We start from the raw sequence: 57671 nt of genomic DNA, 5'->3' as shown, positions 1-57671 counted from the left end.
GCTTTATCCATGGTCGGCGGTGCAATTGGTGGAATGCTATTAGCTGGAAAAGATATAGGCTATCAGTTTTCAGCAATGCTTGGTGCATTATTTGCTCCTGCCGGTGTAATTCCCGCCATTATTTTAGGACTTGCTGTCTTAGATTTATTGACAAATTATTAGGAGAAAACATGTTCGAGATAGGGTGGTTTTCTGTCAAGTTATTTTTAAAAGGAAAGCTACTACGCGATCCAATATTTTTTGTCAAGCGAACTACTATTGGTATTGCTGTAGGTTTCTTACTACTAGTGTTACTCGCACAAGCCCCAATTCCCCTCTACTTCCCAATAATATTATCTAGCTTAGTGACAGGCATGATTATGCCATATCTCCTCAAGGATTTCAAAATGAAGTGAATTGTCCTTTGTGAATAATTAATGCCTAATACTTCGACATCGGCTCCATCGAGCGTTCGCGTAGCGTCTCGTAGAGAAGTCGAGATGCTCAGTACAAGTGCCCAATCACCAATGACCAATCTTGAAGAATTAGTCCAGGAAATTAACCGCTTTGAGGCAATTATATCCGAGTGGGATGAAAGCCAACGGTGTGTAGCAGTGGGTCTAAAAAGGGCAATTGAAGCTTTGCATAAAGCTGCATTGACTAGTTTGATTAAAAGCCTAAAACAAGAATCAATGTCAGCTTTACGTCATGCTGTTACTGATGAAATAGTGTATGCAGTGCTACTGTATCACGAATTAGTTAAACCACCAAAACCACCATTAGCACAACGTGTTGAGACCGCACTTGAAGAAGTTCGCCCAGGTTTAAAAAGCCATAATGGGGATGTAGAACTAATGGCAATTAAGCTACCAGATACAATAGAAGTTAGATTAATCGGAACTTGCAATAGTTGTCCGGCTTCTACTTTGACTTTATCTCAGGGAGTAGAACAGGCAATCAAAAACCATTGTCCCGAAATTACCAAAGTAGTTGCAGTCAATAACAACCCTACTGTTAATAACGTGAATTCTGGTTTAATCAGTCCATTTTCTTCAAAAATAACTTCTACCTGGATGAAAGTAGCGACTATTGATCAAGTTCCTGAATTTAGTGTATTGGCAGTACAAATTGCTGGGAATTTACTAATTTTACATCGTCAAGGTGTTACGGTAACATGTTACCGTAATGCTTGCACTCATCTAGGATCTCCCTTAGAAAAGGGTAAGGTTGAAAATGGTATTATTACCTGTCCTTCCCACGGATTTCAGTATAAGTTAGAGACAGGTGAATGCTTAACTGCACCTGATATTTCGCTTCGGTCGTATCCAGTACAGATTAAGGAGGATAAGGTTTTTGTAAAAATCTAAAAATCATCATGCGAAGCTAACATTTCAGCAAATATACTTGAGGATTAGGAAATCACGGCTAGATTGCTTTTTAATTTTAGTACTTCGCGCATTCCTTTTAGTGTTTTGTGGAAGTAAAAAGGGAGATTTGTTTCTCATTTGTGTAATTTAGTTATTCATTTTAGTGTTTTGAGAAAGCAAAAAGGTATATTGCTTTCTCAAAATGCCTGATTGCTTTTTCATTTTGGTGTTTTCCGCAAGCAAAAAGGTATATTGCTTTCTCAAAATGCCTGATTGCTTTCTCATTTCAGTAGATTTAGCAAGGATTTCGGTAGATTCAGCAAGCAAAAAGGCATATTGCTTTCTCAAAATGCTTGATTGCTTTCTCATTTCAGTACATCGCGCACTCATGACAAATATCGCTATGTAGCAAAAGCTACCGAAGATTTGCAAAAATATTTTAATATTGATTAATACGGAAGTTTTTTAAAGATTTTTACTTAATTTAAAAGAAAAATCTCATGCAAAATCGTTAGTGTTGTTACATGTTTATCAACATTAATGATTTTAAATAATTATTAGCGTCTATCTGCGGTTCATGGATATCCCAATCACAATTAATCCCCTATCACAATTACCGTCAGAAGCAACAGAAATTCCTCAAGATTTACCTCTATCACCTCAAGGTGCAGAGGTAATTTTAGGCAACATTATTGAACCACAAGAATTAGTGATACCTGTAGCGCCTAGTTCGACAACAATGTTTGGGCCTCGTGCTGCTTGTTTGGTATCAGAAGCTGGCCCCTTATGGGTATCAGATACGGGACATCATCGATTATTGGGATGGCAGAATTTACCCACGAGAGATAGTCAACCTGCTGATTGGGTAATTGGACAACCTGACTTTTATTATGAGGGACAAAATGCTAAAAGTACACCCGGAAGGGCAACCTTAAGTGTACCAACAGGGATTTGTGCTTGCGGCGAAGGATTAGCTGTAGCAGATGCTTGGAATCATCGGGTTTTGATTTGGAAAAACTTACCTGAAGATAACAATGTTCCAGCGGATTTTGTGTTAGGGCAAGTTAATTTTAGCGATAATGAACCAAATCGCGGAAATCAAGCAGCATCAGCCAATACAATGCACTGGCCCTATGGTGTTTTCTATTATCAAGAACGGCTATTTATTACTGACACTGGCAATCGAAGGCTATTAATTTGGCATCAATTGCCAACAGAAAATGGTCAACCCGCTGATTTAGTTTTGGGACAACCGGATATGATATCTCGCAATGAAAACGGCGGTGCTTCTCCCACCGCAGCGAGTATGCGTTGGTGTCACGATATCAACTTTTGGGGAGAGAATTTAGTTGTCAGCGATGCAGGTAATCACCGGGTAATGATTTGGCAGGAAATACCAACAGAAAATAATGCCCCTTGTGCAGTAGTTTTAGGACAAAAAAACTTTGATTTTGTGGAAATGAATCAAGGGCTTTATTATCCTAGTGCTAGTAGTTTGAGTATGCCTTATGGTGTGGGGGTGACTGGGGATTGGTTAGTAGTTGCAGATACTGCTAATTCCCGTTTGTTAGGATGGAGAAAACCAGAATCAATTTTCTCACTGCAAGGTGTAATGGCAAATGGGTTGGCAGGACAAACAAGTTTTCAAAGTAAAGGTGAAAATCGTAATTTCGGACTACCTAAACGAGATAGCTTAAATTGGTGTTACGGAATAAAAATTTGTGGCAATACAGCGATAATAGCTGATTCTGGAAATAACCGAATATTGCTGTGGCAGTTTAACTATGCCAACTGAAGAAATTAGAGTTTGTGGTACTGTTCAAGGAGTAGGATTTCGCCCTACTGTATATCGTCTTGCTAAAGCCTGCGGTTTGCAGGGAGATGTTTGTAATGATGGTCAAGGTGTTTTAATTAGAGTATCTGGTAGTGAGGAAGCAATAACCAAATTTGTTAGCAGATTGCAAACAGAATGTCCACCGTTGGCAAAAATTAATCAACTAACAAGAATTATTTATGAACGTGAATTAAAATTTGATAATTTTGTGATTTCTACTAGTGTCAGTAATGCCATTAAAACAGAAATTACCCCTGATGCAGCCACTTGTCCGCAATGTCAACAAGAAATATTCGACCCCTTTAGCCGCTTTTATCGTTACCCCTTTACTAACTGCACTCATTGCGGCCCCCGCCTGAGTATTATTCGTGCCATTCCTTACGACAGATGCAATACCAGTATGTCTGCGTTTGCCATGTGTTCAGAATGTGCAAAGGAATACCACGATGTCGAAAACCGCCGTTTTCACGCCCAACCTGTAGCTTGTTATGCTTGTGGCCCTACAGCTTGGTTAGAACGCGCCGATGGTAAATCAGTTACTGCTTCCATGTTCTCCATGCTGGATGATGTCGATGCTGTTTGTACCCTGTTGCAAAAAGGTGAGATTGTGGGAATTAAAGGGTTAGGTGGTATTCATCTGGCTTGCGATGCGACTCAGGAAACCGTTGTACAAAAACTGCGTCAGCGCAAAAGGCGCTATCACAAACCCTTTGCTTTAATGGCGCGAGATATTGAGATAATTGAAGAATACTGCACTGTCAACGCCAAAGAAAAAGAATTATTGACAAGTCCTGCTGCACCAATTGTTTTACTACAAGCGACAGGTAAAAAAGTAGTAGCACCATCGATAGCATCGGGGCAAAATACCCTCGGTTTCATGCTACCATATACGCCCTTACATCATTTAATTCTGCGGCGGATGAATCGCCCAATTGTTTTAACAAGTGGCAATCTTGCTGATGAACCACAATGTATTGATAATGATGAAGCAAAAGAAAAATTAGGGACAATCGCTGATTATTTTCTCTTTCATAATCGAGAGATTATTAATCGGGTAGATGATTCAGTTATGCGGGTTATCGATGATAAAGCTCAAACAATTCGCCGTGCCAGAGGATATGCACCAGCACCGATTAGTTTACCATTAGGATTTCAGAATGTGCCGCAAATCTTAGCAATGGGTAGTGAATTAAAAAATACCTTTTGCCTATTGCGTGAAGGAAAAGCAGTTCTTTCTCAACATCTGGGAGATTTAGAAAATGGTGCAGCTTTCAATGCTTACCAAGACACTTTGAATTTATACTTAAATTTATTTGAACATCAACCAGAAGCAATTGCCATTGATAAACACCCCGAATACCTCTCCAGCAAACTTGGTAAAGAACTAGCAGATACAAATCAAATCAAAATTTACCAAATCCAACATCATCACGCGCATATCGCTGCTTGCATGGCAGAAAATAGTATTCCTCTAAATTCACCTCCGGTATTAGGTATCGCTTTAGATGGTTTAGGTTACGGTGATGATGGTACACTCTGGGGCGGAGAATTTCTTTTAGCTGATTACCGAAAATTTCAGCGACTAGCAACATTTAAACCAGTAGCAATGATTGGTGGTAAACAAGCAATTTATCAGCCTTGGCGTAATACCTATGCTCAATTAATATCTGCTAACCTTTGGAATGATTGTCAACAACAATATAGTGATTTAGAAATAGTAAAATTTTTGCATAAAAAACCACTAAAGCTACTCAATCAACTTATGGAGAAAGGGATTAACTCACCTCCAGCTTCCTCCGTGGGACGGTTGTTCGATGCAGTTGCAGCGGCTATCGGTATTTATAGAGATGAATGTAGCTATGAAGGACAAGCTGCGATCGCAATGGAAGCTATAGTAGATGTTAGCAGCTTAAATAATCATAAAGAAACGCTAATATATCCTTTTAATTTTATCTTTTCAGATAGTATTTATTGTATAGACCCGCGCCCAATGTGGCAAGCTTTACTCGATGACTTACAGCAGAAAATTCCACAACCAGTTATGGCTGCAAAATTTCACAAAGGTTTAGCTAATGCGATTGTGGAAATGGTTAAGCATCTTTGTCAAGAAAATATGATTAATCAGGTTGTCCTAACAGGAGGAGTATTTCAAAATTGTATATTATTAGAGCAAGTTACCAAACGATTACAAACCTTGGGAATAAAAGTACTTACTCATAGCTTAGTTCCAGCTAATGACGGCGGGTTATCTTTAGGACAAGCAGTTATTGCAGCTGCACAATTAATACATGAGTATTGATATTTGACAAACTGTTTCCTCAGAAATAATTTCCTCTGCGTTTTCTGCGCCTCAGTAATTCGTTTCTCTTAAAAAATAAAAATGTGCTTAGGAATCCCCGGACAAATTATAGAAATTACCAACGTTAACCATAAATTAGCCATCGTTAACATTGCTGGTGTTAAGCGCGAAGTAAATATTGCTTGTATCGTAGATGAACAACATCCTCCCGAAGCCTGTATTGGGGATTGGGTGCTAGTGCATGTTGGCTTTGCCATGAATCGAATTAACGAACAAGAAGCCGCAGAAACATTACAACTCTTGCAAGAATTAGCAGCAGCACAAGCAGGGATTAGTACTTAACTTAACAAACCGCAGAGGCGCAGAGAAGCCAGTGCGTTGGGCGGGTTCCCCGACTTGAAGCAACTGGCGCGGCACAGAGAGAAGAAAGAAATACTTAACTGTGCTGTATTGACATAAAACTTACTATTCGCTAATCCTTATGAAATATGTTGACGAATTCCGCGAACCTGAAAAAGCTGAAGCCTTACGCTGCGAAATCGCCAAATTATGCCAGCAGCTAGAAAAACCCATTAAAATTATGGAAGTATGCGGCGGGCATACCCACTCTATATTTAAATATGGTATCGAAGAAATTTTACCCCAAGCCATTGAACTAATTCATGGGCCTGGTTGTCCAGTATGCGTAATGCCAAAAGGGAGATTAGATGATGCGATCGCAATCTCCCAAAATCATAACGTCATCTTTGCCACCTTTGGCGACGCTATGCGAGTTCCTGGTTCCAATACCACTTTACTGCAAGCTAGGGCACAAGGTGCAGACATCCGTATGGTGTACTCTCCCCTAGACAGCCTGCAAATTGCTAGAGATAACCCCGACAAAGAAGTAGTCTTCTTCGCCTTAGGCTTTGAAACCACAGCCCCCAGCACCGCCTTCACCATTTTGCAAGCCGCAGCCGAAAAAATTCATAACTTTAGTATGTTTTGCAATCACGTCCTCGTGATTCCCGCCCTCAAAGCACTATTAGATAATCCTGATTTGCAACTGGATGGATTTGTTGGCCCTGGCCATGTCAGCATGGTAATTGGCACTGACCCTTATGAATTTATTTCCCAACAATATAATAAGCCAATAGTCGTCTCAGGATTTGAACCCTTAGATATTCTCCAATCAATTTGGATGCTATTGCAACAGCTAGTAAAAAATCGTTGTGAAGTTGAAAATCAATATAACCGAATTGTCCAAAAAAGCGGGAATACAGTAGCACTACAAGCGATAAATAAAGTTTTCGCCGTGCGAGATAGTTTTGATTGGCGTGGCTTAGGTGATATTCCCTATTCAGGATTACAAATTCAACCGGAATATGCCCAATTTGATGCCGAACTTAAATTTACCGTTCCTAATCTCAAAGTAGCTGACCATAAAGCTTGTAAATGTGGAGAAATCCTCAAAGGAGTCTTAAAGCCTTGGGAGTGCAAAGTATTCGGTACAGCTTGCACACCAGAAACACCCATTGGTACTTGCATGGTATCTTCCGAAGGTGCTTGTGCAGCCTATTACAAATATGGGCGACTTTCTACGATTGCTAAAAAAACAATTGCTGAAAAACCAAAGGTAACTATAACTCAAGAACCTCTCCCCGCCTGCGGCTTCTCTTAAATACTCTTTAAAATTTATTCTAAAATGAATTTATCCTCAACTAACCAAGCACAAAATTCCTTGTTTCAAAAAATGGAACAAGTCCGCCGTCACCAAGGTAAAGTGCGAGATACTCATATAACTCTCGCACACGGCAGCGGTGGGAAAGCCATGCGTGATTTAATTGATGATATCTTCGTCAGCAGTTTTGATAATCCAATTCTCTCACAATTAGAAGACCAAGCTAGCTTGAATTTAGCCAGTCTCATGCAACAAGGAGACAGACTAGCTTTTACTACAGATTCTTATGTTGTAGACCCGTTATTTTTTCCCGGTAGTGATATAGGAGAATTAGCTATCAACGGCACAGTTAATGATTTAGCTGTCAGCGGTGCTAAACCTTTATATTTAACTTGTAGCGTAATTTTAGAAGAAGGGCTGCCCGTAGAAACCTTGCGGCGTGTCGCAGCCAGTATGAAAGCAGCCGCGAAAAAAGCTGGTGTTCAAATTGTCACTGGGGACACAAAAGTTGTACATCGCGGTGCTGCCGATAAACTCTTTATTAATACTGCTGGTATTGGTATCATCCCGCGAGGAGTTAGTATTTCTGCAAATAATATTAAACCTGGAGATGCAGTAATAATTAATGGTGAAATAGGCAATCATGGAGCAGCAATTTTAATTGCCCGTGGGGAATTAGCCTTAGAAACTAATATTGAAAGTGACTGTCAACCATTGCATAGTTTAGTAGAAACTATTCTCCATACATGTCCCCAAGTTCATGCTATGCGAGATGCTACACGCGGCGGTTTAGCTACAGTCTTAAATGAATTTGCCCTCAGTTCAAATGTGGGAATTCGTCTCTATGAAGAATCTATTCCAGTGCGTGAACAAGTCAATGGAGTTTGCGAAATTCTCGGTTTAGACCCATTGTATTTAGCTAATGAAGGTAAGTTAGTTGTAGTGGCACCAAAAAAGAATGCTGACAATATTTTATCCGCTATGAAATTACACCCAGCCGCAAAAGATGCTTGTATTATTGGCGAAGTTATTTCTTCACCCCCAGGTATCGTATTGTTAAAAACAGTTTTTGGTGCTGAAAGAATTATTGATATGTTGGTAGGCGACCAATTGCCACGAATTTGTTAATCTTTTGATAGTATGCACGAACTTGGAATTACCCAAAATATTGTAGCAATTGTAGCTGAACACGCCAAAGGCGCAAAAGTGCAACGAGTTTTATTAGAAATTGGTAAACTTTCAGCCATTATGCCCGACGCTATCCGATTTTGTTTTGATATTTGCACTCAAGGCACAGTTTTAGCAGGGGCGACATTAGAAATTTTGGAAATCCCTGGCTTAGGGCGATGTCGCCAATGCGGTACAGAAATTTATTTAGATAAACCATTTGGTATCTGTAACTGCGGTAGCGTGCAATTAGATTTAATTACTGGTGAAGAACTGAAAATTAAAGAAATAGAAATAGAGGAATTATGTGTGTAGCTTGCGGTTGTTCTGATGATGGGGAAACCAAAATTACCAATCTGGAAACAGGTGAAGCTGAACATAATCATCATCATCATACTCACACTTTACCAGATGGTACTGTCATCAATCATTCTCACAATCACGACACTCATATAGAAGCATCTCAAATTCATGCCAAAATACACAACACAACGATATCCTTAGAAGAGGATATTTTGGTAAAAAATAATTTGATAGCAGCCCAAAATCGGGGATGGTTTAAAGGTCGAAATATTCTCGCTCTAAATTTAATGAGTTCTCCCGGTGCTGGGAAAACAACTCTTTTAACACGAACCATTAATAACTTAAAGCATCAATTATCTATCAGTGTGATTGAAGGCGATCAAGAAACGGCTAATGATGCCAAAAAAATTAAAGAAACAGGCTCTAAAGTCATCCAAATAAACACCGGAACAGGCTGTCATTTAGATGCATCAATGATAAATAGGGGTTTACAACAACTGAATCCGCCGCTGAACTCAGTTGTGATGATTGAAAATGTGGGAAATTTGGTTTGTCCAGCCTTATTTGATTTAGGAGAAAATGCAAAAGTCGTGATTCTCTCGGTCACGGAGGGAGAAGATAAGCCGATAAAATACCCGCATATGTTCCGTGCTAGTGACATCATGATTCTCACTAAAATTGATTTGCTGCCTTACGTACAATTTGATGTTCAAAAGTGCATAGAATATGCTAAACAAGTAAATCCTCAAATTCAGATTTTTCAAGTTTCCGCAACTACTGGTGCTGGGTTGGAGAATTGGTATAAATGGCTATCTGAAAAGGTCGCAGACTTATTAATACTGTTTCCTGTCTAACTGCTAAAGCGATCGCCCCATATCCCACTGTCATGAGAAACTATCATAATTAGTAAAATAATGGGATATGAGCCTTCAATGATTTCACGAATCTGTGTCGTTTCAAACTTCCGCACTACTTGACTCAACAATGGAAAAATTGGGTAAAAACTTACACCCAGAAGTGAAAAATAATTTCTGGGTGTAAGTTTGTGGGCTTGAAATTATGAACTTGTCAGACTAATTTTTCCAAAATTTTAGACAAGCTGAATGTCCAAACTAACCGCAAAATTAGCAGGCTTATTCTCAAGAGTGGCAAATTGAGTTCTTTAGAATAGCACCAGTAGCATCATTGTAGCTGAAACCACTGAAGTCACTAATACCAAATCCAATTTTAGAAATCTGGAATACAGAACTTACCCATTGACAAAATAAACAAAAAGTGTATTAAGTAAAAAGGGTAAAATAGGCGATCGCTGGGGCTTTAAAAGGCGGATAATTACTGCTGTTTCTATAAGTCAATACGCTTGGAACGATAAGCGATCGCGGAACTTGTGAGAAATGCCGCTATACTGAGATCGTATTTGCTAAACGGTTTATCTCACGGTAAACACTTAATGAATTTCTACTTTTCCTACAGAACTTCAATATACTACGGATATAAGATCTGAGAAATCAACAGAAGCTTACAACTAACTGCGGATTGCTATATCACAAGATCAAAGTTGATGAGGCTGAAACACAAATCAAAGAGGAGACAGAATGAGTCACAATGCTCCTGGACAAATATCTACTCGTTTAGAATATATTGATGGGTTAAAAGTTATCATGCTCCTCTGCGTGGTGTTCTGTCACTTATCCGAGTATTTAGGAATAAAATATGATCACTTTTGGCAGTTTTTTTGGGCTACATCTGGAGCTACAGGAGTTTCTGGTTTCATTATCTTGTCGGGGTTCGGTTTGACCTACAGTAGGTTAGTTCGCAACGTGACTAATTTCCAACTGTTACCTTTTTTTTACAAGCGTTTTTTGAGGATAGTTCCACTTTATTATTTAGCTTTATTTACTTACTTATTAATTGTAAATTTAATCTCGCCATCAAATTTTTTCACTCATATTTTTCTTGTCCACACATTCTACAAAGATTATTCTCACAATCCAGGAAGCTTATGGTTTATTGGGCTAATTGTACAATGCTACTTGGTTTTTCCATTAGCTTATAAAATCATGTGTCAGAAGAGAGGATTATTTTTTTTGGGCATTGCATCTGTATTACTCTATAGTTTAGGGTTAATACTCGATCACGAGAGTTTCTATGTGCGTGAATCTTTTATGAGTTTTGGCATTCAATTTTTTCTAGGAATGAATATGGCTTGGCATGCCTATAGAGGAGAAATTAAACGATACTCATCGCCCATAGTCCTTATATTTGCAATTACTGAATTAGGTTTATTTTTTATCTCTGTTAATACATCTTTGCTTTTTAGATTACCCAATTACATCTCATTTCCGGTATTAACACTGAGCCAAATCAGCTTCTTTTTTATTACTTTAAATATCCTACTAATTAGTAAAAATCGTTTTCAGCATTTTCAGAAATTCGCTCCTATTTTATATGCAATGAGTCTAGCCTCATATTCAGCATATTTATTTCATCGCCCTATTTTGACAGTACTGACTAAAGGTTCTGCCTGGAATTGGGTAATTTCTCAGGAATTTTCAGGGTCACAGAGATTTATCATTTTATCTATAGTTAGTATCCCATTAGTTTTCCTGATTGGCCATTGGATTCAAAAAGCTTATGACAGCGGTTGCGTGGAAGCAAAAGGCACGTAGGCAAGCTTTTTTTTAGCTCAGACTCCAATTCCAATCAGCGTCATACTTTTAAGTTTTGGCATGGTAAAAATTAGCCTTTATGAACTAACTAAGTTTAAAGCTTTAATCACAGAAATATCTCATGGCTATAAGATGGGTTCTCATACTCCAGGCAAGTTTATCGCACAAAAATGGGATTAACTTTAGGATGTACCAGTCAGCGAAATTCGTGAGCCTCTGGGAGTGAATTCTATTCCATAAAACTGGTATTTTGAGAGGTGGCTTTGATAAAAATTGCAACACCCTGTACTTTAGGAGTACAGGGTGGAAGACAGCGATAAGGATGAATAAGCTATATTTTGCGTGATTCCCAGTTTGTGCCTATTTACTTCAAAGCCAATCTCGATAAGCTGATATTTCATTTACGCTGATTTCAAACGGCATCCCTTTGCCAAATGGCGGATAAACGCGGATTTTGGCATTTGTAGCAAACCGCTCTAACCTATTACCCAACTGCGGAATATTGCTGACTATATGCCAGTAAGATAATATGTCAGGGCAGTCAATAATTAATGTTAGAGTGGTGATATTTGTTGTGAGATACCACTGACAATTAGACAACAAAACTCGCGTAATGCGATCGCAGGCTTGATAAAAGCATCTGCCAGTAGACTGTTCTAGTTCCATCTGCAACATTCCGTCCTGTTTCGTTACCTCAGTTGGAGGTAAATCATCGGGAGGAAGCAGGTATAGTTTAGAAGACATAATTTCGCACCTCTTGGTTGTAGCGCGTCAAACTCTCCAGGTTTTTTTGCATATCCGAAGACGTGGGTTTGAGTGCTAGGGTACCTAAATTTAATTCGTCCTGAAATTTCTTGATTTTGTCTCGACAAGTCTCCACATCACCGATAATTGAGTTCTCAATTAAATAATCTTCATCGAAACAAATGTTTGTGCGATCAAATGGTTTTTGGTTGGGATTGGCACTATTCTGCAATAATTGAGCCGAATTAGCTTTCATTTTCTGGCTAAATTGGCGGATGAAAGGTAACGCTTCACTCACTGCCTCATCAGATGTTTTGCCAACATAAAAAAAGCGTGCCAGCAGGAAGTTTTCCGCACCACTAGAATTTAAGGCTCGATATTTGGCAACAGTATCCTTCAATCTCTCTAGGGAAAATGGCGGCCCACCCATCAAACTGAAGGAATGTTTAGCAGCCAACTTGATACCGTCATCCCCACCAGTGGCAACATACACTGGTATTTGACTCTGCAATGGTTTTGGGTAAATTGTCAGGCGATCGCATTGATAATATTGCCCATTAAATGATACATCAGTTTCATATAACAGCTTCTGAATCAATGCGATCGCCTCTAGCATCTTGGGACGCGATTCACTTGGTAGTGTCGCAAAATGCTTGTTTTGTTGGGGAAAGGGGCCGCCTTTAGCAACTCCAAATAATAATCGTCCATTGCACAGGTTATCCAAAGTGGCAATATCTTCCGCTACCCTAATCGGGTTATGGAATGGCAGTAACACCGCCGCAGTGCCTAATTGGATAGTTGAAGTCAGTCCCGCCAAATGTGCCATTAACACCAACATGGACGGGCTGAGATTAGATTCACTAAAATGGTGCTCACTCACCCAGGCTTCCTCAAAACCTAAGCTTTCTGCCTGTTTTACCAGCGCGACTTGCTCAAATATGGCACGACGAGCATCTTGGTGATAATTATCGTAATTGCAGAAAATTCCAGTTTTCATTACTTGCGTTGACTATTTTAGTTTGCAACCCACTGCAACTCCAACCATAGGTGTGGGTTGTTTTGTTTAAGCTTCGACATCGGGTCGCGCAACAATCGCTTGCCATTTATGCAGACTACTTGCACTAGACCCATGTTGTCTGCTACTTCTCTGAGTATTTCTTTTTGAGCTTGCACGCAGGAAATCATTTCGTCAGAGCAATAAATCCCTATATATTGCAAACGTCTGGCAGGTCGTCCCCAAAAACAGGTGATGACTTTCACATAACACCCATCCAGCAATTCCCCAACTTGCGGGTAGTAATGGTTGACGACTCTTGTGAATTCTTTGGCTAAGATATCTTCAGCAATCATTGGAACTGACATTTCTGTAGCGTCCATCACGCTATTTAATATAACATAAATTTATCAATTAAATATGACAAAATACCCGAAAAGACTTAAATAAAATGTTAAATAGTACAAAAAAAAGAGGTGTGCCTTATTTGGTATCACCTCAGATTTGTGTAAAGCATCTTTCTACTGAATAGACATCTGGGAAAATTAATTATGCGTTCACTCAACCCCTTGTAGAGACGCGAAATTTTGCGTCTCTACATTCTTTTCTAGAGATGTCTAATGAAATATTGCTCAACTGCGATTTATAATCGTCAGGTATATTTGCCAAGGTCAAGCAATTTTGGATTTTGCCCTTCGGCTACGCTCAGGCTAAACTCAGTCGAACGATTTTAGATTTTAGATTGACCCCATGTCTAAAGTCAGGCGATGCACTGAGCGTAGCCGAAGTGGACTTGTCATTTAATGCAAGTATTTTAGATTTTGGATTTTGAATCTTATTTTGCATTAGTCCAAAATCTAAAATCTAAAAGTCGATGAGATGCTCCCAAATAGTCTGATATCGAAAATTATGAATTCAAATGACATGCATTTAATTAGCACATTTCAATGTTGAATTCTAAATTTTGAATTTTTAATTGTTATTATCGAGCATTGCGTTCACAAACTAAGACCTCTGCTACGATATCTGGTACATTTATGAAGTCCGTAAATCCTTCCGAACCACGGACTGGTGATATAAATGTATAGTTTGGATCACATACTCCATTGTCATATACTTGAAGAAACCACCTATCTGGAAATCCTTCTACACCTAGTTCGACAGTGTACCAACTCTCGCCAATCAGACGAGAGTTAAAGATTGTGAACCACTCTCTGTTCTCTTCGGAAATATTCCAATCTGCCATCAGCAGTTCTAAAGCTATTTGTCCCGCATCCGTTGAAGTCAACAGCATTTTTACTCCTTATTTGCAATTTCGGGATTTGCAATTTCGGGATTTGCAACTTCAGGATTGGGAACTTCAGTATTGGGAACTTCCGGGTATAAACCTAGTTCTTTAGCTAGCTCACGCGCCACAAAAAATAAAAATTGGGCACCATCTTGATTGCCTTCATGGGCAAACATAGTTGCTACTTGTAACATTGTTCCTACTAAGCCAGAATCAATCAATTCTGGCTTAGATTCTAAAATCTCTGGTTCCTGACCATTAGGGCATTTAAGTAACTCATCAATCAGATTAAAATACAGTTGTTCGCGTTGTTCTGTCATGGTATTTTTGTTGATTTGAGTGAGTAAATTGCGAATTGGCTACTGTTCGATACTTTGCTGCCACAGTCTTTCCAACATTTCAACTTGTTCTTTTAAAACAGCTGCACGATGAACAAGATATCTGTCGTAAAAGAGAATCCCTAACCCAATACAAATAGGGGTTAATAAGAAGAACCATTGCAGGATAGTGGCAAATTTATATTGTTCAGCAACAGTCAGCATTTGATGAATCACATTACGGTCAGAGGATTGGATGCTAGTCTGAGAGGAATGTGTACCTTCTATCTGGGGAGCCAAGGCGGGAGCATTTGTACTAGTTTTGTTAACTTCACAGGCTAATTTCTGGGATTTTTCTAACTCCAGATGTCGCTCCCAAATTATGCAAAATACTACTAGTTCTGGAGAAAGGACTGCTAAGGTAACTACGCAAACTGTGAGAACATTTAAAAGTTTGGCTTTCATCTTGGCTCTCCCTTGCTAGGTAGTATGCACCCAGTAAGAAAATATCCTTTGCTGTTTATCTAAAGTAGCTATATATTTATACCTCTCAAACAGTTTTGATATTAAAATATCTGTAATCGGTAATTTTCCAAATCGTTAATTGTCAGTGATTTTTCTAATTAAGCTAAACCACATCTAGTTTGCCTAATCTGAAATTGTACATTTCTTGTGAGGTGGGCAACACGAGCGCTCAATATATGCTTTGGTTTTTATGGAACAGCTTACCACTGACCACTGACCACCGGAAACTTCCCTAAATTTTTACAAAATCTAGGATTAATCAGTCCGAAATAACGCACTCAGATTCCAAGAATGTGGTTTCATCCTACTCTCAGAAAAGAGATTAAGAAGTCCCCCCTAGTTCACTAAGTTTTCACTCAGGAATGTTGGGGGGTAGAGGGGAATCTCTGCGTAAATCCTATACGATTTATATCAGCCGCTCTCCATAAAACAGTTTACCCCTGCCCCGTTAAGATTATTAAATTCATTAGAATAGTACTCAAAGCCTGTAATTACCACCTGATAAGTCTTACAAAAATTTATTGGGGTATGGGTACTAGTGTTTTTGGAACGGGGTTCTAGTATTTTCGATGTGGGGTTCTGGTGTTTTTGCACTCAACCTCAAAGCAATGTAGGCAATGCTTAAGGACTGTTTTTGATGCAATTTTAGGCAGACAAAAATTGCACTCAAAATAAAATATCAATGTCTCTTGATAAAGATAGACTAAGAAATTAGGAAAAACAATTAAATGTTTTGAAAGTAAATTGTATTTCCATAACAAATAGAAGAATGGTAAAAATTTATGCATATATACAGAATTCTAGAAATTGAATTTTAGCCCAAGAAGCAATAGTCAGCAATTTTAAATGGTAAAATACAAGTATGGCAAGCTAGACATCTGCTGAAGTGAGAATCAATGGGAACATATAATATAAAGTTCTTCCTAAACTTTCATATTTTGTTGTTTAGTTAGAATATATAGTATATGCACTCATCGACGCTAAACTACAAAATCAATATACAAAAGCTTATTGTTATAAGTAAATACTCTGTACTAAGATTTAGGATTTTAGGAGTTAAATAATGCGGATTGCTCAAGACGTAACAGAACTTATCGGACGAACTCCTTTAGTTCAACTGAACAAGATTCCTCAAGCTGAGGGAGTAGTAGCAAGGATAGTTGTCAAATTAGAAGGCATGAACCCAGCAGCTTCGGTGAAAGACCGCATTGGGTTAAGTATGGTACTCTCAGCAGAAGCAGCTGGCTCAATTTCCCCTGGAAAAACCATTTTAGTAGAGCCTACCTCAGGTAATACAGGAATTGCTCTAGCGATGGTGGCAGCAGCGCGTGGCTACCGTTTGATTTTAACAATGCCAGAGACAATGAGCCAAGAACGACGGGCTATGCTCAGAGCTTATGGCGCGTCTTTGGAGTTGACACCAGGCGCTGAGGGAATGCGGGGAGCTATTGGCAAAGCCGAACAAATTGTGGCTAATACTCCCAATGCTTTTATGCTGCAACAGTTCCGCAACCCTGCCAATCCCAAAGTTCACCAGGAAACCACCGCAGAAGAAATTTGGGCAGATACAGACGGGGAAGTGGATATCGTCATTGCTGGGGTAGGTACTGGTGGAACGATTACTGGTATTGCAGAAGTACTCAAACAGCGCAAGCAGACTTTTCAGGCGATCGCAATTGAACCCAGCAACAGCCCAGTCCTTTCTGGTGGTGAAGCCGGGCCCCATAAAATTCAAGGTATTGGTGCCGGATTTATCCCAGAAGTTCTCCGTCTAGAATTGGTTGATGAAGTAATTAGAGTTAGCGATGAACAAGCGATCGCCTATGGACGCCGTTTAGCAAAAGAAGAAGGCTTATTGTCTGGGATATCCTCTGGTGCAGCTTTGTGTGCCGCAATTCAAGTAGGTAAACGAAAAGAAAATGCCGGACGTTTAATCGTGATGATTCAGCCTTCCTTTGGCGAACGTTACCTCAGCACACCCATGTTTCAGGATTTGTCCTTAGAAACTGCTAGCGTCCGTTAAACAGACAAGGAAGAGAAGCCAGACAGTAGAGTCATGATCCTCACCTGTCTGTTTCTATCTCCTGCTGATCTAACGCCCAGATACCTGCGCTTGTTAGCAAAGCTAATAGCGCAGGTATCTGCGAAGGTTAAGCCATACTCCAAGCATTCCAGCTTTTGTCGTAGCGATCACCTACGGTGGGCGGGTACGCCATCGCACCCGTTCAGCCTCTAGACACCAACAGCAACGTTATTGCTGACTTCCTGGCGAACTGGAACGAGGATTTTAAACTCCGCTCCCTCGCCGAGTTCTGAGGTGCAAAACAGTGAATTTTCGATGACAATCTTGATCAATTTTTCGAGCAGGTCAAGCAATTTTGGATTTTAAATTTTAGATTTTAGATTAGATCTCTTGCATAAATCAAAAATAAAAACCCACCCCCAACGCCTAACAGCTTGCTCTTAGGGGTTGGGGGTGGGATGTTAGGGACTTTTACAAGAGGTCTACTGCAAAAATCTTCTACTAATGGTTGCAACTACCTTGCTTTTGGTGTTGTTGAGAACCGTGACCGTGATTACAGCCACCTTGCTGATTATGCTGCTCATGACTAGGAGCGGGAGCGTGGGAGCAGTTTTGCAAATCTTGCTTCATCAGCTTTTCGCTCATTTCTTGCAAGGATTCGTCCGCTGGCTTTAAGCCAATCCAAGCATCAATCTTTTGTACATCGAATCCTACCTCGCGGCGATTGTCTATTTCTAACAAAGGACGGCGAATTAACAGTGGCTCTCTCAACATCAACTGCAAAGCGGTTTCTGCATCAATTTTTTCAGGAACCACCTCACCAGATTTTATCTTTGGGGAGGAAGGATTAAACCATTCGGCTACGGGGCGATCGCCAAAAAATGAACGCAACCGCTCAACTGTCCAAGGTTCTGTTAGCAGGTTGTATGCTACCACCTCATGACCGGCAGCTGTTAGCAAAACTTTTTGCTTAGTACCACCTTGACAGCCTGGTTTGCTATAGAAAATTACTCTTGCCATTTAACTACCTCCTAATTACTCAATTATTTGTAGTTGGCGCTGTCTTCGCTAAAGCGCCAACTACGAACCGATGAAATTAATCCTGACGATTCCTAATTAAAAATTCCTAGCCTTATCGCTAACTGAGTCAAACTCAAATCTCTCTTTCGGATCAGTTTCGCCGTAAACATTAAAAGTCACAGTTGGTTCATCACCCACTGCTTCTACACTGTGAATTGCATCGGGAACGAAGCTGATAATATCCCCTGGAAATAGAGTTACCTCTCCCGTAGGTTCAATTTTGTCCTGAAATTCTGGGCTATGGGTGCGTCGCCAAAAAGTATTTTTTTCTTGACCTTTTAACACCGCCACTATTCCCCATGTCCCATGATTATGAATGGTTGATCGGGTTCCCGGTGCAAATGTTACTGTTTGCACTGTCAACGGAAAACCCAATTCATCGTATAGGAGTGAAACAGAGGTTCCCGTTTTGGGCGAAGGCTCTAAATATTGACTTTGCACCCAGTAAGAATTTACTATCAAGCGCCTTACGAGCATCTGAAGTTCTGGTAGACGACTGGCTTCATCATCAACGCTATTGAGAACATCTTCCACCTCACTTAAAAACCGATAAAGGCGGTAATTTTCTCTCAATAAATCCCATGCTCTCACAGATTTACAGGCTTGATACTGACCGTCCCCCGTTAGCAGCCAATCCTTACCTTTCATAACTTTTAAAATGATAGCCGATAAGATTGGAAGACAATGAGCGGAGAGACATTAGGAAGAGTGCCTACATCAAGTTTACCAGGTATGTTAATACGAGGAATGATAGAGTTCATATCGTTACTGGCTCCCCAAAGGGAGTTAGAGGAATACGATGTAGTAGATAACCAATTATTCATGATTGTTCACCTTGATTGTTGATTGTTGACTAATTAATCATCTTCTTCTACTGGACGTGTCAAAATATCCAGGAGAATTCCGGCTCCAAAATCATTCTTTTCGTCTATTTCTTTGACTTTGGTGCTAATTTCTTTTGCTTGCTCAATTTCTCCTAAATTTGCTAGTACTAATCCAGAAGCGGCGTAAGCATTTAAGTACAATCGAATCTGTGGGTCTTCTTTACGATTGACTAATATCTGCTTAAGTTGCTCCCAGTCATCAGGCAATTTTTCTATTTCTTTAATTTTATCTAATAATTTGACTGTTGTTTGCAAAGCAAGAGAATAATTATTTTTATAATAGAAAAATCTATATGCTGCTACCAAGACATCTGTATTTTCACCAGTTTTGGCTAAAGCTTGGTGAATATATTTTTCCGATTCTGATGTATTGTCCCAGTTTTGTGCAGCTAAAATTAATAAATTTTTGATATCCTCTGGAACCTGAAACCATGAGAATTTGTTTGCATCAAGTTGCATAATAATCTCTTTAAGAGTTAGGAGTGAGAAGTGAGGAGTTAGAAATTCTTAACTTCTAACTCCTCACTTTTGTTAAAACAAAGTCAGAACGTACACTAGGGTAAACAGAACAATCCAGATAATGTCTACGAAGTGCCAGTAAATTTCTGTCATTTCGATGAAAGTATGATTGGTTGCAGAATACTCACCAGAACGACGCGATCGCCACAATACACGTAATATCAATAACAGTCCCACAAAAACGTGCAAACCGTGGAACCCAGTCATGATATAAAAGCAGTTGGCGAAGACGTTGGTAGTCAGCCCGTATCCTAAAGTTGAGTACTCATAAACCTGACCACCCAAGAAAATTGCACCCATGATTGCAGTAATTGTGTACCACAGTTGCATTCCCTTGAGATTATTCTTTTTAATCGCCGTATCACCGAAGTGAATAACGAAACTACTGGACACCAGAATAATGGTGTTAATCGTCGGTACAAGTAATTCTACTTCACTTCCTTCTGGAGGCCAAACCGCTGTAGTACCTCGGAAAAACAAATAAGTGGCAAAAAATCCCCCAAACATCAGGGATTCAGAGGCGAGGAACGTCAACAGTCCCCAAACTCTTAAATCTGGATGTTCTTCGTGTCCTGCACTGTGATCTTCGCTCGTCGTTGTAGCTATAGTCATAGATTTATTGACAATATTATCCACTGTGTCTGTTGTGGAAGCTTGAATAAAGAATGAAGTGTGAAGCGGCAAATTTTCATTCCTCATCCAAAATCCTTATTTAACCGAACTCTTCACTTGTTCAGGAATTCTCAAAATTCCGAGTTTCAAGTAATGATGCTCAAGTTTTAAGTTCCAAGCTCGGAGTTCCGAGTTCCAAGCTCGGAGTTTCGAGTTCCAAGCTCGGAGTTCCGAGTTCCAAGCTCGGAGTTCCGAGTTCTAAGCTCAAAGTTCCGAGTTCCAAGCTTGGAGTTTCGAGTTCTCAAATCAAATGACTAGAAGTTGCAGTCACCTTGAGAGCGATCGCAGTACTCAATCTACTAACTAAGCAGTAGCTTCCGGCGTTGCAGATGGCTGTATTTCAGTACTGTGACCATGACCGTAGTCATAAGGCCCATGAGTAACAACCGGCAACACTTCCCAGTTTTCAATTGCAGGTGGCGAGCTAGTTGTCCATTCTAAGGTCAAAGCTTGCCAAGGATTATCACCAGCCAAGGGCCCCTTCAGCCAACTATAGATAATATTGATGGCAAAGGGAATTACCGATATCCCCAAAACAATTGAACCATAGGTACAAATTTTATTGAGGTCGATAAATTGGGGGTCATACATTGCCACTCGTCGCGGCATTCCTTTCAAACCCAACTCGTGCATGGGTAAAAAGGTGAGATTAGTGCCGATGAAAGTGAGGGCAAAGTGAATCCGTCCCCAAGTTTCATTCAGCATTCGTCCGGTCATTTTGGGGAACCAGTGATAAATACCGGCGTAGATGCCAAACACGGAACCGCCAAACAGAACGTAGTGGAAATGTCCTACTACATAATATGTGTCGTGGATGTGAATATCAAAAGGGGCAGTTCCCATCGTCACACCACTTAAGCCGCCCATGACAAACATGGACAACAAGCCAATAGCGAAAAGCATCGCGCTGGTGAAGCGGATTTTACCACCCCAAAGAGTAGCAACCCAGGCAAAAATTTTAACGCCAGTGGGAACTGCAACTATGAGGGTGGAGATGGTGAAGAACATCCGCATCCAACCAGGTGTGCCGCTGGTAAACATGTGGTGTACCCAGACGAACAGACCGACAGCGCAGATTGCTACACTAGAATAAGCGATCGCTTTATAACCAAAGATTGGCTTGCGGGAGTGAACTGGAATTACCTCCGACATGATGCCGAAGATGGGCAGAATCATTAAATATACTGCCGGGTGAGAATAAAACCAGAATAAGTGTTGATAAATTACAACGTTACCGCCTGCATCTGGTTTAAAGAAGGAAGTACCAAAGTTGAGGTCAAACAACAGCAGAATTAAACCGGCTGCTAATACAGGTGTGGAGAGAAGTGCCAGCAGGGAGGTTGCCAAGATTGCCCAGCAAAACAAGGGCACTTGATCCCATTTCATGCTAGGAACCTTCATCAATAAAATGGTGATCACAAAGTTCAGCGAACCCAAAATTGAGGAAGTTCCTACCAAAACGATCGCAAGTATCCACATAGTTTGAGCGATTGGTGCTGTCACCAAGCTCAAGGGTGGATAAGCTGTCCAACCAGATTGCGAACCGCCAAAGATGAAACTACCTAATATCAGCGCCCCTGCTGGTGGATTTAACCAAAAGGCGATCGCATTCAGCTTCGGGAAAGCCATATCCCTAGCACCAACCATCAACGGCACCAAAAAGTTACCAAATCCCCCAATGGCGCTAGGGACAATCCACAGGAAGATCATAATCGTCCCGTGATTGGTCATAAAAGCGTTATACAGATTGGGGTCGAGTACGTCTGATTCTGGTGTTGCTAATTCGACCCGCAGAGCGATCGCCATCAGCCCGCCGATCAGATAGAACATGAACGCCGTTACTAGGTATTGGATACCAATAACCTTGTGGTCAACATTAAATGTAAAATAGTCTTGCCATTTCCACGCCTTCGGGTGGAAGGTGTGGCCAACCACCATTTTCGGTTTATTTTCTTCTGGTGGAGTATTCCGTGGAAATTCTACCTGCGTCATATTTTTTTACCACTATGCAAAGTCCAGGGTCAAACGTCCAAAGTAATTAAATGTGACTCTTGACTCTTGACTAATGACCAATGACTACTGACTCTAGAGTTGCTGCACTAATTCCCATATCATGAGTGTGGGGTGCGAGAAACTCTGATGTTGATAAGTCGGCTGGATTAAGTGCTACGACTTGATTTAGGTTTTGCTGTTGAGCAATCTGGTTTTCTGTCCGCCAGCTATTATATTCTTCCGGTGTATGGACAATTACCTGTGTCCGCATTGAACCGTGATAACCACCACACAACTCAGCACAAACTACGGGATATGTACCTGGTTTGGTGGCAACAAATCGTAGTTCGGTAGGTATACCAGGAAGCGCATCTTGTTTCAGGCGGAAGTTTGGCACCCAAAATGAGTGAATTACATCTTGTGCTGAAAGGTTGAGTTGCACATCAGCACCGACGGGAATGTGCAATTCCCCAGAGGTAATGCCACTATCAGGGTAGTTAAATAACCAGGCGTACTGCATCCCTTTGACATCAACAACTAAGTCGGCTGGTTTGTCTAGGGTTTGAGGAGACGCGCCGATGCCAATTGTTGGGGCAATTGACGGGGCAGTTGTTGCTTGGGAAGTATCGCTTAATGTAGCAGCAAGAGCGGTTCCTGGCATCTGAGCAACATGAGCTGCTGAATGAGGATGACCCGCAGGATCAAAGCCTCCCATTCGGTTAAAAACATCTACACTGTAGATGCCCAAGAGGAGGACAATCACTGTTGGAATTGCTGTCCAAAAGACTTCTAAGGGCAAGTTACCTTCTATTGGCACGCCATCGGTATCGTCACCCGGACGGCGACGAAACTGAATCAAAAAAACTACAATTGTTCCTTCTACCACCAAGAAGAGTGCGATCGCGATGGTAAACATGACGTTGAAAAAACCGTCTACCAAAGGCGCTTGAAGCGAAGCTTGCACCGGCATTAGAGTGTGGTTTTGACCAATCCAAATGCTGATTGCTGTAACTACTATTCCAGCAACCAGAGTCCATAGTGAAACAGGAACTTGTTGCATACATGCTACCTGCTCTGTAAACCGTCTTTAAAGGTGTGTTTTTCTGGGTTTTGGGCACTGGGCATTGTTATCCATTCCTTATTCCCCCTTCGGGTTCACCAGTCGCTCATGGGGGAAACCCCCTCTTCTGCGCGTTGGCTCACCATTCCCTGTTTGTAACTACTAGGTTTTACATTTTCACAGGGCAGCGTTTTTTTCTTTTCACTTATTAACTTTCTAACGTGCAGCCATAAAAATGGGGGAAACTTCCAGATTTTTTTCATATCTTTCCCCCAAAAACTTACAAATTATATTTCAACTCCTATGAAAAAGGTAGCCCCCTGCTCCCAGAAAAGCTAGTTGTTCCAAGAGGGCACTGTAAGACCTAATATTGATTAGGCTATATTAGCAGCAAGTTTAAATTTGTTAATAGCTCACAATTTGCAATTTACGGATTTGTTTACTATGAACTTTTTATCTAGCTCCAGTAAATATTGAGTATTCCCCTCAAGTTACCTTGCCTAGCACATTTGCGCTTTATACAAACAGTGCCTCATTGAATGAACAACAATTTTGACTAACTCCAAAAACCTTAATTATTTAATTCAACATGGGTGTAGCAGTTCTTAGGGCAAATCCGTGAACACGCTTCACAACCAATACAGTTATCTGGAGAAGTAACTGCCATTACTTTCCGTTCAACTTCTTCATCATCTTCATCTTCTACAAATTCGCCTTCTTCATTGAGTGCTTTTAAACCTAGCACATTGTACCCGCATACTTTAACGCATCTGCCACAGCCGATACATTTGTCTTTGTCAATTTCGTGAGCAAATTTTGGTGTCCAAGTCTTACCGCCAAATGTCAAACCAGTGAGTTGTGCCATGAAGAAATCCTCGGCAATTTTGCCTATCAATCTGTTTGGACCTTAATCATCATATTATCCTAAGATTCTATTTGTTTGCTATTCAAAAATTACTTTTAGCTCATCAAAATTCGCTGACTTTGAACATAATACAAAATTATTTCTTATTTAAAGTTATAGATGAAAATTATTACCAATAATAATTATGAATGTTTAAGTTTTCCTCGTTCCCATGCGGAGCATAGGAACGCATTCATTGAGTCTCTCACTCAATGTCTGACTGGAAGCAGCAGCCCCTAATCAGCCATTTCCATGCAGAGCATAAGAACAAGAGTGGGAAAAATTGAGGGTTTTAAACTCACGCAGGTGAATAAAGGCTCGTGTAGATACGGTTTATAACCACCGATTTAACTATTATTTACAGCAAATGTAACTATATCTATAAGAGTGATGACATTATTTTTCAAATATTTTTAGATTTCAGCAAACAAATCTAGATGAGCAGTATACATCTATACAAAAATCGATGTCCATTAGTTACATTTTGATATATCAAATATGTATTTTAAAAGCAACAATTCCCCATTTAAGTTTGATTAAACTATTTAAATCAATATTGACAAAATAAATATTATTGTTTGTACATAAATAAACCAAATTATTTTATTAATCAACTGTAATTTTTATGGCAGAATATTAGTGCGTATTAAATATTAAAATTATTAACAAATCAGATATTCTCCAATTACAATAGGCTTAAATATTTCCTAAGAATACCTTGATTAAGGTTTTATAGTCAAAGCTAAAATGTTCATTAAGTACCGAATTAAATAAATGTTAAGATTTTTTTCTAAGCTCAGTACGAACAAATTAATCATTTTGTTTATGAAATGTATAGTTAATAAAGAAGTTTTATTAGGCTCGGTTTGAAAGCCTTAAATAGCTTCCAATTGGATGCAAAGTAAAAATATGGATGTGGGGAGTGAGTGTGGTGAGAAAAGATTATTCTCGCCAGAAAAATAATGTGGTAGCGAGTCATGAATAAACAGGACTCATCCAGGGGAGACCTGAGCCAGACATCTCAACGATTAGAGTGGGAAAAGAGCCATATGCCTTATACAATTCCTAACAACAGTTGCGTTGGATGTGACAACTGCCGCCCCCAATGTCCTACGGGTGCAATCAAAATAGAGAACAATGAATACTGGGTTGATCCTGGTCTTTGTAATAATTGTGAGGGCTATTATTCAGAACCGCAATGTGTAATAGCTTGTCCAACTAATTCTCCCATTCGCTGGCAGGCGAAAAAGGGGAGATGCAAAGTTGAACCGAGAGATGCTACCAGCTTAGACTTGTTTTCTAACGGCAAGAATAACCCATTTGCTTCAGCGATCGCCATCTGGGAAGCTTGTAATGTACTAGCACAGCGAACATCCCTACATTGGGAAAATGATGAGGAGGGTTACTTGTGTTACAGCCGACAAGTCAACCAAGGTCGAGGTGCGATCGCTTTTCACATCCAAGATCCATTCAAAGTTAGCGACAAGGCCACAGATTTAGGAGCAATTGAGGGGCTTGACATCAGAGCCACTTGCATACATCTAATTTTTGCGGCTTATGCCACAGCCTTAGAGCAACCTTGGGAGCAAGAATTTGCGATCGATGAACGACAAATTGAGAAATATTTGGGGATGGAGAAACGCAAAGACTTGAGCAAAGCTGCCAAGCTGGCTTTAATGAAAAATATCGTTCAGCAAGCTTGCTCCCTAATTATCTCCATTGATTGGCCTCAACAAGGTCGAATTAACGGATTCTCTGTTACAGGCAGCCGCTTATGGCACTTGGTGGACATTCAGCACCACTTTCAAGAAGACAATCTTGGATGCAAATATCTTATTGGGCTAACTTTTAAAGTAAAAGCAGGTATTTGGGCACAATATTTCTTAAACAAACAAGCATGTAAAGAGCGAACCGCATTCTATCAATACGGCAGTCTCCCCAAAACCCTACTAACTACAGTCATGAGCATTTGGCAGCAACATGAAGGCGCAGTCCGACTAATGCTGTGGTTGCTGTTTAAAACCAAAATGGGCAAGGAACAACGCATCACCATTCCTACCTTGCTGCGGATTGCTTACGGTGAAGAAAAAGTCGCCCTTGCATCCAGACAACGGGAAGAACGCAAACGTCTGCTGCGAACTTTTGAAAGCGATTTGGAAATTCTCAATCACTATGGAATGAAACCGCTTTTTGACCCAGTTACCTACCCACCAGAAATTCAACCTTTGTGGGCGAAGTTAGTTGATATTCCCGAAGATCCAGATGAAGCATTGGAATTTTGGACTAATGACGGTGGTGCTGAAACTCGCCTCACAGACACAGGCCCCCGTGGTAAATGGAATCTGCTAATGAATGCACGGATTTTGGCTTTTGAACTCCCACCAGAATGGGAACAGCAAATCTCAGAATCAGAAAAAAAGAAAACAAGAACTGCTAAAGCCAAAAGGAAGCCCAAAACTACAAGCGATTTGCTGGGTGAACAGATTTTGCAGGCGCGAAAAAATTTGAATCTCTCCCAAAGGGAGTTGGCAAAGCTCACAGGTAAAAGTCAAAGCTGGATTCGAGATATCGAAAATGGTCGTTTAAAAGCCAAGTTAGAAGACCAAGTACTCTTACGGAAAGTTTTAAATATGCCTTAATCTCGATTCGGTATTTAGAATTTAGGTGAGGAGTTATCCCATTACATCGTTTTGCTATAATTCAAAATTCAAAAAAATTATGAATATGGAGTTACCATTTACAGCCGTTTTTAACTTAGTGAGGTACAAAACTTAGTCCCAAAGCAGATATCAAGTCTGCCTATTTTACTCCTGAACGGCAGGTGCTTTAAGTTGGGGAACCCGCCCAATGCACTGCCTCCTGCTGTAGATTACTGGTAGATGCATACCCCAGGTTTTTACGTACTATAAGTCATCACCTTACTAGAGGTAAGCCAGAGACTACCTACAGCATATTTAGTAACTACCGACTCTTGTGTGGCATTGCATGAACTCTTTAGTTGTTGAGTCTTGGTTTCATCTTTCACAAGTTTAGCCTGATAAGTGTAGAGAGAACCACAAGGTTGTTCAAAACTTAGTTCAGCTAAAATAGTATTATTGTCTAAACTTTGCTCCAAAATTTTGCCTGCAACTTTGTAGTTAAACCAATCCCATCCGTTCTTGAGGATTAGTTCTCTTTCCAAAATCTGAAGTGCAGCAGGCAGAACTCCCCAGCCTCGATAGACTTTATTTAAGCATTGAATATCGCCAGTCCTGGTCAAAATCGATCCAAATGAATGTTGATCGAGAACACCGTAGTATCTTCCTTCTGGGAAGTCTATGACTGTTGGTGCAAACCGATGTCCACCAAAGTGGGATGATTTCCAAATTCGCACATTATCCAAGCACAAATCAGCAATAGTCGCTGTTGCATAAAAGTAAAAAGGAGCGCCATATCTAGCACAACATTTATCATAGCTACCGTGGGTACACACTAAGATATCTCTAGTTACACTAGTTTCTACCTCAGAATCATAACTGATACCCCATAACCATTTTTGGATAACTGCTGCTACTTGCTCAATATTTGCTAGTTTAAACTCTTGCTTGCAGTATCCATTACTTAACCCCTCTTTTTTTTGATAAATCAAAAGTGTAGTATGGTTGACTTTGTGTGATAAATCATTAGCAATTAAGAGGAATCTAATCGGTAGTTTAGCACGCTTCACTTTCTCTACTAAAATCCTCAAGTTTTCGGGTACCCATTTGGAATTAAATACTTCTGATATCCAAGGTTGAGGACACTCAACTAAAATATAGGCTTGGTAATTGGTGGCGCTACCAATTACATCTTCTCCTGCTTGCCGTGAAGAATCAGAACAAAAAAAAGTATTCATCTAGCTATACTCATTAGCATATTTTATGGACAAAAGGTATTACAAACTACAATTGTGTTCTTAGCTACAATATCCTTCACTCAAGGAGATAAAAAAGAACAATATGTATTTCCCAGTTCAAACTAGGTAACCACTTTATAACATCATTTCTGATCAACATCTTTCTGGTTAATAAATTCTCCACAATAGAGATAAACAGTGTCAAGAGATATTTTTCCGGAGGAGCGGCGTTAATTTTGTATCTAATTTTATTGTTATCTGGTATTTTATAAATTCTCACTTGCTGAAACCGACTTTTCTAAACTTATTTTTTTTCTCAAAATCAAATATATTCAATCTCCTGCGTAGATGCATTCGCGGAGCGTCTCGTAGAGAAGCAGCTTGTCGTCAGACATCGCTTGGAGAGTAACAGGCGATCAACTTGCTTACAATATCGATGTAGTTGATATTACAATTAAAAATATTACTAGCAACAACATACTTATTTAAAGTTTTCCTGAAATTATTTACATTATTAGTTACAGATCCTGTTCTTACACATAAACAGAGAATTTTGTGCTGGCCTTGTAAGGAATATCTTTCTAAAGATAGATGCGAAAAAATCTGCTTAACATATAACTTTTTGGTAAGGCAATACTGTTTTAAAACTTTTTTCACACTATCTGCTTTTAATGTATTTATTCACATATACGTATTGATAACAATTGTCAATTATTTTTTCTAAAATAATTGACAATTAAATTAGGGGTAAATGCTTTAATGCCCCCTAGTTCATGCGCGAAAAGTTAATGCTCAAAACTAGTGACTAATTATTAGCAGCGTCACTGATATCAACATTAACAAACCTAGTATTTACCTTTTTACCTAATCTAACTTCCTGAAGCTTATGTCAGGGTTTGATTATATGCGTCTGCTTTGACTGTAGCCGAAGTCAATAAGAAATGCAAGTATTTGATAATCTTTATAAGTTATTTACAATTTGTCGCCTCCAAGAAGTTAGTTAAATCAAGGTTAACGGGCATTTTATAATGGAGATAGCTGACTATAACAAGCATTGATACTTTCAAATATAATAGATAAGATTTTGCAATTGTGACAAATTGTTGTCAGTAGGGACGCACAGGTGTACAACCCTATTAATCCAAATATCTGTAGCTATGGCGATCGCATATTTCTACTTTCATGCAGAATTGAATCATTTTTTACCACGGCATCACAAGGAGGTGAGAATCTCCCATTTTTTTGAGGAGAAAGCCTCAATTAAGGACATGATTGAGTCGTTGGGTGTCCCTCATCCAGAAGTTGATTTTATAGAAGTTAATGGTGAATATGTAAATTTTTCTTACATTGTTGCGGATGGAGATAAGATCAATGTTTATCCAATTTCAGCTAGGAGTGTTATTATACCAAGCATTTCTGTTCTGCCAAAACCGCTCAGTATTATCCGCTTTGTTTTAGATATTCATTTGGGCAAGCTAGCGACATCTCTACGACTTTTAGGTTTTGATACTTTATACCGTAATGACTATGAGGATGAGAAATTAGCCCAAATATCCCACAGCCAAGCGCGAATTATTTTGACTCGTGATAAAGGTTTATTGATGCGTAGTTTGGTAACGTATGGGTATTACGTTAGAAACACTAACCCTCAACAACAAATTATAGAAGTACTTCAACGCTTCGACTTGTTTAAATTAATCTCACCATTTAAACTGTGTTTACGTTGCAATGGATTATTAGAACCTGTAGATAAGCAATCCATTATGAACCAACTGCCAGAAAATGTGCGATCGCAGATTGATGAATTCCAGCGTTGCCAAGACTGCGATCGCATTTATTGGAAAGGTTCGCATTATGAACGATTGCAACAGTTTATTGATGCAGTACTCAACTCACAAAAAGGTGAGTAAGTTACTAATCGCAATATTCAACCGCCTGAAATATTGCCACTAATTATTTGACTACCCCCGATTCTTGGATCTTCATCTTCGTGATTCAAATCATTAAGAGTCGGGTTTTGCTTACGCTGTCCACTAACTTCTTCTGGTTCAATGGGATCTGCCTCATGAGCTTTATCGATATCAATAGAGCGAGGAGGTTCTTTGGCGTGAGATAAATCGATGAGTGGATTGGGTTGATCGGGAGTCATGATTTACTAAATTATTATGCTGTTTCCTTTAGTGTTAAATTTATTGTGCTTGCAAACATCTTTCTTGAGAAAGAAACCACGTAAGTAGGTGGGCGCAAAAATTTATAACTACGTCATTGCGTTGGCGTAAGCCTTCCCGTCGGGTACGGAGTAAACCGGAGTCCAGCAATTACAAGGATTTGGAGAGATTTATATTCTGTTACATAAGTTAGGTTTATTCATGCCTAGCGACTTATTGTAATAATTCAAAAAAGGTATAAAAAACTATGACATTAATTTTAGCTCTCGATTTTGGTGGAACTAAGCTAGCGGCAGCATTGGTAAATATTGGTTCGAGAAAGTGGTTGCGTTATGAACGTCGTCTCTCGCTGGCGAATGCAAATGCTAGTACTGACTTAGAAATTATGCGATCGCTCATTTACTCTCTGCTGCAAGACACAAAACCTGCTGCGATCGGTGTCAGCTTTGGCGGGCCAGTTGACGCTTCCACGGGGACTGTGCGACTATCTCATCATGTCGCCGGATGGGAAAATATTCCTCTTAAAGGGTTGTTGGAGGATGAGTTTGGTGTTCCTGTTGGTGTAGATAACGATGCTAACGTTGCTGCTTTGGGAGAACATCGTTTTGGTACCGGTCAGGGATACGATAGTCTGTTTTATATTACTGTCAGCACTGGCGTGGGTGGTGGTTGGATACTCAACGGTAAGCTTTGGCGGGGTGCTGGTGGAATGGCTGGTGAAATTGGACACATGGTTGTAGATCCTGCTGGGCCAGTATGTTTGTGTGGTAAGCAGGGATGTGTGGAACGTTTGGCTTCGGGACCTTATATGGCGCAAAATGTTAAGGAAATTTTGGAAAACGTAGACGCATCAGCGGCTTCCCGCAGGGTACCGCAGAGGCGCGGAGGACTCAGAGATGGAGAGGTATTGAGGGGTTTGGTGGGGGATGATTTAACGTTGTTAACGGGGCAGTTGGTAGCTGAAGCGGCGGCTGCTGGGGATGATTTGGCGAAGGAAGTATTGCACAAGGCTGCTTGGGCGCTGGGTGTGGGTATTGGCAATGTGGCGAACTTAATGAATCCGCAGCGCTTTGTGTTGGGAGGCGGTGTGACGAAGGCGAGTGAGGATTTTTGGCAGGTGATGCGTCAGGTGGCGCGGGAGACAGCTTTGCCGGAGGTTGATTTTGAAATTGTCTCGGCGGTGCTGGGTGATGATGCGCCTTTGTGGGGGGCTGTGGCGATCGCTTTGATCGCAAATCCTGAATTTGTAAATGAGTGACGCGTGGAGTGTATAAGTGCTAGCAGAACTAGTTATTTTTGACTGTGATGGAGTATTAGTAGACAGTGAGGGATTAGGCAATCGCGTTCTTGTAGAATTTGTCGCTGAGTTTGGACTTGCAATGAAACTTGAAGAAGCCATTTTGTTATTTAAGGGTTGCAAAATGGCTGATTGTGTTGCTGTCATTGAGAAAAAACTTGAAAAAAAGATGCCGCAAGATTTTGTAACTCAGCTTCGTGCCCGCACTGCTGAAGCATTCGAGCGTCAACTACGTCCTATAGAAGGAATAGAAGCAGCTTTAGACAAGATTAATCTACCTATTTGCGTTGCTTCCAGTGGCCCACCAGAAAAAATTAAGTTAGCTTTGCGTGTCACTAATCTACTACCTCGATTTGAAGGGTGCATCTTTAGTTCCTATGAAATTGGAAGCTGGAAACCATCACCCGACTTGTTTTTACATGCGGCTAAAAATATGGGAGTTCAACCTGCATCCTGTACGGTTGTAGAAGATAGCGTTTTGGGTGTACGTGCAGGTGTCGCCGCTGGTATGAGAGTTTTAGGTTACACCGAGCAAAGTGAGGCTACCTTACTTGAGGCATGTGGTGCGCGTGTTTTTTACTCCATGTACCAACTGCCTTCTTTGTTATCACACCATTAGACTTATTGCATCAATCAGAAAATGTATAATTTTGAATCAGATGGTACATTTTCAAAGCTAGCTTGAATCGCTTTAAACTGTTCCCAACTTAATCCACGTTTGAAGAAGCGTTGTTCTTCTGGTAAGTTAATAGCATTTTCTAACGTTAGAGTCATAATATTTTTTACTCTCCCAGTTAGTAGTCACAAAATTTATCTTATTTTCATCTTAAGTCAAAACCAAATTATCCCGGTGAATCACAGTTTCTGCACCGGCATAGCCTAAAATTGTCGGAATTTCCCGTGAATGATGTCCACAAATCTTTTGCAGTTCATTGCTGTTGTAATTCACAAGTCCTCTGGCAATTTCGTTACCATTGGTGTGACATAATTGCACAGCGTTCTGTGTGTCAAACTCTCCTTCTACTGCCTTAATTCCAGCAGCTAATAATGATTTTCCTGCTAGAGAAATTGCCGCGATCGCACCTTCATCTAAATACAATTTACCCGCAGGTACAAGACCGTAAGCTATCCAACGTTTACGCGCCGAAGTTGGTTCAGGTTGGGGTTCAAAATGCGTCCCAATAAGTTCACCTTGGATAATTTTTTCTATATTCCGAGGAAATCGCCCTTGAGTAATTACGGTACGCACTCCAGCTGCAATGGCAATCCTCGCAGCCGAAATTTTTGTTACCATACCGCCAGTACCCCACCGTGAACCTTGGGAACCTGTTTGTATCTGTAATTCTGCTAATTCCTTAATGCTACTAACTACAGCGATCGGTCGGGCATCTGGTACAGAACGCGGATCAGCTGAGTACAGCCTATCGACATCAGTAAGCAAAAATAGCCAATCTGCTTCTACTAAGCTCGCAACCAATGCTGAAAGGGTGTCATTATCACCAAATTTTAGTTCGTCTATTGCTACGGTATCATTTTCATTCACTATGGGAATCACTCCCAGTCCCAGTAGTTCCTGAAAGGTGTTGTAGGCGTTGAGATAGCGGCTGCGCTGTACCAAGTCACTGCGAGTCAATAATACTTGAGCAATCGCCTGCTGTAGAGTATTAAATAAATCATCATATATACGGATTAATCTACCCTGTCCAACTGCTGCTACAGCCTGTTTGAGTGCGATCGCCTTGGGACGTTCAGTTAAGCCCAACCGCGCACAACCCACCCCCACAGCGCCAGAGGAAACTAAAATCACTCGATGTCCCTGTCGTCTTAAATGGTAAAGTGTTTCCGCCAAGGTAGCGATCGTAGAAAGTGCTAATTGTCCCGTTTCTGGTTGAGTTAGGCTAGAAGTGCCGATTTTGACAACAATCGTTAGTGGCATCTGAAAAGTGAGGAGTTAGGAGTGAGGAGTTAGGAGTTGAATTAAATTCATAACTCATAACTTCTAACTCCTAACTCAAATTGTAAAGCGCCAATCCCTCTCTAGTGAAGGCTGACGCTTTACGGGTGTATATTTACTTAGTATGAGTTAGGGTCTTTTTTGGCTGACCCCATGTTATTAATACTTATGATCCCCGATTTTTGAATCACATGAAGATTCCTTAATTATTTCTTTAGATTTACTTTCCTGACGATTTTTTAACTTTTGTGAATCTTGGTTTTCTTGGGGGTAATAGAGGCTCCCAAAATTTCAGATATCCAAACTTCAAAGTTACGGACAGGATGAGAGCGCAGAGCTGCGTCTGCATGGACAATCGGTTCAACTAGAATGGTAAACATCCCCAAGCGATTACCTGCTAAAACATCGGTAAACAAGCGATCGCCTACCATCCCCACTTGATGCACTGGTAGATCCATTGCCCTCAGTGCTGCTCTAATTTTGCGTCGGGAAGGCTTGGCTGCACCCAAATAGTAAGGTAGGTTGAGCGATCGGGCAATTCCACCAATTCGCGCTTCACTCAGGTTGTTACTGACCAAGCACAGTGCAGTACAGGTGCGGATTTGGTCCACCCATTGCCGTAGTTCTGGGGAAGCTATTCCGACTGTGAAGGGTACTAAAGTTTCATCTACATCCAATACCAGCCCCTTTAGCCCGTATTTTTGGATAATATCCAGTGTTAGATTTAATACTGAACCTTCTAAAATCAAGTCAGGCTGTAAAAGATTGTTCCAGATCATAGTCAACAGTCAAATTTAAATAGCTCAGACAAATGAGCATAACCCAATCTAGTTTAGTTAGTCGAACTCCATCCTGGAATATCTCCCTGAACACTTTGAGATAAAATAGCTAAAATCTTATCTATCTCTTTGATGTAATAATTATTCAAAAACTTTCAAACATCCCTCGTTGTTACAGCACCGTAAATTATCCTAATTTCATTTCCTTCTTGTTGATTAAACAATTGTGCTACTAACATTGCCACCGCACATTGACCTAATCCACCTTTAATATTTTCATTTTTTGTTTCACTAATAACCACCACGGGCACATTAATTGTTAGTAGCTTAGGACATTGGCAAATCATTAGAGAGCGGCTGTCACACCTATCCATAGCAGAGTTGTCCTAACCAGTATGGCAACCGCTATAAAGTCACAATATTCATTCAGACCTTTTTCTGCATCTACATTAAAGTCTGTTCCCAAAAATAACCTAATTGGATAATTAGCCCTGCGTTTTACCTCTTACGAATTATTTAATGGGACATGGTAAAAGGTTTAAGTAGATTTTGATTACAATGAAAATTCCCAATTAAAAAATTCAAAATGTAACATTTTCATTTTGAATTTTTAATCTTATTCCACTTCATTAAAAAGATGTTCCTCTAACAGAGGTTGTACTTTACGGAACTCTTCTGGAGAAAGTAATTCAGGTTCACCTGTTTTCGCTATCCGTGCAAAAAACAACAGGGGATCGAGGGGTGTATAAATTGCATACTCCTGATCTTCATCATAGAAGCTAGCGAGTAGCTGTAATTGCTCTGGCTCTAAATCTGCCTCTTCGTCTTCGATTTCTAAGGTGAAAAGTTCTGATTCTTCAACTGGCGGTAAATCACCTGCAACTGTCAGAGCATAGGCTGTATTTTTCAATACCAGGTTCTGCTCAGATAGTACAGCTTGAGCATTAGCAAAAATTTGCTCAATGGTGGTGTCGTCTTCTACCAGAACCGCTTCTTCTTCCTCACCCTCACCTTCCCAAGAAAAAATTTCTACAGGTGAATCTACAGGAAGAAGCAAAACGTATTCTTGTCCATCTACCTCTAGGGAATGCTCTATGTAACATTCGAGCGATCGCCCTTTGTCATCGGTTAAAGTGATGGAACCCGCATGAGCGTTATCATTTTCTTCAGGAAATGGAGAGGAAAACATAGCCGAAATGTAGAAATTTAATAAATACCAGCAAGTTTAGAAATCGCTGAACTATTTAATAACATATTATGTCAATCAAATAGCTTTATACGTAGATACAACTGCTGGCTAATCGTTTTCAGAATATCATGTTAAAAGGTATCAATACTCAATAGCCGCCACTGAACTGCGGGATTTAGCACGCTTAACATCCAGCCATTGTTGTAAAATCAAAGCGGCTGCCTTGCGGTCAATCAAACCTTTATGGCGTGAAGGGGAGCGGTTCTCAGCTATCAGCAGTTGCTCTGCTTGAAATGAAGTTAATCGCTCATCCACATATTCCACAGGCAGTTTTAGTGCTCTAGCAAGTCTTGTAGTAAATTTCTGAACTTGACGTGCCTGAAATCCTAGTGAGCCATCCATTGAATAAGGTAAGCCCATAACTAGAACTTGCACCTCACGTTCATTAACTATTTGTCGGATTTGCTCGACATCCTGCTCAAAAGATGTGCGCTCAATTGTGGTAATCCCTGTGGCAATTAAACCTGTGCGATCGCACCCTGCCACTCCAATCCGCTTGCGACCGAAATCTAGTCCCAATGCTGAAATAAATGGTTTTGGGTACTCCTGCAATATCACACTAATTCTCCTGCTGTGCATCTGCTGATTCCGGAATCGGCGATGCTTCCATGCTAGGGTTTTTTCCCGAAAAGTTAATCGGTTCTGACTTGCTTGGCAGTGGTTTATCTGACGATGGCAACTTTCCTGGTTGTATCCATGACATTCCACCTGGTATAGGTTTACGTGCAGGTTGTAAACCTTGCAGCATATCAGTCCACTGAATTCCTTCTAAGGAGACGAATTTAGATTCCCGTAGCTTGTGCCACACAGAGCGAGACATAACTAATGTGTGTTCTATGCGTTTTGCTCCAATTCGTTCCAAATACTCTTCTCGCTCTGCCTGATAGTCTGAAGAAGCTAGTTGTAACCCTTGCTGGGGAAAATCTTGGGCAATACGAGCCAGTTGAGATAGTAATTCTGGATACAGCCAGGTATAAGCAGGATGAACTGTCAGCGTTGCAACGTGGGGAACTTCACCCTTACGGTCAAGTTGCACCTGAAAATAGCCGATCGCAGCTTTGCGTTGGGGTTCAAATACGTAACCACTCACTACTTCCATTTTGGTCAGCCATTGCTTCACTGCATCAGTTAAAGCGCCGAACAAACTGGTTTTAAAGTCGCGGGTATTGCGGTCAAAAACCTGACGTACTAGAGGTGGCATAGATGCCGTATCTAGTTGATATAGCAATTGGGCATCAGCATTACTCACTGGCAAGAGGTTGGGCAAGTCTGGCTCTGCTTGTGCCAATTCAACCAGTAATTCTGGCCCAATTTCCCAGTATGTCATTTCTGCCAGACGCTGGAATCCATTTTGTCGATATAGTGCCAGCGCCTCGATGTCGTTGATGTTGACTTCCAGTAGCCAAGTGCGAGCTTCCAAAATCGATTCAAAGCAATGACGCAAAAGTTGCGAGCCAATTCCTTGTTTATCGACACCACGCTCCAACAGCACTTGATCAATTCGCCAAGTGCTACGTGTCCGGTTAAAGGGTGACACTTGAATCATCCCTAGAAGCATCCGCCCTTGCTCTGCGATATAGGCACAGAGGCGAAACTGTAGCGGGTTAGGAAACCAACTCAAAAATTTGAGTAATCCATACCACCGACGCAGCCTTTGCATCTGGCTGACGCCAAAACCTGCTCCCTTGGGAGTGAGGGCTGCGAATGACTCTTGAGTTATGCGCTCAATCCCGTCCAGATCCCGGTATTGGACTGGTCGGATAACAACGCTGAGGTTTCGGGGAAGTAATGAAGTCATTTTTATTCGAGCCGCCATTTAGCCTTAACTAACTGCTCTTCAAAGGAACCGCTGCAATAATCTTAACTAGTTTCTGCCCCTTGATATTGCGCCAAAAGGGTGATTTTAGTAACTTAATACTTAAAAAAAGCAGAAAAAGCAGACCTTGTGAGAACACCATTGGCATTGACCCAACAACATCTGCCTTTATTTTATTGGAATTTTGATTAAAATTTGTATATATTTATAGCCCTTGTCGAGAAACTAGCTTTTCAAAGTGAGCTTGGGTTTGATGGAGTAATTGCTGGCGACTATCTACCAGTGTTTGCTTCAGGGTTGGAACAAGATTGCGAGCTTGCAGAGTCATGTGAAGTTGCAGGTTGGCGACATATTCACTGAAATCTTGATTCATTTCATCTGCGCTTGCATTCGTTAATAAATTTGATTCCATTGCCACTGTATTCTCCTGTGTTAATCCTATGCTGTCTCTCTTCATGACCAAAAACTATCACGTTGTTTGGACTAACTTCTTAATTTGCAATGAAGTTTAACGCTTTTTAGGGATAGGGATCGCAGTAGGGTTTGGGTTCGAGGTGGGAGATTTGCTTTCAAGAGGGCGATCGCCAGAAAAGCAAACGTTGTTAAACTCCTTTTTCGCCAGGGCTGAAACTCTTATTGGTTAATTAGCAGACGATGCACAACGTTCTGCTATCTCTTGAACTACCGTCAGGAATTGGCGCAGCAAGATCGAATCGGTCGGTGCTGGCTCCAACAAAGCCTTGATATCTGCCCGTCGCCACACCACCGCAATTGCCCTTGTAAACGGCGCATCTTGAAGCTCTCGGTAGACCACTCCTTGACGTTGAAGCGTTTGCACGTTGTCCGGTAGAATCGAGACACCTACGCCTGCTGCCACTAAACTGAGGTTGATCACCATCCAAGTGGCTTTGACCGTTTCCAGCAATGTTGGCTTGAATCCCCGAAGCTCAAATTGCGATAAGACCACTTCGTAGGAGGGCACGGCATCAAGCGGTGGTAAAATCAGCTGCTCGTCCTTGAGTACTTCAAGTGGAATGTGCTTGAGCGCCGTCAGAGGATGATGTTCTGGCAATGCAACCACAAAGGACTCTTGCACAATCGGGAGAAAATTCAGAGTTGAATCACCTGAGTAAGGATTGGGCAGATGTTCAAATCCAACATCGATGGAGTTATCCCGTAGTCCTTGGATCATTTCCTCGATCGTCATCGATCGCAGTTCCAATTCCACATTCGGATAACGATCGCGAAAGGTTTTGAGAATATCTGGAAGTAAACTATTAGCGATCGCAGTGTTCACCACCACAACCAGCTTGCCAATTTCGCCACGACTCGCTTCTTGTGTTCGTGTCACCGCCCGTTCCAGTGCAGTGACGGCAACCTGAAGTTCGGCGAGAAAAACCTTTCCTACCGCCGTCAACACCGGAGGGCGACGAGTGCGATCAAAGAGTTCTACGCTCAACGCCGCTTCCAATGCCGCGATCGTTTTGCTGAGGTAGGATTGTTCCACATCTAAGCGTTCAGCCGCTTTGCTAAAGCTTTTTTTATCGCCCGTTTCTGCAACAAGCTCTATAAAATACTGTAGCTGTCGCATTTCAAGCTTATTCCAAGGTCGAAGGCTCATTTCATCAAAATAGTATGATTAAAATGTCATACTAAAATATTCAAAATCGTCTTACTATTATAATAATAATCTTTTAAGCTTGCTTTCATGAACTTATCACTCGCAATTAGGAGAGTGTTTATGAAAGAGAAGCCTGCGATCGCTCTAACCTCTAGCCGTTTAAATCGAGACATCGAACTACTGCCTGCGGTGAAAGCGCAAGAATCGGTAATCACCTCTAGAACAATCGCTTATTGTCACGAAGTCCTTGATCGCAGCCGCTTTTTTTGCCTGCTGAAAGCTGGAGCCATTACTCCACCATTAATGCAATATGCCTTTCTCCAGTACCATTTTTGGCGCGATCGGCTGCATCAGTGGTTCGGCTTATGCATCGTCAAAGCAGGAAGTTGCACTGACAATGACCAAAAATCCGCGATTATGTCCTTATCAGATCACACCTTCACAGATTTGCAAGACGATCATAGTGAGATGTACGTAGAATTTCTTCACGATTTAGGATTGAGGGAGCCTGAAATTATGGCATCTCAACGAAGTTCCGCGACTGCATCGTATGAACGCTCATTTTTCGATGAATTCGGCTACGGAACCGACAACTTCTACGAAGCCCTGGCTGCGTTGAGTGGTCGAGAACTGTGTGTATCAATCCGAAACGCCAGAATTCTCTCATCTTACTTTGATGTTCGTGGCATGAAGCACCCGACTTGGTTGAGCTTGCACGCAGAATTAGAAGTGAATCATTTCCAAGATTCTATTCGTCCGGTGCTGACTCGCTACGATGGGGATTCAGCCAAACTTCATAGCGTAATCAAAGCCGTCGAGCGTGGGATTGATCGACACGTACAGTATTTCGAGGATCTGCTGCATGAGTACGAATCCCAAGCCAATGCTGTTTAAGACGCTACTCATCCATGTAAGTGGATTTTGACGATAGTAACGCGGGTTTTCACGTCTGTAAGCGAATGAGACTTGAGTAGCTTATGCAACAATAGTTATTATTCTTAATTATTAGTTTGTGTAAGGAAGAATTCTATTCATGACTTCAAGTGCAGAGCCGCCCCATTCTGAAAATTGCGATCAAAATTGGAAATGTTTACCCACCACTTCTCGCTGTGTAGATCGGATTGCCTTCAGCCCTGATGGAAAGTTAATAGCGAGTTGTAATTACAATTCGCTTGAGGAGATCAAATTATGGGACGTTGAGAGTGGCAAGCAGCTTTCTGATATGAACAGTCGGCTATATGCATCAGATTTGACGCTACCTGTGTCAAGCGGTGAAAAAGTGTATTACCTGTTCGATTTTTACCACTCCAGGTTCGAGTCCTTCTTTTTTAGCTCTGACCCGAAGGATTTGACTTGTAGTGGCAGTGTCTGGGATCAGGCTGTGGGCAAGGTCGTCTACGTGCGAGACATCAAGTCGCATTCTAAAAAATACCCGTGGGAAAAAGAATACTTCTGGTGGTATCCTGTTGCGGTCAGTCCAGATTTACAAGTAACAGCATCAGCTTGCAAATCCCCCTCCGCTATAACGCTTTGGGAAACATCTACTGGAATAGACAAACATACGTTCTGCCTCAACGAAGAAGTAAGGGAGATTAGCCATATTTATGTCAATCAGTTCAGTCCCGATGGCAAAATTTTTGCTAGCTTATTCAGCTTTGGAGGCTATTCCGGTCGTAGCGAAGGAAAAATTAAGCTTAAGCTATGGCAAGTCGAAACGGGCAAAGAGCTTTGTAGTATTTCATTATTGCAAGATCCAACCACTAGCTGGAATCATATCCTTGCCTTTAGCTCAGATAGTCGCATTTTAGCCAGTAATTGTGGCGATTCCTTTAACAGAGTTATCGTCTTGTTATAAACAGCCACAGGGGTAGAACTTTTTCGGTTCCAAGGATTCGGAAAGAAAAACTATGAGGGTTTAGACAAAGTTACATCTCTTGCTTTCAGCCCCGATAACCAACTACTAGCGAGCGGTGACTCAACTGGCGTAATTACTCTATGGCGATTGAGTAAAGGATGGCTACGACCTCTAAGAGCCAGAAAAATTCTGACTCTGATTAGTTGTGAACCCTGCGAACCTGTCAAAACTCTTGCATTTAGTCCAGATGGTAAGCTTTTGGCGAGTGGACTTGGTGGTGATAATAATAGTGGAATTACGCTATGGAATGTGAAAAGTGGGGAAAAACATCAAACCTTCTCTGGTCACTTAGTAGAACCCTATAAGATTTCTACTGATTTTTCCATTGGGGATAACTACTTAGCGGTTAGTCCTAATGGCAAGATAGTTGTCTCCATTGACATTGCTCATAGCATGATTAAGCTTTGAGAGTACACAGAACAATGCTTTGCTTGGTCGCTTCGAGAGTTGCAACGTTAGCAAGATTGTTTTTAGTCAAAATAGCAAGTTTATAATTGGTGTCCAGGACGATTGGTCTTCAGTTCATCAAACCTCTCAGAACATTATTACGTGGGAAGTTGCAACGGGCAGAAAAGTTGAGTCAATTAACTATTTGAGTCAAGGACATTGGGGTTCAAGAACTGTCAATCAGTATGGAGACTTGCTAGCAATTATTGACCGTAGAAGCTTGTCGATTAAAGTTCTAGAAGTTCATACTGGTCAAACACTTTGTAGACTCAGGGGAGACTATGAGCGTGTGTCGCAGATTATCTTTAGCCCAGATAAGCGTCTTTTAGCTACTCGACATAGTATGTCTGAGTTTAGGATTTGGGAGATTACCACTGGTAGGTTCATTCGTACAATCCATATTGACTATCGTGAAGATGATACTGATCCTGGATATCCCGATCTAGTCCTGTTTAGTCCAGATGGTGAACTTTTGGCGATCGCAGCAACTCGAAACATCACATTATGGCAAGTTAGCTCCGGAGAAAAGATACACACTATTGATCGCGTTCATCGAGCTTGGGGAAGGTGTATGGCTTTCAGCCCTAACGGACAAACGCTTGCGTTTACTATTACTGACGAAGCCCCTCTCAGACTTTGGAATGTAGAAACTGGCAACGAGACTTGTCTCATCGATCAATCCCACTATACGGTCAGATCGCTTGATTTTAGTCTGAATGGACAAGTTTTAGTAAGTAGTTATAGCAATGGCACGATAAAGGTGTGGCAGCAAAACAAAGTCTTGGTCTGATAATTTAGCAGGTGTTTTGCAACCACAATCAACACTCAGTAATCTTTGAGCGGCACTGTTTTGGTGACTCTTTACCGATGCCCATTAAAATCTCAAACCAACACCACCTTGTACAGAGATAGCTGTACCACTGCTATCACGGTAGGCATCAAAAGCGATAATGGCGTTGCCAAAAAGCACAGTATTGCTATTTGGGATCATATAATCAATGCCCGGTTGTAAAGCAAAACTAATTTTGTCGCCCACAGGAGAAGATCCACCACCACCAGCCAACACCAACCCAGCACCCAAGTAGGCATCAGCTTGCCAGTTAAGGGGTAAATCGTAGGAAACCGTTGGCACAACTGCCGTATTATTACCAATTAACACTTGGGCGCGGAGTGAAATTGGTGCTTCCAAAAGCTTGTAGCGGCCGGCTATAACCCCTCCGAATTGGATACCATCAGTAAAACCAATAGTGGGGCCTATACCGATATAACTGCCATAGGCTACTTGAGCTTGCACTGGTTTAGTACTCGCCAGACTCAAGACCAAGCCAGCCCCCAAAACTGAAACCAAATATGGAATATACTTCATAACCCAACTCCTCACACCAATTAGTCATTAGTCATTAGTCATTAGTCATTAGTCATTGGGAAGCCACTGCATTGGAAGGGTTCCCCGGCTTGTTCGCTCTTAGCGTTCCCGCTCTTTAGCAAGTGGCGTCATTGGGTATAGGGTATGGGGCATTGGGAAAACTCTCCCCTGCTTCCCCTGCCCCCCCTCTCATTCTACGGGCAACGGGGATGAATGCCTCCTTGAGTACAAATGTACGCTAATTGCTTGGCATCTAAATTTTTGGCTTGCGAAAAATCAACCCCTTGGACTTCGGCAGATACTGAGCCTAAATCTGGGGTTTTGACAAATTGATCTGCTGGATCTTGTTTGCTAGGGGCGAGAATTGCCCCCTTAAAATCTGCTCCTGCCACATTTGCCCCTCGTAAATCTGCAAGACTCAGGTCGGCATTTTGCAAGTTAACGTTTTCCATCTGGGCATAACGCAAAACAGCACCAGCTAGACGAGTGGCGCCCAGGTTAGCATTGCGGAGATTAGCACGATCCAAATAGGCGCCTGATAAATCTGCCCCTTGCCAATCAGTGTTAGTTAAGTTGGCAAAGGATAATTGTGTTCCTATGGCAGTGGCGCGACCTAAACGCGCAGCGTACAGATTGGCTTCGTTCAATTTGGCGTCGCCTAAATCTGCTCCAGTTAAGCTAGCTTTTTCCAAAACTGCGTTTCGCAGATCGGCTCCTACTAGTTGGGTGCTATTGAGTTTAGCCTCAAATAGACGTGCGTTGGATAAGTTGGCTCTGTTGAGAGTGGCGCGGCTCAAATCGGTACGGTTCATCAAGACGCGACTGAGGTTAGCATCAGTAAGATTGGCTTGCTGCAACTGAGCTTGGCTTAAATCAGCGATCGCATCGTCGTAAGTATCCCAGCGTCCATCTTCACCCACGCCTCGAAAGCGGCTCCCCTTCAGACTAGCTTGGTTAAGATTTGCAGATTTTAACTTAACTCCTGATAAATCAATGTTGTCCAGTACCAAGTTAAAGAAGGAACTTTTTGGAGTACCGCTTTGACCTAATTGGGTGCTACTCAGGTCAACGCCCTCGATTTTACCACTGTAAACAGAGAGAATCTTGTTGATCGTTCGCTGGTTTCTTTGTAGCCGCCCTTGCCGTAATTCCTGTTCTTGGGTTGCAGTACTACCCACAGACTCTAGTTCACCCACCAAAAACTGATTCTTATTTTTTAGTTCCGGGATGGCTTGGGGCCCGACAGTTGTCAAAGCTTGTTGAATCGTATCCACAAGCCTGGGGTTGGTTTCGCTAACCAATAAATCCGCCAGAAATTTAATGGACTGTGGATCATTAAGACCACCTATAGCCAGAATTGCACTTTGGCGTTGCTCGTTAGTAGCCCCAGAGTTAGGACTCAATTGTTTGACAAGTTCGAGGAACTGTTGGCTGTTGATTTTCTCGGTTGCTCGCTGAGATTGTTGAATTTGGATATAAACTTGAGTGCCTATTAAAGTTGCCAACACAGCAGTCATACTCGTAAGCCCTACCCCAAACAAAGTCAGATTAGGATTTTGCTGTATCCGCCGCCAGAGATTAGGCGACTGGTTGGTTTGGGCTGCCGCTAATTCTTCATTTTCCTCTTGCCATTCTTCTGCTTGATCATTATCGCCAGCAGACTGAGCTTGTCTGTTGCTATCTAAGAGTGCATCTATTGTATAAGTGCCTGCAAGTTGATCATGTAGTGCGCGACGTCCCCGGCGCGACGGTAAACCTATCCCTTCACCCACAATCATTAACAAAGACAAAAATGTAAATAATCCTAAATTAGGAAAAGCAAAGCTGTAGCGCCACAGCAGATAGGCGATGGAAATGGGTACAGTCCAACGCCCAACTCCTTCTCTAATTACAACTGCCCCCAATCCAGGCGGCGTCCCTTGCTCGTTGACAACCCGCACTTTTAACCAACGTTTAGGAATTGTGCTACCAGTCTTAGCTAGTAAATACAATTGCCACCACGAGAGAGTTACAGGCGCTAACAGGGCGATTGTCCATAAAATATTAGTCGGCCATGCTACGTTAGGGATACCATAGCTCACAGGCAGAGCCAGGGGTCTGGCGATCGCTCTTTGGGTTACTACCAGCACGGGATTAAGCGGCACTCGGTTGAGATCGCTTCTAGAATTGGCATAGACACCAATGCCGAAGGGAATCAACCCGCTGCTAACCACTAGTGTGATTTCAGCTGCCCAAGCTGCAAAACGCCTACTTGTTAGCAACAGCGAATTGGCTCTTTCCGGTTTTTTTGACTGACCAGATTGATTACTAGTTCTCCTGACAATTGGTGTCGTCATCGCATAATTCCCTTTGACATTATTTCTACGCCGCGATCAGCACAATTAAAATAGACTAAGCTAATCAACAAAAAGAAAAGCATATTGAAATAGAATTTAGGAGTCATAAGTCAAGAGCCGTTTGGATTCTGGCTCCTGACTCTCATAACTACGGGACTGCAAAGTAAGTGCATATCAACTTATTGCTTACGTTGAAAGCTACTAGACACAAAAAATTTGTATCCAACATACACTAATACAGCCAAAAGTGCCAGACTGATTACAGATGCAACCAGTTTAAACACTGCTTGCAGCATCGCCAAGCCTACTAGCACCGTCACACCTGAAACTACCAGCTTTTTCGCCCCAGATAAGCTATTGAACCAAATCTGAAATCGCTCTAGTTGCAAATTCAAGTTGGCAAAAACAGACTGAGGCGTTTGTTTTTGTGATTGAGATTGTGGAACCACCCCAGGTGGGGAATTAATCTCTGCCTCTAGCTTATTGAGGCGACGCTGTAAGTCTTCTTCAGGTTGAGGATTCATCAATCTTTTTTACCTCAGTTAGCACACTTCTTCAACAATAGACCAACCAAATTCTATTTTTGGTGGTTGTCTTAGTGATTTTAGCTAATGTCTGTGCGTGCAAGAACTTTCTAGACAGACAAAATTTATTATGATGATTTTTAGAATACTAGCGTGTTACAGATTGAAGTGCGGAATGTATGGTGAAATATTTTGCTGTCAAAGCACCACTAAACATAGATAATTTGCACGATTGATGGTCTTTACAATCATCAAATCTTCACAAATAATCCTGAACTAAGTGGTATTGCTTTATACCGTTATTTTGGGAACCAAGACGGATTACTGTCGTCTATAAAATCAGACTACATAACAACATTGCTCTAGAAAAAATCTGGAGCATTAATTAAAATGAAAACGCTTAGGCTACTTGTAATTATTCCCACAGCTTTAGCGATGAGTTTGGTTTTCACTGAAGCTAATTTGGCACAGACACCAACAATCCAAGTTAATCGGAATCTCAAACCAGATCCACTGGTTTTGAAGGGAAAGTCTGGGGGAACTGTCAAAAGTAACTGTGGCAATATTACCACTGAACCCAATCAAGTTATCCAGGTTACAGAGTCACTACCTTATTTGCGATTAACAGTAGAGAGCCAAGGGAAGCCAACACTATTGATCGACGGGCCAGGGGGACGCTTTTGTGTAATGGCAGATAGCTACTCTGGAAGTAAGTCAGAACTTTCTGGTTTCTGGCAGGCGGGACAATACTCGCTATATGTGGGCGAACTATCCAAACGAGAGTATAGTTACACCCTCTCAATCTCCCAAATAAATAGTCATTAGTCATTTGTCCTTTGCTAATGACTAATGATTCTTAACTAATCTTCCAGTGATTGGACAGAAACTTCGACAGCAGTGACATCAATTGTGCCTTCTGGTGTGAAGCGCTGGAAATGACTATTTTGTACTAACAGCGACTCCCCACAGTTGGGACACTGCAACTGACTGTTATTTAAACCTGTAAATTCATATCGACAGACGGGACACTGATCAGCAACCAAGTTGCGTTGCAACCACCAACGAAAGCCAAAAAAAGCCACAATGGGTGCCAAAAACAGCAACCCGACAATAATTAGCAACGAATTAACCAACCAACCCAAGCCCAGTGATGCCAGCAACCAAATAACTGCCAGCAGGGTGAGCCAAGGGCGGAGATTTAAAAGATTCAATTGAAATGACTTAAAGCTCATTTTTATAAATGTCGTCCTGCTCTCCCTCTAGGATAGCGATTTTAGTCATTAGTCATTAGTCATTTGGACTTAAATGGACTTGATTACTGAGGATAGAAGCATTTTTTGCAAGTGCTGTTGAAAGGCATCCATGCCAAACAGAGCGATCGCCTGTTCTCGCAGCCACTCTCGATCACAACGCTGGTCATCCCCTTGAAGCATTTCTATACAAGCTGTTGCTACAGTATCAAAACTGCGGTGTGGTACTCGCCATCCCAATTTACCATCCTGCAAGGGGTCAGCTGACCCATCGTCGTCACCGGATAATACAGGTACTCCACAAGCCATTGCCTCCAGATAAACAATGCCAAAGCCTTCTTGCGAAGGCATAATATAGGCATCAGCAAGGCGATAATGTTCCATTAATTCTTCAGTGGCAACGAAACCAGCAAACACGACGCGATCGCTCACACCTAAATTTTGTGCAAGTTTAGCTAATCGCGGTTGGTCATCACCGCGACCAATTACCAAATATTTGACTTCTGGAAAAACTTGAGCGATTTGTGGTAATGCCCGAATCGTTACATCTACACCCTTGTAAATATCCCCTGACCATAACCGCGCTACTGTCATTAACACCTGAGCATTAGTTAAGCCATACTTCTGGACTAATTGTGGTTGCTTGGAACCAGGAGTAAATTTATCCCCATCAATTGCACAAGGCATCATCTGTACGATTTTCGGGTTTAGACCATTAGCAACACAAGCGCGATCGCGACTGTAGCGACTAATTGTCCAAATTCCAGCTGCTGATGTCAGGGCGCGACGTTCTTGATTTTTCAGCGGTTCCCAGACTTCTTTACCGTAAGTTAGCACGGTGTAAGGAATCCCCAAGGGCTGGCAAAGAGTTTGGATTAATACTGCTAAGTTAATATGACCGCAGAAAACTTGCTGCGGACGGCTTTGCAACAGACACTTGAGTAAAGCTGCTGCCATTTGCAATCTCCCCAAATAGGGAGACCGATTTTTAAAGTAATGAAATTTTAAGTTCTCGTCTTCAAACGGATTTAAGCTATCTGGACTATCTCGCAGTAAAAAGACTTCTGCCTTGTAGGCTTGGCTCAATCCTAGATAGGCGCGAAAAATATCTTTTATATATGATTGAATACCACCTTCGTGGGCAAAAATTTCTAAAAACACGAAGACATGGTTAGTTTTTTTGTTAACTTTATCACCTAACTTGAGGTTTTCTGTCACTGTAGTGATGTGCATGTTAGGTTATTTACACTTGCGGTAAGGGCGCGATGCCTGCGGCAAGGACTTCATCCAACGCACCGCTTTCTAACCGCTCTAAATCTGCTTTTACCATTTTTTCTAAAAGTTCCTCAAAGCTCACTTGGGGTTCCCAGCCGAGGTTTCTTTTAGCTTTACTGGGGTTAGCTACTAGTTGAAAATGTTCGTCTTTTCGCAATAATTTGGTATTTAGGACTACATGGTGCGTCCAATCCAATCCGACAGACTCAAAGGCTGTGGCAACTAAATCTCTAACACTGTGCAGTTTACCTGTGCCAATCACATATTCTTCTGGTTGATCAATTTGCAACATTAGCCACATTGCTTGCGCGTAATCTCCGGCAAATCCCCAATCGCGTTTAGCATCTAGGTTACCCATTTCTAAAGTGTCAGTTAAACCCAATTTAATCGATGCGGCTGCTAAAGAAACTTTGCGTGTAACAAACTGAGGTGGCCGTAGAGGAGACTCATGGTTATATAAAATTCCACTACAGGCAAATAGTCCATAACGCTGTCTGTAATGCACCATCGTCCAGTGGGCGTGCATCTTGGCCGCAGCATAGGGATTTTTCGGACGAAAAGGAGTTTCCTCATCTTGAGGCGAAACAAATACATCGCCAAACATTTCTGAGCTGCTGGCTTGATAAAACCTGGTAGACAAACCAACTTGTCGTACTGCTTCCAAAAGCCTGGTAGCCGTACCAGTTATCAGATCCAGGGTTCCCAATGGGTCGTTCCAGGAGTTGGGTACAAAACTGGGAGCCGCCAAATTGTAAATTTCTTGAGGACGCAGTTGTTCAACTGCGGTCAACAGCGCCGCATTATCCCTCAAGTCAACCGTAAAAATTTCTACCTGATTTGCCAGTGTTCCCAGTTTTGTCAAATTAGGTTGTCGATGCGGGGGTACTAATCCTACAACTCGGTAACCCAGGTGGAGGAGCAAATGGCTGAGATAGTAGCCATCTTGACCAGTTATTCCAGTTATTAGGGCTGTCTTAGTCATATTTTGTCCCCTATTCTCTCTATCTCTTTAAGCACTAAATAACATTTGTTGGAGAACAAAAAATAAGGCTCTTAACACTGCTGACAAATTTTAACAAGGCAGCTAGTATAACTCGAATGTGATCTTTACTGTATTCAATAATTCTTTTTATACAACAATATTATTTGATGTTTTACAAAAAAATCATAATAACTAAGCAATTTCACATAAAAAATATATTACTCCAATCTAAATAATATTGAAAAAGGAGTATACTTTTATCAATAATATAAGTAAATAAGTATATATTTGAGCATTTGAACAGAGACTGCTTTTGCTCATGTTTATGTTTTGAACCGAGTGGCTCAACTTTGGGCAAAATCTCCGTCCCTTGGGCGGCGACTATAGAAGAAGTTTTGTTTGTCGTACTCCTAAGTATAATCAAGCTACGCGCAGCGTTTGGTAGAGAAGACAAGCCCTCCACACTGCTGGTACTGCTTCCCTACGCTCCGCCTCAAAACCCCAAATTGGCATCAGAAGTATTCTTAGCTTGCTTTACCTTTGACTGTTTCACTTTTACTTTTGTACTTCTACAGAGTATTTGACGATGAGGAGGCAATTTCTACCATCTGCACCACGTTCGTATATAACACGGTCAGCCAACCGCCGCAGGAGAAACCATCCATACCCGCCTACTTGCAGCGTACCTGGCTCTGGCTCTGCGATCGCATCAGGATTGAAAGGTTTTCCATAATCCCAAATTCTAATCTCTAGTCGGTCAATCCACAGATAAACGTTAATCTCAATGGTTGTTTCCGGGGGTAAAGCATGATGAGCATGACGAACAGCGTTAGTAAAGCCTTCTGCTAATGCTAAATTGAGGCGATCAAGTTGGGTTTTTGACCAGCCAAGTTGAGACAAATGTTGCAGACAAAATTGCTCGAACCATTCTTGCACCTGGTTTAGGAGACTGAGTTCGCTCTTAACCGTCAGATGGTCTTGCTGCACTATGCTAAGCATTAACTGTGACTTAAATATAAGTAAACCCAAGTTGCTCGTTATTAAATTTTGCGAATAGCGCAAAATTTCTCTGACATAGAAAAATCTCAATTGAGATATTATGTCTACCAAAATACAAAACATGAACTATTTTGGCATTCCGAGGGTTGTAACTAGCAACTTACGTTAAGTAAGTGAAAATGTTTGTATTTGGTGACTTTTAGTGATTTCAGATTTTGGAATAGCTTTTCAATCCAAAACTTAAAATTCAAAATGCAAGCTGGACTATTAAAAAAGAATCCAGAACTTAGCAATCTTTATAGTGGAGGATTTAGCGGAAAATCGCAGCGGCGGCTGATGCCGTAAACGCTTCTTTGGCTTGTCGTCAGACATCTGTTAGCGCAGCCTCTTTGACGCAGGAGCGTCACTTTCCACTCTTAGAACCGCCACTAAATTGTTTTGCACCAAATTTTCAATTTAGCGTGGTGTTTTAGCGTGGTGTTGTCCCGTTTATTCAGGAGTCCTTCCTTACACATAGCTTGCTTCCCGGTAGGGGTACGGGTGAGGCTGAAAGACTTGAAGAGGCTGCGCTATCGCCCTTGGCCACTTGCTAAAACTTTGGTTACATGAGTAACACAATAGCTCCCCTTGGCTGATGACTCGTTGGCGCAGCCCAAGGTAGAGAAGAGACTGGGCTAATGGATTCTTTATTGTTAAAATTGACGCCTGTAGATTTAATTTCAAAAGCACATCTGCATATGCTCTTGAAACTCACAGGCGTCAAAGCACTTTCTGGTGACTAATTTAGAATAGTCCCAAGGTCAAAGACTTATCCAATGGCAAGGCAGCACCAATACCCAGCCACAGAGTGACAAGGGTACCAAAAAGGAATACTGTGGTTGCAACTGGACGACGGAAGGGGTTTTGGAACTTATTGACGTTCTCAATAAAGGGAACGAGAATTAGCCCTACTGGTACGGAACCCATTGCTAACACTCCTAAAAGTTTGTTAGGAAGCGATCGCAAAATCTGGAAGACTGGATATAAGTACCACTCCGGCAAAATTTCCAATGGTGTGGCAAAAGGATTTGCTGGTTCACCGGTCATAGCGGGATCTAGCACAGCTAGAGCCACGATCGCAGCGAACGAACCCATGATCACGATTGGAAAGACGTAAAGTAGGTCATTAGGCCAAGCGGGTTCACCATAGTAGTTGTGACCCATGCCTTGGGCAAGTTTGGCTCTTAATTTAGGGTCGCTCAGGTCAGGTTTTTTTTGTGTTGACATTTTTAAATGTGCTCTCCTGCTTAAGTTAAATTAAAGCATTTGTGAAAGCTATCAGCTACTAGGCAACCCTAACAGGCGGTAAACAGCGTTTCGTTTGTCTATCTACGGTCAGCCGCCTGAAGGGTTTCTACAGCTTTAGGCTTCAGATACAAGTGTTTGTTTTTAGAACTTATGTGCAATTAACTTCTTGTGTTTCATTAAGTTTAGAACAAACAACTTCATCTGAAAACTGACAAATGTTGCCTTTCACTAATAGCTGAGATTACAAAGGACCGGAAATGCCTTGCTTGCGGATCATCAAGAAGTGAAACAGCATGAAGACTGCAATCAACCAAGGCAGTACAAAGGTGTGTGCGCTGTAGTAACGAGTCAGTGTTGCTTGACCAACACTCGAACCACCACGCAGTAGGTCGGAAATCAGAACGCCAACCACAGGAATTGCTTCTGGTACGCCGCTAACGATTTTCACAGCCCAGTAGCCAACTTGGTCCCAAGGTAGGGAGTAGCCGGTGACTCCAAAGGAAACGGTAATCACAGCCAGGATGACACCACTTATCCAGGTCAATTCGCGGGGCTTTTTGAACCCACCAGTCAGGTAAATCCGGAAGACGTGCAAAATCATCATCAGCACCATCATACTGGCAGACCAGCGATGGATAGAGCGAATTAGCCACCCGAAGTTGACTTCATTCATGATGTACTGCACTGAGGAGAAAGCTTCAGCAACTGTTGGCCTGTAGTAGAACGTCATCGCAAATCCAGTGGCAAACTGGATGAGAAAACAAACCAAGGTAATTCCACCCAGGCAGTAAAAGATATTGACGTGGGGAGGGACGTACTTGCTAGTGACATCTTCAGCGAGCGCCTGAATTTCTAGGCGTTCCTCAAACCAGTCGTAAACGTTGGCCATACAATCTCAAGTCCCTAAGAATCGGTTGCGGTTGATAAATCCCGAAGTTCTAAATCGGCGCCTAGTTCTGATAGTCCTAAGCCTTGGCATCCTGTGGATTCGCCTTTAGGCTTTCCTGTTCCCCGTTCGCGATAGCGTCTTTGCAGGAGAAGTCGTTACCGAGGAGTAGGGTAGGAGCAGAATTGTCTACGGACTTCTCAGAAGCCGCCGCTCAGACTTCTCTCCCAATTAGCAATTTTGGGATTTTAGTAAAGGGGAGTTTTTTGGAAAGCTTGTCAGCTTTCAGCGTGCTAAGAGTCTTCAGAAACTTTACACTCTGTAAAGATGGAATATATTGCGATCTCTTTACGCCCCTGCACAGAAAATGGTGGACACAAAGTAGATTTTATCCTTTGGTGAGTGGATACAATGCATCAGTCGAGTGAACAACTTGATGAGAGGAATGCACCACTTCTATAAAAAAAGTAACATAATCGAGAGATAGATTTCATCAACAACAGGGCAACTGGGCATTTCTAGGCAATTTGGGTTGAGGTGGAATTGAGAATGGGGTTCATGAACAAACAAGTCTTTCGGGTTGGATTTTCATTGTTAATGGCGTTTTGGTTGGCGTTGGGTACGCTCACCCAGCCGGCGGTGGCTTTGACGGCGGAACAAAAGCTGGTTTCGGAAGTTTGGCGAATTGTTAATCGCACTTATCTAGATGAGACGTTTAATCATCAAAACTGGGCAGCAGTCCGGCAAAAGGCTCTGGAGAAGCCGCTCACCGACTCAAATGCCACTTATACGGCAATTGGGAAGATGCTCAAGAGCCTCGACGATCCTTTTACCCGCTTTTTAGATCCCGAACAGTACCGCAGCTTACAGGTCAATACTTCTGGGGAACTGACTGGGGTAGGATTGCAAATTGCCCTGAATCCTGAGACTGGAAAGTTGGAAGTAGTGGCTCCCATAGCAGGTTCACCAGCAGATAAAGCCGGGATTAAACCACGCGATCGCATTCTCAAAATTGAAGGCATTTCTACAAAAAATCTCACCCTTGATGAAGCTGCAACCAGAATGCGCGGCCCGAGTGGCAGCCTTGTCACTCTCCTGATCGAACGGGACAAAGAGGCAGAAACGGAAATTAGACTTACACGCGATCGCATTGCTCTTAACCCTGTGGTTTCAGAATTACGTGTTTCCACTCAGGACATGCCCATTGGCTACCTTCGCCTCACTCAATTCAATGCCAACGCTTCAATGGAATTGGCACGTGCTATTTCTAGTCTAGAAAAAAAAGGCGCTGCTGCCTACATTCTGGATTTACGAAATAATCCTGGGGGGCTATTGCAATCAGGAATTGAAATCGCCCGTTTGTGGTTAGACTCCGGCACAATCGTCTACACTGTGAACCGACAAGGCATTCAAGGTAGTTTTGAAGCTTCTGGCCCAGCCCTGACGAACGATCCTCTGGTGATTTTGGTGAATCAAGGAACTGCCAGTGCTAGTGAGATTCTCGCCGGCGCACTCCAAGATAACGGTCGTGCCCAGTTGATAGGCGAAACCACCTTTGGAAAGGGCTTAATTCAATCTTTATTTGAATTATCAGATGGTTCGGGCTTGGCAGTCACAATTGCTAAGTATGAAACTCCTCAACACCGGGATATTAACAAACTAGGTATTAAGCCGGATCAAGTGATTTCCCAAGATCCAATTAACCGCGAAGAGATTGGCACCGAAGCGGATCTGCAATATCAAGCAGCAGTGGAACTTTTGGTTAAAAACTCGGTGATAGCGGGAAAGGCGTAAAAAGTTAGGAGCGGAGCCGGAGACGCTCCGCCTCCGGTTAGGAGTTTGGAGAGACGCGATTAATCGCGTCTGTACAGGAGTTTGGAGTTCGCCTTGTTCCCAGTCTATGACTGGGAATGACCGAATAAATTGTGATCCGATAGCTGCTGAACTTGCTTTTTGTCAGTAACTATGAGATATTTTGTCTGTGATTGAAAATACTGTATTCCTGTGGAATTAATGGAAATTACTGCTAAGTAGCAGAGTGTATAAACTTTTTGACATGAATTTAAGTTTTTTCAGAAAGCATCCACTGTTGTTTGCCATAATAATTTTCTTTGGGCTTTTTTTTAGTAGTACAGTAGTTGCTGCCAACTTAAAATTATATTTCGCTGCTCAGACCTCTGGGTCAGTACAATCAGCAAATCTTCAAGCTATTACGATCGCAGATCAACAACTACCTGTAGATAAATTACTAAAATTGATCCAGCAGCGATTGCTAATTGCACATAATGTAGCGCGGTGGAAATGGAATCATAAACGTCCTATTGAGGATTTAAAGCGCGAACAAGAGTTACTATTAAAGGTTAGGCAACAAGCAACAACCCATAGTCTAGAACCCGAGAGAGTTGCAGGATTTTTTAAAGCACAAATAGAAGCAGGAAAACTCATCCAAACAGTTGATTTTCAAAACTGGCAAAAGCAAGGCATTAAATCTTTTCCTAACGTGCCAGACTTAAACCAGACATTGCGACCATCGTTAGATAAATTAAACACAGAACTTGTCTTTGCTTTAACAGAACTGACTCCTGTTCTAGGTTGTCCGCAGATATGGGAATTAATTCAGTCACGTTCCCAGGTGATTATTCAGGGAGATGGTATTGATCAGCAAGTGCAGAGCCTAGCAATTTTACCCCTGCGGCAATTTCAAAGCGCTTCTTGCAAAGTGGATAACTTCCATTGATTGGGCTAGCGACAAATTATTTTTATCAGACAACAACTGCGATTTTCTCGTTTATGCGGATAACGGTAGCTGAATTGCAAATTCAGTTCCTTCGCCAAGTTGAGAATTCACCGCGATCGCTCCGCCATGTTTTTCCACAATAATTTGACGGGCGATCGCTAATCCTAATCCTGTTCCTTTACCGACAGCTTTCGTCGTAAATAAATGGTCAAATATCTTTTGTTTTACCTCTTCATTCATCCCCTGACCATTGTCAGTAATGCTAATTTTTACACCTTCATTTTCTACTGATGTTTTAATTGTTATCAGGTTAGGATTAATCTGAATTTCCTCAAAACTTCGATTTGTATTTGATTCATCCAATGCATCAATAGCATTTGCTAAAATATTCATAAATACTTGATTTAACTGCCCAGGAAAACACTCAATTTGAGGTAAAGTGCTGTACTCAGTTATCACTTCAATTGCTGGACGTTGCTCGTTAGCCTTGAGACGATGTTTCAAAATTAAAATCGTGCTGTCGATGCCTTGGTGAATATTAAACGGCACTTTATAATCTTTGTCGGCACGGGAGAAAGTTCGTAAACTAGTGCTGATATTTTTCAGGCGATCGCACGCCATTGTCATGGAATCAATCATCTTGGGCAAGTCTGATAAGCTATAATCCAAGTCGATTTCTTCAGCATGGTCTTTGATTTCATCACTCGCATTGGGCAGGCTTGATTGATAGAGTTTTAAGTGTTCAAGAAGATCAGCAATAGTGGGTTTAGCAAGTTTTAGACTGGCAGCAATAAAACCAAGGGGATTATTCATTTCATGAGCTACCCCGGCAACTAAGTTACCCAGTGCTGACATTTTTTCACTTTGGACAATTTGTAATTGGGCGTTTTGCAGATCAGTTAGTGCTTGTTGCAATAAGAGTGATTTTTGTTGCAAGGCAAGTTCAGCAAGTTTGCGCTCGCTAATATCTCGCATTACAACTACCGCACCGGCTTTGTTACCCCAAGGATCAAATATTGCTTGTCCGCTGGCTAACATAATTCTTTTAGAACCATGCTTCGGCGCAATTATCATTTCAGCATTTTCGACTATTTCCCCTTGCAAGGCACGAAACAGAGGGATTTCTGTGATTGATAGAGGTGTTTGACCATCAGGTTGATAAAGATCGAAGTGTTCTGCCCATTGTTCTGGTGGTAATGATTCTACTGGTAACCCATGAAATTCACGAGTTGCGTTATTGAATAGGGTCAATTTGCCACTAGCATCACAAACAACGATCCCATCGGTAATATTGTGAATGATCGCATTCAAGAACTCTCGTTCTTTGGCTAGAGATGCTTCGGTCTGTTTTAATTGTGCCAGTGATGCTTGTAAGACTTGTGATTTTTCCTGTTCTCTGGCATACAGTCGGGCGTTTTCTAAAGAGATTGCGGCTTGAGTACAAAGTAAGTTGAGCAATTCGACGCGATCGCTGGTAAAAGCTCCGGTTGTCAGGTTATTTTCCAGATACAATATGCCAAGCAACTTACCCTGATGCAAAATCGGGCTGCACAAGATACTCTTGGGCTGCTGTTGCTGAATATACGGGTCATTAATTAATTGCGGATGCACTTTAGCATCAGTAATTACCGCAAATTGTAAACTGCGCTTGACGGTATTAATTAAGCCAACTGGCACATCAACAGAGTCTTCAACAGACTGTGGGTTAAGCAACATGGGATAAAAATCGACGTGGGCAATTCCCTTGTTTTGTGCAGATGTGACACCAAGGGAAAGCTGTGCTAGCGCCTGAATTAGTAACCGATCTGACTCCAAAAGTATGAACACACACTTATCGGCTCCCGCATTTTCAATGACGATATGCAGCAATACTGAGAGCAGTTTTTCGAGTTCGATTTCTCCAGAAAGGGTTTGAGAAGCTTTGAGAATGGTAGCTAAATCTAAAGCAACAGAGACGCTGCTACTGCTTGTTGTGGCAGAACTGGTGGAGGTGACACTCTCCAATGTGAAGATAGTTTCGTTAGTTGAGAAGGGAGAACGGGTTTGCTCTAAGATGGGGGCGAGGAGTTGGGGATAGCGTCGTTCCAAGTCGGCGACTTTGGCTTTAGCGCCCCAACGAGCATAGCCGTAGTATGCTTGGGTCATGTATTCCTGAGCAATCCGCTCTTTGCCCCAGTTGAGGTAAAATTTAGCCGCTAGTTCATTGGCTAAAGCTTCTTCGTTGATGAACTGATGTTCTTGAGCAAGAGTTATGGCTCGGTCATAACACTCAATGGCTGCGATTTTTTCACCCAAAACTCGATAACGTTCAGCCTCAATTAAATACCATTTATGCAAGTGATTCATCGGGGCATTTTTTGCCCATTCATGCAGAATAGTTTGATGGACTCCGGCGTGGACAAGTATTTGAGCTTGCTCTGGTTCTGGCTGTGTGGGGAAGAGTGCCAGGTGCGTGAGTGCGGCATAAAAATGGAAAATGGGAACAAAAATTAGTCCCGATACTGCCATTAAATACGGCTTGATTTGGCCAATATGTGCGATTCGTTGATTAGTAAATCACGGTAACCAGTCCGTAAATAGCTAATCCAGCCCGACAGCAGATTACTGTCACTAAAGGCTGAACTCTCGG

Annotated in this window: 58 protein-coding genes and 2 pseudogenes (1 of these 60 running past the window's edge); 24 read left to right on the top strand and 36 right to left on the bottom strand. The window is 41.6% G+C overall.

The annotated features are described in order from the left end of the window. The 3 genes from V7K85_RS03755 to V7K85_RS03745 form a co-directional block, all read left to right on the top strand. On the top strand, window positions 1-162 hold the 3' portion of the coding sequence (locus V7K85_RS03755; RefSeq protein WP_334811314.1) for a hypothetical protein. Its footprint begins 105 nt before the window's first position; 162 of the gene's 267 nt are visible here — the last part of the coding sequence; the start codon falls outside the window, past its left edge; its stop codon occupies window positions 160-162. Between the two features lie 8 nt (window positions 163-170). Then, on the top strand, window positions 171-395 hold the full coding sequence (locus tag V7K85_RS03750) for a hypothetical protein (RefSeq protein WP_334811313.1): 225 nt from the start codon (window positions 171-173) through the stop codon (window positions 393-395). Window positions 396-506: 111 nt separating this feature from the next. Then, window positions 507-1346, top strand: a complete 840-nt coding sequence (locus tag V7K85_RS03745) for a NifU family protein (RefSeq protein WP_334811424.1) — start codon at window positions 507-509, stop codon at window positions 1344-1346. A 147-nt stretch (window positions 1347-1493) separates the two neighbouring features. On the opposite strand, the gene V7K85_RS03740 is transcribed toward V7K85_RS03745, so the two are convergent. Further along, window positions 1494-1715: a hypothetical protein gene (locus tag V7K85_RS03740; RefSeq protein WP_334811312.1), complete on the bottom strand. Its 222-nt coding sequence runs from the start codon at window positions 1713-1715 to the stop codon at window positions 1494-1496. Window positions 1716-1923: 208 nt separating this feature from the next. On the opposite strand from V7K85_RS03740, the gene V7K85_RS03735 reads away from it, so the two are divergent. The 7 genes from V7K85_RS03735 (at window position 1924) to hypB (ending at window position 9463) form a co-directional block, all read left to right on the top strand. After that, window positions 1924-3141 (top strand): hypothetical protein, encoded by a 1218-nt coding sequence (locus tag V7K85_RS03735; RefSeq protein WP_334811311.1) that lies wholly within the window; start codon window positions 1924-1926, stop codon window positions 3139-3141. Further along, on the top strand, window positions 3131-5479 hold the full coding sequence (gene hypF / locus V7K85_RS03730) for a carbamoyltransferase HypF (RefSeq protein WP_334811310.1): 2349 nt from the start codon (window positions 3131-3133) through the stop codon (window positions 5477-5479). The genes V7K85_RS03735 and hypF overlap by 11 nt, the downstream gene beginning before the upstream one ends. Before the next feature lie 81 nt (window positions 5480-5560). Next, window positions 5561-5821, top strand: a complete 261-nt coding sequence (locus tag V7K85_RS03725) for a HypC/HybG/HupF family hydrogenase formation chaperone (RefSeq protein WP_334811308.1) — start codon at window positions 5561-5563, stop codon at window positions 5819-5821. Between the two features lie 139 nt (window positions 5822-5960). Further along, window positions 5961-7139: a hydrogenase formation protein HypD gene (hypD, locus tag V7K85_RS03720; RefSeq protein ID WP_334811307.1), complete on the top strand. Its 1179-nt coding sequence runs from the start codon at window positions 5961-5963 to the stop codon at window positions 7137-7139. 24 nt (window positions 7140-7163) lie between these two features. Beyond that, window positions 7164-8267, top strand: coding sequence for a hydrogenase expression/formation protein HypE (gene hypE, locus V7K85_RS03715; RefSeq protein WP_334811306.1), 1104 nt, complete (start codon window positions 7164-7166; stop codon window positions 8265-8267). 12 nt (window positions 8268-8279) lie between these two features. After that, a complete protein-coding gene (gene hypA, locus V7K85_RS03710) occupies window positions 8280-8621 on the top strand; it encodes a hydrogenase maturation nickel metallochaperone HypA (protein WP_334811305.1) in 342 nt (113 codons plus the stop codon). Next, window positions 8612-9463, top strand: coding sequence for a hydrogenase nickel incorporation protein HypB (gene hypB / locus V7K85_RS03705; RefSeq protein WP_334811304.1), 852 nt, complete (start codon window positions 8612-8614; stop codon window positions 9461-9463). Before hypA ends, hypB begins: the two co-directional genes overlap by 10 nt. Here the strand turns inward: hypB and V7K85_RS03700 are convergent. After that, a complete protein-coding gene (locus V7K85_RS03700; RefSeq protein ID WP_334811303.1) occupies window positions 9460-9594 on the bottom strand; it encodes a hypothetical protein in 135 nt (44 codons plus the stop codon). The genes hypB and V7K85_RS03700 overlap by 4 nt on opposite strands. A 610-nt stretch (window positions 9595-10204) precedes the next feature. Between V7K85_RS03700 and V7K85_RS03695 the strand changes: the two genes are divergently transcribed. Then, on the top strand, window positions 10205-11278 hold the full coding sequence (locus V7K85_RS03695) for an acyltransferase family protein (protein ID WP_334811302.1): 1074 nt from the start codon (window positions 10205-10207) through the stop codon (window positions 11276-11278). 369 nt (window positions 11279-11647) lie between these two features. Here the strand turns inward: V7K85_RS03695 and V7K85_RS03690 are convergent, their stop codons facing one another. The 6 genes from V7K85_RS03690 to V7K85_RS03665 form a co-directional block, all read right to left on the bottom strand. Beyond that, complete coding sequence (locus V7K85_RS03690) at window positions 11648-12022, bottom strand: hypothetical protein (RefSeq protein ID WP_334811301.1); 375 nt, start codon at window positions 12020-12022, stop codon at window positions 11648-11650. Further along, complete coding sequence (locus V7K85_RS03685; protein WP_334811300.1) at window positions 12012-13019, bottom strand: LLM class flavin-dependent oxidoreductase; 1008 nt, start codon at window positions 13017-13019, stop codon at window positions 12012-12014. Before V7K85_RS03685 ends, V7K85_RS03690 begins: the two co-directional genes overlap by 11 nt. Before the next feature lie 17 nt (window positions 13020-13036). Beyond that, window positions 13037-13399, bottom strand: coding sequence for a hypothetical protein (locus tag V7K85_RS03680; RefSeq protein WP_334811299.1), 363 nt, complete (start codon window positions 13397-13399; stop codon window positions 13037-13039). 599 nt (window positions 13400-13998) lie between these two features. Continuing rightward, window positions 13999-14310, bottom strand: a complete 312-nt coding sequence (locus tag V7K85_RS03675) for a hypothetical protein (RefSeq protein ID WP_334811298.1) — start codon at window positions 14308-14310, stop codon at window positions 13999-14001. 2 nt (window positions 14311-14312) lie between these two features. Then, complete coding sequence (locus tag V7K85_RS03670; protein WP_334811297.1) at window positions 14313-14624, bottom strand: hypothetical protein; 312 nt, start codon at window positions 14622-14624, stop codon at window positions 14313-14315. Between the two features lie 39 nt (window positions 14625-14663). Beyond that, window positions 14664-15086 carry a hypothetical protein gene (locus tag V7K85_RS03665; protein WP_334811296.1) on the bottom strand — a complete coding sequence of 141 codons (423 nt, stop codon included), beginning with the start codon at window positions 15084-15086 and terminating at the stop codon, window positions 14664-14666. Window positions 15087-16209: 1123 nt separating this feature from the next. Here V7K85_RS03665 and cysK point away from each other — a divergent pair. Further along, window positions 16210-17169 carry a cysteine synthase A gene (gene cysK, locus V7K85_RS03660; protein ID WP_334811295.1) on the top strand — a complete coding sequence of 320 codons (960 nt, stop codon included), beginning with the start codon at window positions 16210-16212 and terminating at the stop codon, window positions 17167-17169. A gap of 501 nt (window positions 17170-17670) precedes the next feature. Here the strand turns inward: cysK and V7K85_RS03655 are convergent. The 7 genes from V7K85_RS03655 to fdxB form a co-directional block, all read right to left on the bottom strand. Further along, window positions 17671-18189 (bottom strand): ArsC/Spx/MgsR family protein, encoded by a 519-nt coding sequence (locus V7K85_RS03655; protein WP_334811294.1) that lies wholly within the window; start codon window positions 18187-18189, stop codon window positions 17671-17673. 96 nt (window positions 18190-18285) lie between these two features. Continuing rightward, window positions 18286-18897 (bottom strand): cupin, encoded by a 612-nt coding sequence (locus V7K85_RS03650; RefSeq protein ID WP_334811293.1) that lies wholly within the window; start codon window positions 18895-18897, stop codon window positions 18286-18288. A gap of 209 nt (window positions 18898-19106) precedes the next feature. Beyond that, complete coding sequence (locus tag V7K85_RS03645; protein ID WP_334811291.1) at window positions 19107-19592, bottom strand: hypothetical protein; 486 nt, start codon at window positions 19590-19592, stop codon at window positions 19107-19109. A gap of 72 nt (window positions 19593-19664) precedes the next feature. Then, entirely contained in the window at window positions 19665-20264 is a 600-nt protein-coding gene (locus tag V7K85_RS03640) for a cytochrome c oxidase subunit 3 (protein WP_334811423.1), read from the bottom strand. 363 nt (window positions 20265-20627) lie between these two features. Next, the gene (gene ctaD, locus V7K85_RS03635; RefSeq protein ID WP_334811290.1) at window positions 20628-22316 is read right to left on the bottom strand and encodes a cytochrome c oxidase subunit I; all 1689 of its coding nucleotides are present in this window, start codon (window positions 22314-22316) and stop codon (window positions 20628-20630) included. A 70-nt stretch (window positions 22317-22386) separates the two neighbouring features. Next, window positions 22387-23376 (bottom strand): cytochrome c oxidase subunit II, encoded by a 990-nt coding sequence (locus V7K85_RS03630; RefSeq protein WP_334811289.1) that lies wholly within the window; start codon window positions 23374-23376, stop codon window positions 22387-22389. A gap of 571 nt (window positions 23377-23947) precedes the next feature. After that, complete coding sequence (gene fdxB, locus V7K85_RS03625; protein ID WP_334811422.1) at window positions 23948-24241, bottom strand: ferredoxin III, nif-specific; 294 nt, start codon at window positions 24239-24241, stop codon at window positions 23948-23950. A gap of 1088 nt (window positions 24242-25329) precedes the next feature. Between fdxB and V7K85_RS03620 the strand changes: the two genes are divergently transcribed. Beyond that, the gene (locus V7K85_RS03620) at window positions 25330-26919 is read left to right on the top strand and encodes a helix-turn-helix domain-containing protein (protein WP_334811421.1); all 1590 of its coding nucleotides are present in this window, start codon (window positions 25330-25332) and stop codon (window positions 26917-26919) included. A 257-nt stretch (window positions 26920-27176) separates the two neighbouring features. Here V7K85_RS03620 and V7K85_RS03615 read toward each other — a convergent pair whose 3' ends face one another. Next, complete coding sequence (locus V7K85_RS03615) at window positions 27177-28154, bottom strand: sucrase ferredoxin (RefSeq protein ID WP_334811288.1); 978 nt, start codon at window positions 28152-28154, stop codon at window positions 27177-27179. Window positions 28155-29311: 1157 nt separating this feature from the next. Between V7K85_RS03615 and V7K85_RS03610 the strand changes: the two genes are divergently transcribed. Beyond that, window positions 29312-30064, top strand: coding sequence for a Mut7-C RNAse domain-containing protein (locus tag V7K85_RS03610; RefSeq protein ID WP_334811420.1), 753 nt, complete (start codon window positions 29312-29314; stop codon window positions 30062-30064). Between the two features lie 17 nt (window positions 30065-30081). Here V7K85_RS03610 and V7K85_RS03605 read toward each other — a convergent pair whose 3' ends face one another. Then, window positions 30082-30303, bottom strand: coding sequence for a hypothetical protein (locus tag V7K85_RS03605; protein WP_334811287.1), 222 nt, complete (start codon window positions 30301-30303; stop codon window positions 30082-30084). Window positions 30304-30569: 266 nt separating this feature from the next. Here V7K85_RS03605 and V7K85_RS03600 point away from each other — a divergent pair, with 266 nt between their 5' ends. Further along, entirely contained in the window at window positions 30570-31580 is a 1011-nt protein-coding gene (locus tag V7K85_RS03600) for an ROK family protein (RefSeq protein WP_334811286.1), read from the top strand. 16 nt (window positions 31581-31596) lie between these two features. Further along, window positions 31597-32238: an HAD family hydrolase gene (locus V7K85_RS03595; protein ID WP_334811285.1), complete on the top strand. Its 642-nt coding sequence runs from the start codon at window positions 31597-31599 to the stop codon at window positions 32236-32238. 14 nt (window positions 32239-32252) lie between these two features. Here the strand turns inward: V7K85_RS03595 and V7K85_RS03590 are convergent, their stop codons facing one another. The 9 genes from V7K85_RS03590 to V7K85_RS03550 form a co-directional block, all read right to left on the bottom strand. Next, window positions 32253-32393 carry a hypothetical protein gene (locus V7K85_RS03590; RefSeq protein WP_334811284.1) on the bottom strand — a complete coding sequence of 47 codons (141 nt, stop codon included), beginning with the start codon at window positions 32391-32393 and terminating at the stop codon, window positions 32253-32255. A 52-nt stretch (window positions 32394-32445) separates the two neighbouring features. Beyond that, window positions 32446-33555 (bottom strand): glutamate 5-kinase, encoded by a 1110-nt coding sequence (gene proB, locus V7K85_RS03585; RefSeq protein ID WP_334811283.1) that lies wholly within the window; start codon window positions 33553-33555, stop codon window positions 32446-32448. 257 nt (window positions 33556-33812) lie between these two features. After that, window positions 33813-34352: a YqeG family HAD IIIA-type phosphatase gene (locus tag V7K85_RS03580; protein WP_334811282.1), complete on the bottom strand. Its 540-nt coding sequence runs from the start codon at window positions 34350-34352 to the stop codon at window positions 33813-33815. Between the two features lie 155 nt (window positions 34353-34507). Beyond that, window positions 34508-34726, bottom strand: coding sequence for a hypothetical protein (locus tag V7K85_RS03575; protein ID WP_334811281.1), 219 nt, complete (start codon window positions 34724-34726; stop codon window positions 34508-34510). 242 nt (window positions 34727-34968) lie between these two features. Then, complete coding sequence (locus V7K85_RS03570; RefSeq protein ID WP_334811280.1) at window positions 34969-35541, bottom strand: DUF3727 domain-containing protein; 573 nt, start codon at window positions 35539-35541, stop codon at window positions 34969-34971. Between the two features lie 141 nt (window positions 35542-35682). Further along, complete coding sequence (gene ruvX / locus V7K85_RS03565; protein ID WP_334811279.1) at window positions 35683-36180, bottom strand: Holliday junction resolvase RuvX; 498 nt, start codon at window positions 36178-36180, stop codon at window positions 35683-35685. Then, window positions 36161-37417 carry a GNAT family N-acetyltransferase gene (locus V7K85_RS03560; protein ID WP_334811278.1) on the bottom strand — a complete coding sequence of 419 codons (1257 nt, stop codon included), beginning with the start codon at window positions 37415-37417 and terminating at the stop codon, window positions 36161-36163. Before V7K85_RS03560 ends, ruvX begins: the two co-directional genes overlap by 20 nt. Before the next feature lie 205 nt (window positions 37418-37622). Beyond that, window positions 37623-37829, bottom strand: coding sequence for a hypothetical protein (locus V7K85_RS03555; protein ID WP_229457894.1), 207 nt, complete (start codon window positions 37827-37829; stop codon window positions 37623-37625). A 228-nt stretch (window positions 37830-38057) separates the two neighbouring features. Then, a complete protein-coding gene (locus V7K85_RS03550) occupies window positions 38058-39008 on the bottom strand; it encodes a LysR family transcriptional regulator (protein WP_334811277.1) in 951 nt (316 codons plus the stop codon). Between the two features lie 150 nt (window positions 39009-39158). Here V7K85_RS03550 and V7K85_RS03545 point away from each other — a divergent pair, with 150 nt between their 5' ends. The 5 genes and pseudogenes from V7K85_RS03545 (at window position 39159) to V7K85_RS03530 (ending at window position 42190) form a co-directional block, all read left to right on the top strand. Next, complete coding sequence (locus V7K85_RS03545) at window positions 39159-39932, top strand: iron-containing redox enzyme family protein (protein ID WP_334811276.1); 774 nt, start codon at window positions 39159-39161, stop codon at window positions 39930-39932. 139 nt (window positions 39933-40071) lie between these two features. Further along, window positions 40072-40893 carry a WD40 repeat domain-containing protein gene (locus tag V7K85_RS03540; protein ID WP_334811275.1) on the top strand — a complete coding sequence of 274 codons (822 nt, stop codon included), beginning with the start codon at window positions 40072-40074 and terminating at the stop codon, window positions 40891-40893. Between the two features lie 75 nt (window positions 40894-40968). After that, window positions 40969-41025 (top strand): annotated as a pseudogene (locus V7K85_RS36350) (hypothetical protein); the annotation flags it as partial. 15 nt (window positions 41026-41040) lie between these two features. Continuing rightward, the gene (locus tag V7K85_RS03535; protein WP_334811274.1) at window positions 41041-41361 is read left to right on the top strand and encodes a WD40 repeat domain-containing protein; all 321 of its coding nucleotides are present in this window, start codon (window positions 41041-41043) and stop codon (window positions 41359-41361) included. Window positions 41362-41380: 19 nt separating this feature from the next. Further along, complete coding sequence (locus V7K85_RS03530) at window positions 41381-42190, top strand: WD40 repeat domain-containing protein (protein WP_334811273.1); 810 nt, start codon at window positions 41381-41383, stop codon at window positions 42188-42190. 84 nt (window positions 42191-42274) lie between these two features. Here V7K85_RS03530 and V7K85_RS03525 read toward each other — a convergent pair whose 3' ends face one another. The 3 genes from V7K85_RS03525 to V7K85_RS03515 all read right to left on the bottom strand — a co-directional run bounded on the left by V7K85_RS03525 (window position 42275) and on the right by V7K85_RS03515 (window position 45626). Then, window positions 42275-42766 carry a hypothetical protein gene (locus V7K85_RS03525; RefSeq protein ID WP_334811272.1) on the bottom strand — a complete coding sequence of 164 codons (492 nt, stop codon included), beginning with the start codon at window positions 42764-42766 and terminating at the stop codon, window positions 42275-42277. Window positions 42767-42960: 194 nt separating this feature from the next. Further along, window positions 42961-45102, bottom strand: coding sequence for a pentapeptide repeat-containing protein (locus tag V7K85_RS03520; RefSeq protein WP_334811271.1), 2142 nt, complete (start codon window positions 45100-45102; stop codon window positions 42961-42963). 179 nt (window positions 45103-45281) lie between these two features. Then, window positions 45282-45626, bottom strand: coding sequence for a hypothetical protein (locus V7K85_RS03515; RefSeq protein WP_334811270.1), 345 nt, complete (start codon window positions 45624-45626; stop codon window positions 45282-45284). A 390-nt stretch (window positions 45627-46016) separates the two neighbouring features. On the opposite strand from V7K85_RS03515, the gene V7K85_RS03510 reads away from it, so the two are divergent. Next, a complete protein-coding gene (locus V7K85_RS03510) occupies window positions 46017-46451 on the top strand; it encodes a hypothetical protein (protein WP_334811269.1) in 435 nt (144 codons plus the stop codon). 35 nt (window positions 46452-46486) lie between these two features. On the opposite strand, the gene V7K85_RS03505 is transcribed toward V7K85_RS03510, so the two are convergent. From V7K85_RS03505 to petB, 6 genes are all read right to left on the bottom strand, one after another. Then, complete coding sequence (locus V7K85_RS03505) at window positions 46487-46858, bottom strand: hypothetical protein (protein WP_334811268.1); 372 nt, start codon at window positions 46856-46858, stop codon at window positions 46487-46489. 69 nt (window positions 46859-46927) lie between these two features. Then, the gene (locus V7K85_RS03500; protein WP_334811267.1) at window positions 46928-48109 is read right to left on the bottom strand and encodes a glycosyltransferase; all 1182 of its coding nucleotides are present in this window, start codon (window positions 48107-48109) and stop codon (window positions 46928-46930) included. A gap of 10 nt (window positions 48110-48119) precedes the next feature. Beyond that, window positions 48120-49133, bottom strand: coding sequence for a GDP-mannose 4,6-dehydratase (locus V7K85_RS03495; protein ID WP_334811266.1), 1014 nt, complete (start codon window positions 49131-49133; stop codon window positions 48120-48122). A gap of 555 nt (window positions 49134-49688) precedes the next feature. Next, window positions 49689-50132 (bottom strand): ATP-binding protein, encoded by a 444-nt coding sequence (locus V7K85_RS03490; protein ID WP_334811265.1) that lies wholly within the window; start codon window positions 50130-50132, stop codon window positions 49689-49691. Window positions 50133-50915: 783 nt separating this feature from the next. Further along, window positions 50916-51398, bottom strand: coding sequence for a cytochrome b6-f complex subunit IV (gene petD / locus V7K85_RS03485; protein ID WP_334811264.1), 483 nt, complete (start codon window positions 51396-51398; stop codon window positions 50916-50918). Between the two features lie 262 nt (window positions 51399-51660). Next, window positions 51661-52308 (bottom strand): cytochrome b6, encoded by a 648-nt coding sequence (gene petB / locus V7K85_RS03480; RefSeq protein ID WP_334811263.1) that lies wholly within the window; start codon window positions 52306-52308, stop codon window positions 51661-51663. Window positions 52309-52854: 546 nt separating this feature from the next. Between petB and ctpA the strand changes: the two genes are divergently transcribed. Both ctpA and aroQ read left to right on the top strand, forming a co-directional pair. Next, window positions 52855-54099, top strand: a complete 1245-nt coding sequence (gene ctpA, locus V7K85_RS03475; RefSeq protein WP_334811262.1) for a carboxyl-terminal processing protease CtpA — start codon at window positions 52855-52857, stop codon at window positions 54097-54099. Between the two features lie 295 nt (window positions 54100-54394). Further along, window positions 54395-55042: a gamma subclass chorismate mutase AroQ gene (aroQ, locus tag V7K85_RS03470; RefSeq protein WP_334811261.1), complete on the top strand. Its 648-nt coding sequence runs from the start codon at window positions 54395-54397 to the stop codon at window positions 55040-55042. Window positions 55043-55093: 51 nt separating this feature from the next. Here the strand turns inward: aroQ and V7K85_RS03465 are convergent. Beyond that, window positions 55094-57427: pseudogene (locus V7K85_RS03465) on the bottom strand (GAF domain-containing sensor histidine kinase); the annotation flags it as partial. Between the last annotated feature and the right edge of the window lie 244 nt (window positions 57428-57671).

This window comes from Nostoc sp. (genome assembly GCF_036917615.1).
Classification (GTDB): Bacteria; Cyanobacteriota; Cyanobacteriia; order Cyanobacteriales; family Nostocaceae; genus Nostoc.
Note: the sequence above shows the minus strand (reverse complement) of the source record. Positions and strands in the feature narration are given on the sequence as shown.

What these genes read in the sequence shown, in the direction of transcription:
- V7K85_RS03750 (WP_334811313.1), top strand. Translation starts at nt 171, where the DNA reads ATGTTCGAGATAGGGTGGTTTTCTGTCAAGTTATTTTTAAAAGGAAAG.
- V7K85_RS03745 (WP_334811424.1), top strand. Translation starts at nt 507, where the DNA reads ATGACCAATCTTGAAGAATTAGTCCAGGAAATTAACCGCTTTGAGGCA.
- V7K85_RS03740 (WP_334811312.1), bottom strand. Translation starts at nt 1,715, where the DNA reads ATGAGAAAGCAATCAAGCATTTTGAGAAAGCAATATGCCTTTTTGCTT.
- V7K85_RS03735 (WP_334811311.1), top strand. Translation starts at nt 1,924, where the DNA reads ATGGATATCCCAATCACAATTAATCCCCTATCACAATTACCGTCAGAA.
- hypF (WP_334811310.1), top strand. Translation starts at nt 3,131, where the DNA reads ATGCCAACTGAAGAAATTAGAGTTTGTGGTACTGTTCAAGGAGTAGGA.
- V7K85_RS03725 (WP_334811308.1), top strand. Translation starts at nt 5,561, where the DNA reads ATGTGCTTAGGAATCCCCGGACAAATTATAGAAATTACCAACGTTAAC.
- hypD (WP_334811307.1), top strand. Translation starts at nt 5,961, where the DNA reads ATGAAATATGTTGACGAATTCCGCGAACCTGAAAAAGCTGAAGCCTTA.
- hypE (WP_334811306.1), top strand. Translation starts at nt 7,164, where the DNA reads ATGAATTTATCCTCAACTAACCAAGCACAAAATTCCTTGTTTCAAAAA.
- hypA (WP_334811305.1), top strand. Translation starts at nt 8,280, where the DNA reads ATGCACGAACTTGGAATTACCCAAAATATTGTAGCAATTGTAGCTGAA.
- hypB (WP_334811304.1), top strand. Translation starts at nt 8,612, where the DNA reads ATGTGTGTAGCTTGCGGTTGTTCTGATGATGGGGAAACCAAAATTACC.
- V7K85_RS03695 (WP_334811302.1), top strand. Translation starts at nt 10,205, where the DNA reads ATGAGTCACAATGCTCCTGGACAAATATCTACTCGTTTAGAATATATT.
- V7K85_RS03690 (WP_334811301.1), bottom strand. Translation starts at nt 12,022, where the DNA reads ATGTCTTCTAAACTATACCTGCTTCCTCCCGATGATTTACCTCCAACT.
- V7K85_RS03685 (WP_334811300.1), bottom strand. Translation starts at nt 13,019, where the DNA reads ATGAAAACTGGAATTTTCTGCAATTACGATAATTATCACCAAGATGCT.
- V7K85_RS03680 (WP_334811299.1), bottom strand. Translation starts at nt 13,399, where the DNA reads ATGGACGCTACAGAAATGTCAGTTCCAATGATTGCTGAAGATATCTTA.
- V7K85_RS03675 (WP_334811298.1), bottom strand. Translation starts at nt 14,310, where the DNA reads ATGCTGTTGACTTCAACGGATGCGGGACAAATAGCTTTAGAACTGCTG.
- V7K85_RS03670 (WP_334811297.1), bottom strand. Translation starts at nt 14,624, where the DNA reads ATGACAGAACAACGCGAACAACTGTATTTTAATCTGATTGATGAGTTA.
- V7K85_RS03665 (WP_334811296.1), bottom strand. Translation starts at nt 15,086, where the DNA reads ATGAAAGCCAAACTTTTAAATGTTCTCACAGTTTGCGTAGTTACCTTA.
- cysK (WP_334811295.1), top strand. Translation starts at nt 16,210, where the DNA reads ATGCGGATTGCTCAAGACGTAACAGAACTTATCGGACGAACTCCTTTA.
- V7K85_RS03655 (WP_334811294.1), bottom strand. Translation starts at nt 18,189, where the DNA reads ATGGCAAGAGTAATTTTCTATAGCAAACCAGGCTGTCAAGGTGGTACT.
- V7K85_RS03650 (WP_334811293.1), bottom strand. Translation starts at nt 18,897, where the DNA reads ATGAAAGGTAAGGATTGGCTGCTAACGGGGGACGGTCAGTATCAAGCC.
- V7K85_RS03645 (WP_334811291.1), bottom strand. Translation starts at nt 19,592, where the DNA reads ATGCAACTTGATGCAAACAAATTCTCATGGTTTCAGGTTCCAGAGGAT.
- V7K85_RS03640 (WP_334811423.1), bottom strand. Translation starts at nt 20,264, where the DNA reads ATGACTATAGCTACAACGACGAGCGAAGATCACAGTGCAGGACACGAA.
- ctaD (WP_334811290.1), bottom strand. Translation starts at nt 22,316, where the DNA reads ATGACGCAGGTAGAATTTCCACGGAATACTCCACCAGAAGAAAATAAA.
- V7K85_RS03630 (WP_334811289.1), bottom strand. Translation starts at nt 23,376, where the DNA reads ATGCAACAAGTTCCTGTTTCACTATGGACTCTGGTTGCTGGAATAGTA.
- fdxB (WP_334811422.1), bottom strand. Translation starts at nt 24,241, where the DNA reads ATGGCACAACTCACTGGTTTGACATTTGGCGGTAAGACTTGGACACCA.
- V7K85_RS03620 (WP_334811421.1), top strand. Translation starts at nt 25,330, where the DNA reads ATGCCTTATACAATTCCTAACAACAGTTGCGTTGGATGTGACAACTGC.
- V7K85_RS03615 (WP_334811288.1), bottom strand. Translation starts at nt 28,154, where the DNA reads ATGAATACTTTTTTTTGTTCTGATTCTTCACGGCAAGCAGGAGAAGAT.
- V7K85_RS03610 (WP_334811420.1), top strand. Translation starts at nt 29,312, where the DNA reads ATGGCGATCGCATATTTCTACTTTCATGCAGAATTGAATCATTTTTTA.
- V7K85_RS03605 (WP_334811287.1), bottom strand. Translation starts at nt 30,303, where the DNA reads ATGACTCCCGATCAACCCAATCCACTCATCGATTTATCTCACGCCAAA.
- V7K85_RS03600 (WP_334811286.1), top strand. Translation starts at nt 30,570, where the DNA reads ATGACATTAATTTTAGCTCTCGATTTTGGTGGAACTAAGCTAGCGGCA.
- V7K85_RS03590 (WP_334811284.1), bottom strand. Translation starts at nt 32,393, where the DNA reads ATGACTCTAACGTTAGAAAATGCTATTAACTTACCAGAAGAACAACGC.
- proB (WP_334811283.1), bottom strand. Translation starts at nt 33,555, where the DNA reads ATGCCACTAACGATTGTTGTCAAAATCGGCACTTCTAGCCTAACTCAA.
- V7K85_RS03580 (WP_334811282.1), bottom strand. Translation starts at nt 34,352, where the DNA reads ATGATCTGGAACAATCTTTTACAGCCTGACTTGATTTTAGAAGGTTCA.
- V7K85_RS03575 (WP_334811281.1), bottom strand. Translation starts at nt 34,726, where the DNA reads ATGGATAGGTGTGACAGCCGCTCTCTAATGATTTGCCAATGTCCTAAG.
- V7K85_RS03570 (WP_334811280.1), bottom strand. Translation starts at nt 35,541, where the DNA reads ATGTTTTCCTCTCCATTTCCTGAAGAAAATGATAACGCTCATGCGGGT.
- ruvX (WP_334811279.1), bottom strand. Translation starts at nt 36,180, where the DNA reads ATGCACAGCAGGAGAATTAGTGTGATATTGCAGGAGTACCCAAAACCA.
- V7K85_RS03560 (WP_334811278.1), bottom strand. Translation starts at nt 37,417, where the DNA reads ATGGCGGCTCGAATAAAAATGACTTCATTACTTCCCCGAAACCTCAGC.
- V7K85_RS03555 (WP_229457894.1), bottom strand. Translation starts at nt 37,829, where the DNA reads ATGGAATCAAATTTATTAACGAATGCAAGCGCAGATGAAATGAATCAA.
- V7K85_RS03550 (WP_334811277.1), bottom strand. Translation starts at nt 39,008, where the DNA reads ATGCGACAGCTACAGTATTTTATAGAGCTTGTTGCAGAAACGGGCGAT.
- V7K85_RS03545 (WP_334811276.1), top strand. Translation starts at nt 39,159, where the DNA reads ATGAAAGAGAAGCCTGCGATCGCTCTAACCTCTAGCCGTTTAAATCGA.
- V7K85_RS03540 (WP_334811275.1), top strand. Translation starts at nt 40,072, where the DNA reads ATGACTTCAAGTGCAGAGCCGCCCCATTCTGAAAATTGCGATCAAAAT.
- V7K85_RS03525 (WP_334811272.1), bottom strand. Translation starts at nt 42,766, where the DNA reads ATGAAGTATATTCCATATTTGGTTTCAGTTTTGGGGGCTGGCTTGGTC.
- V7K85_RS03520 (WP_334811271.1), bottom strand. Translation starts at nt 45,102, where the DNA reads ATGACGACACCAATTGTCAGGAGAACTAGTAATCAATCTGGTCAGTCA.
- V7K85_RS03515 (WP_334811270.1), bottom strand. Translation starts at nt 45,626, where the DNA reads ATGAATCCTCAACCTGAAGAAGACTTACAGCGTCGCCTCAATAAGCTA.
- V7K85_RS03510 (WP_334811269.1), top strand. Translation starts at nt 46,017, where the DNA reads ATGAAAACGCTTAGGCTACTTGTAATTATTCCCACAGCTTTAGCGATG.
- V7K85_RS03505 (WP_334811268.1), bottom strand. Translation starts at nt 46,858, where the DNA reads ATGAGCTTTAAGTCATTTCAATTGAATCTTTTAAATCTCCGCCCTTGG.
- V7K85_RS03500 (WP_334811267.1), bottom strand. Translation starts at nt 48,109, where the DNA reads ATGCACATCACTACAGTGACAGAAAACCTCAAGTTAGGTGATAAAGTT.
- V7K85_RS03495 (WP_334811266.1), bottom strand. Translation starts at nt 49,133, where the DNA reads ATGACTAAGACAGCCCTAATAACTGGAATAACTGGTCAAGATGGCTAC.
- V7K85_RS03490 (WP_334811265.1), bottom strand. Translation starts at nt 50,132, where the DNA reads ATGCTTAGCATAGTGCAGCAAGACCATCTGACGGTTAAGAGCGAACTC.
- petD (WP_334811264.1), bottom strand. Translation starts at nt 51,398, where the DNA reads ATGTCAACACAAAAAAAACCTGACCTGAGCGACCCTAAATTAAGAGCC.
- petB (WP_334811263.1), bottom strand. Translation starts at nt 52,308, where the DNA reads ATGGCCAACGTTTACGACTGGTTTGAGGAACGCCTAGAAATTCAGGCG.
- ctpA (WP_334811262.1), top strand. Translation starts at nt 52,855, where the DNA reads ATGGGGTTCATGAACAAACAAGTCTTTCGGGTTGGATTTTCATTGTTA.